The sequence below is a fragment of the Bordetella genomosp. 5 genome, from assembly GCF_002261475.1.
GTDB lineage: Bacteria > Pseudomonadota > Gammaproteobacteria > Burkholderiales > Burkholderiaceae_B > Bordetella.
The window spans coordinates 169,367-224,197 of record NZ_NEVN01000002.1; the positions used below are offsets into that span (position 1 = coordinate 169,367).

The 54,831-nt window shown below is 68.0% G+C and carries 54 protein-coding genes and 6 tRNA genes (2 of these 60 only partly in view); 28 read left to right on the plus strand and 32 right to left on the minus strand.

What is annotated here, in order from left to right:
- Together CEK29_RS04330 and CEK29_RS04335 are read left to right on the plus strand one after the other, a co-directional pair.
- Positions 1–295, plus strand: the 3' portion of a protein-coding gene (locus CEK29_RS04330; RefSeq protein WP_094803566.1) for an RNA polymerase sigma factor. 275 nt of this gene lie to the left of the window's left edge; the window shows 295 of its 570 coding nt (coding positions 276–570); its start codon lies beyond the left edge, outside the window; the stop codon is at positions 293–295.
- Between the two features lies 1 nt (position 296).
- On the plus strand, positions 297–1,145 hold the full coding sequence (locus tag CEK29_RS04335) for an anti-sigma factor family protein (protein ID WP_094803564.1): 849 nt from the start codon (positions 297–299) through the stop codon (positions 1,143–1,145).
- Here the strand turns inward: CEK29_RS04335 and CEK29_RS04340 are convergent.
- The 9 genes from CEK29_RS04340 to CEK29_RS04380 all read right to left on the minus strand — a co-directional run bounded on the left by CEK29_RS04340 (position 1,129) and on the right by CEK29_RS04380 (position 11,188).
- Positions 1,129–1,833: an SDR family oxidoreductase gene (locus tag CEK29_RS04340; protein ID WP_094803562.1), complete on the minus strand. Its 705-nt coding sequence runs from the start codon at positions 1,831–1,833 to the stop codon at positions 1,129–1,131. The two genes, CEK29_RS04335 and CEK29_RS04340, sit on opposite strands and share 17 nt — an antisense overlap.
- A gap of 104 nt (positions 1,834–1,937) precedes the next feature.
- Positions 1,938–2,804 carry a threonine/homoserine exporter RhtA gene (gene rhtA / locus CEK29_RS04345; protein ID WP_094803560.1) on the minus strand — a complete coding sequence of 289 codons (867 nt, stop codon included), beginning with the start codon at positions 2,802–2,804 and terminating at the stop codon, positions 1,938–1,940.
- Positions 2,805–3,021: 217 nt separating this feature from the next.
- Positions 3,022–3,447 (minus strand): universal stress protein, encoded by a 426-nt coding sequence (locus tag CEK29_RS04350; protein ID WP_094857428.1) that lies wholly within the window; start codon positions 3,445–3,447, stop codon positions 3,022–3,024.
- Positions 3,448–3,655: 208 nt separating this feature from the next.
- The gene (locus CEK29_RS04355) at positions 3,656–4,777 is read right to left on the minus strand and encodes a class I SAM-dependent methyltransferase (RefSeq protein ID WP_094857429.1); all 1,122 of its coding nucleotides are present in this window, start codon (positions 4,775–4,777) and stop codon (positions 3,656–3,658) included.
- A gap of 242 nt (positions 4,778–5,019) precedes the next feature.
- On the minus strand, positions 5,020–5,277 hold the full coding sequence (locus tag CEK29_RS04360; protein WP_094857430.1) for a formate dehydrogenase subunit delta: 258 nt from the start codon (positions 5,275–5,277) through the stop codon (positions 5,020–5,022).
- A gap of 18 nt (positions 5,278–5,295) precedes the next feature.
- On the minus strand, positions 5,296–6,129 hold the full coding sequence (gene fdhD / locus CEK29_RS04365) for a formate dehydrogenase accessory sulfurtransferase FdhD (protein ID WP_094803552.1): 834 nt from the start codon (positions 6,127–6,129) through the stop codon (positions 5,296–5,298).
- A gap of 21 nt (positions 6,130–6,150) precedes the next feature.
- Positions 6,151–9,027, minus strand: coding sequence for a formate dehydrogenase subunit alpha (fdhF, locus tag CEK29_RS04370; RefSeq protein ID WP_094857431.1), 2,877 nt, complete (start codon positions 9,025–9,027; stop codon positions 6,151–6,153).
- A 17-nt stretch (positions 9,028–9,044) separates the two neighbouring features.
- Positions 9,045–10,637, minus strand: a complete 1,593-nt coding sequence (locus CEK29_RS04375; protein ID WP_094857432.1) for an NADH-ubiquinone oxidoreductase-F iron-sulfur binding region domain-containing protein — start codon at positions 10,635–10,637, stop codon at positions 9,045–9,047.
- Positions 10,634–11,188: a formate dehydrogenase subunit gamma gene (locus CEK29_RS04380; RefSeq protein ID WP_094857433.1), complete on the minus strand. Its 555-nt coding sequence runs from the start codon at positions 11,186–11,188 to the stop codon at positions 10,634–10,636. The genes CEK29_RS04375 and CEK29_RS04380 overlap by 4 nt, the downstream gene beginning before the upstream one ends.
- Before the next feature lie 234 nt (positions 11,189–11,422).
- Between CEK29_RS04380 and CEK29_RS04385 the strand changes: the two genes are divergently transcribed.
- Entirely contained in the window at positions 11,423–12,517 is a 1,095-nt protein-coding gene (locus tag CEK29_RS04385) for a substrate-binding domain-containing protein (protein ID WP_094857434.1), read from the plus strand.
- 44 nt (positions 12,518–12,561) lie between these two features.
- Positions 12,562–13,659 (plus strand): GTP 3',8-cyclase MoaA, encoded by a 1,098-nt coding sequence (gene moaA, locus CEK29_RS04390; protein ID WP_094857435.1) that lies wholly within the window; start codon positions 12,562–12,564, stop codon positions 13,657–13,659.
- A gap of 54 nt (positions 13,660–13,713) precedes the next feature.
- Here the strand turns inward: moaA and CEK29_RS04395 are convergent, their stop codons facing one another.
- From CEK29_RS04395 to moaC, 5 genes are read right to left on the minus strand one after another with little or no spacing between them, the layout of a single operon-like run.
- Entirely contained in the window at positions 13,714–14,916 is a 1,203-nt protein-coding gene (locus CEK29_RS04395; RefSeq protein WP_094857436.1) for a molybdopterin molybdotransferase MoeA, read from the minus strand.
- Between the two features lie 2 nt (positions 14,917–14,918).
- Positions 14,919–15,440, minus strand: coding sequence for a molybdenum cofactor biosynthesis protein B (gene moaB, locus CEK29_RS04400; protein ID WP_094803540.1), 522 nt, complete (start codon positions 15,438–15,440; stop codon positions 14,919–14,921).
- Positions 15,440–15,916 (minus strand): molybdenum cofactor biosynthesis protein MoaE, encoded by a 477-nt coding sequence (locus CEK29_RS04405; protein WP_094857437.1) that lies wholly within the window; start codon positions 15,914–15,916, stop codon positions 15,440–15,442. The genes moaB and CEK29_RS04405 overlap by 1 nt, the downstream gene beginning before the upstream one ends.
- A 1-nt stretch (position 15,917) precedes the next feature.
- Positions 15,918–16,169 carry a MoaD/ThiS family protein gene (locus CEK29_RS04410; protein ID WP_094857438.1) on the minus strand — a complete coding sequence of 84 codons (252 nt, stop codon included), beginning with the start codon at positions 16,167–16,169 and terminating at the stop codon, positions 15,918–15,920.
- Positions 16,150–16,662 (minus strand): cyclic pyranopterin monophosphate synthase MoaC, encoded by a 513-nt coding sequence (gene moaC, locus CEK29_RS04415; protein WP_094857439.1) that lies wholly within the window; start codon positions 16,660–16,662, stop codon positions 16,150–16,152. Before moaC ends, CEK29_RS04410 begins: the two co-directional genes overlap by 20 nt.
- A 127-nt stretch (positions 16,663–16,789) precedes the next feature.
- On the opposite strand from moaC, the gene CEK29_RS04420 reads away from it, so the two are divergent.
- Together CEK29_RS04420 and CEK29_RS04425 are read left to right on the plus strand one after the other, a co-directional pair.
- The gene (locus CEK29_RS04420) at positions 16,790–20,200 is read left to right on the plus strand and encodes a DUF748 domain-containing protein (protein WP_094857440.1); all 3,411 of its coding nucleotides are present in this window, start codon (positions 16,790–16,792) and stop codon (positions 20,198–20,200) included.
- Between the two features lie 22 nt (positions 20,201–20,222).
- Complete coding sequence (locus tag CEK29_RS04425; RefSeq protein WP_094803529.1) at positions 20,223–21,104, plus strand: dienelactone hydrolase family protein; 882 nt, start codon at positions 20,223–20,225, stop codon at positions 21,102–21,104.
- A 54-nt stretch (positions 21,105–21,158) separates the two neighbouring features.
- Here the strand turns inward: CEK29_RS04425 and CEK29_RS04430 are convergent, their stop codons facing one another.
- Positions 21,159–21,581 carry a hypothetical protein gene (locus CEK29_RS04430; RefSeq protein WP_249279188.1) on the minus strand — a complete coding sequence of 141 codons (423 nt, stop codon included), beginning with the start codon at positions 21,579–21,581 and terminating at the stop codon, positions 21,159–21,161.
- A 252-nt stretch (positions 21,582–21,833) separates the two neighbouring features.
- Between CEK29_RS04430 and CEK29_RS04435 the strand changes: the two genes are divergently transcribed.
- On the plus strand, positions 21,834–22,337 hold the full coding sequence (locus CEK29_RS04435; RefSeq protein WP_094803527.1) for a peroxiredoxin: 504 nt from the start codon (positions 21,834–21,836) through the stop codon (positions 22,335–22,337).
- A gap of 84 nt (positions 22,338–22,421) precedes the next feature.
- Positions 22,422–23,870: an MFS transporter gene (locus CEK29_RS04440; protein ID WP_094857441.1), complete on the plus strand. Its 1,449-nt coding sequence runs from the start codon at positions 22,422–22,424 to the stop codon at positions 23,868–23,870.
- A 118-nt stretch (positions 23,871–23,988) separates the two neighbouring features.
- Here CEK29_RS04440 and CEK29_RS04445 read toward each other — a convergent pair whose 3' ends face one another.
- Together CEK29_RS04445 and bioB are read right to left on the minus strand one after the other, a co-directional pair.
- Positions 23,989–24,852, minus strand: coding sequence for a DMT family transporter (locus tag CEK29_RS04445; RefSeq protein ID WP_094857442.1), 864 nt, complete (start codon positions 24,850–24,852; stop codon positions 23,989–23,991).
- A gap of 19 nt (positions 24,853–24,871) precedes the next feature.
- Positions 24,872–25,912 carry a biotin synthase BioB gene (gene bioB / locus CEK29_RS04450; RefSeq protein ID WP_094857443.1) on the minus strand — a complete coding sequence of 347 codons (1,041 nt, stop codon included), beginning with the start codon at positions 25,910–25,912 and terminating at the stop codon, positions 24,872–24,874.
- A 496-nt stretch (positions 25,913–26,408) separates the two neighbouring features.
- On the opposite strand from bioB, the gene CEK29_RS04455 reads away from it, so the two are divergent.
- The 8 genes from CEK29_RS04455 to CEK29_RS04490 all read left to right on the plus strand — a co-directional run bounded on the left by CEK29_RS04455 (position 26,409) and on the right by CEK29_RS04490 (position 29,231).
- A complete protein-coding gene (locus tag CEK29_RS04455; protein WP_432759256.1) occupies positions 26,409–26,723 on the plus strand; it encodes a DUF4148 domain-containing protein in 315 nt (104 codons plus the stop codon).
- 79 nt (positions 26,724–26,802) lie between these two features.
- Positions 26,803–27,117: a DUF4148 domain-containing protein gene (locus CEK29_RS04460; RefSeq protein WP_094803520.1), complete on the plus strand. Its 315-nt coding sequence runs from the start codon at positions 26,803–26,805 to the stop codon at positions 27,115–27,117.
- A 68-nt stretch (positions 27,118–27,185) separates the two neighbouring features.
- A complete protein-coding gene (locus tag CEK29_RS04465) occupies positions 27,186–27,500 on the plus strand; it encodes a DUF4148 domain-containing protein (RefSeq protein ID WP_440588301.1) in 315 nt (104 codons plus the stop codon).
- A 29-nt stretch (positions 27,501–27,529) separates the two neighbouring features.
- Entirely contained in the window at positions 27,530–27,844 is a 315-nt protein-coding gene (locus CEK29_RS04470) for a DUF4148 domain-containing protein (RefSeq protein ID WP_094803518.1), read from the plus strand.
- A gap of 145 nt (positions 27,845–27,989) precedes the next feature.
- Positions 27,990–28,589, plus strand: a complete 600-nt coding sequence (locus CEK29_RS04475; RefSeq protein ID WP_094803516.1) for a TetR/AcrR family transcriptional regulator — start codon at positions 27,990–27,992, stop codon at positions 28,587–28,589.
- A 317-nt stretch (positions 28,590–28,906) separates the two neighbouring features.
- A tRNA-Ala gene (locus tag CEK29_RS04480) sits at positions 28,907–28,982 on the plus strand.
- 48 nt (positions 28,983–29,030) lie between these two features.
- Positions 29,031–29,106, plus strand: a tRNA-Glu gene (locus CEK29_RS04485).
- 48 nt (positions 29,107–29,154) lie between these two features.
- Positions 29,155–29,231 (plus strand) — tRNA-Asp (locus CEK29_RS04490).
- Positions 29,232–29,969: 738 nt separating this feature from the next.
- On the opposite strand, the gene CEK29_RS04495 is transcribed toward CEK29_RS04490, so the two are convergent.
- From CEK29_RS04495 to CEK29_RS04505, 3 genes are all read right to left on the minus strand, one after another.
- A tRNA-Asp gene (locus tag CEK29_RS04495) sits at positions 29,970–30,046 on the minus strand.
- 48 nt (positions 30,047–30,094) lie between these two features.
- Positions 30,095–30,170: transfer RNA gene (locus tag CEK29_RS04500), tRNA-Glu, on the minus strand.
- 47 nt (positions 30,171–30,217) lie between these two features.
- Positions 30,218–30,293, minus strand: a tRNA-Ala gene (locus tag CEK29_RS04505).
- Between the two features lie 427 nt (positions 30,294–30,720).
- On the opposite strand from CEK29_RS04505, the gene CEK29_RS04510 reads away from it, so the two are divergent.
- Positions 30,721–31,725 (plus strand): aldo/keto reductase, encoded by a 1,005-nt coding sequence (locus CEK29_RS04510; protein ID WP_094857579.1) that lies wholly within the window; start codon positions 30,721–30,723, stop codon positions 31,723–31,725.
- 62 nt (positions 31,726–31,787) lie between these two features.
- On the opposite strand, the gene lnt is transcribed toward CEK29_RS04510, so the two are convergent.
- From lnt to miaB, 5 genes are all read right to left on the minus strand, one after another.
- Entirely contained in the window at positions 31,788–33,473 is a 1,686-nt protein-coding gene (gene lnt, locus CEK29_RS04515) for an apolipoprotein N-acyltransferase (protein WP_094857444.1), read from the minus strand.
- Positions 33,470–34,342, minus strand: coding sequence for an HlyC/CorC family transporter (locus CEK29_RS04520; protein ID WP_094803512.1), 873 nt, complete (start codon positions 34,340–34,342; stop codon positions 33,470–33,472). The genes lnt and CEK29_RS04520 overlap by 4 nt, the downstream gene beginning before the upstream one ends.
- Positions 34,343–34,500: 158 nt before the next feature.
- Positions 34,501–34,977: an rRNA maturation RNase YbeY gene (gene ybeY, locus CEK29_RS04525; protein WP_094803510.1), complete on the minus strand. Its 477-nt coding sequence runs from the start codon at positions 34,975–34,977 to the stop codon at positions 34,501–34,503.
- The gene (locus CEK29_RS04530) at positions 34,974–36,014 is read right to left on the minus strand and encodes a PhoH family protein (RefSeq protein ID WP_094803509.1); all 1,041 of its coding nucleotides are present in this window, start codon (positions 36,012–36,014) and stop codon (positions 34,974–34,976) included. The genes ybeY and CEK29_RS04530 overlap by 4 nt, the downstream gene beginning before the upstream one ends.
- Positions 36,011–37,468, minus strand: coding sequence for a tRNA (N6-isopentenyl adenosine(37)-C2)-methylthiotransferase MiaB (gene miaB / locus CEK29_RS04535; protein WP_094803507.1), 1,458 nt, complete (start codon positions 37,466–37,468; stop codon positions 36,011–36,013). The genes CEK29_RS04530 and miaB overlap by 4 nt, the downstream gene beginning before the upstream one ends.
- A gap of 295 nt (positions 37,469–37,763) precedes the next feature.
- Between miaB and CEK29_RS04540 the strand changes: the two genes are divergently transcribed.
- Entirely contained in the window at positions 37,764–38,486 is a 723-nt protein-coding gene (locus CEK29_RS04540) for a phosphatase PAP2 family protein (protein ID WP_094857445.1), read from the plus strand.
- Positions 38,487–38,615: 129 nt separating this feature from the next.
- On the opposite strand, the gene secF is transcribed toward CEK29_RS04540, so the two are convergent.
- The 5 genes from secF to queA all read right to left on the minus strand — a co-directional run bounded on the left by secF (position 38,616) and on the right by queA (position 44,328).
- The gene (gene secF, locus CEK29_RS04545; RefSeq protein ID WP_094803503.1) at positions 38,616–39,551 is read right to left on the minus strand and encodes a protein translocase subunit SecF; all 936 of its coding nucleotides are present in this window, start codon (positions 39,549–39,551) and stop codon (positions 38,616–38,618) included.
- Positions 39,552–39,605: 54 nt separating this feature from the next.
- Positions 39,606–41,492, minus strand: coding sequence for a protein translocase subunit SecD (gene secD, locus CEK29_RS04550; protein ID WP_094803501.1), 1,887 nt, complete (start codon positions 41,490–41,492; stop codon positions 39,606–39,608).
- Positions 41,493–41,559: 67 nt separating this feature from the next.
- On the minus strand, positions 41,560–41,898 hold the full coding sequence (gene yajC / locus CEK29_RS04555; protein WP_094803499.1) for a preprotein translocase subunit YajC: 339 nt from the start codon (positions 41,896–41,898) through the stop codon (positions 41,560–41,562).
- A 232-nt stretch (positions 41,899–42,130) separates the two neighbouring features.
- Positions 42,131–43,267 carry a tRNA guanosine(34) transglycosylase Tgt gene (gene tgt / locus CEK29_RS04560; RefSeq protein ID WP_094857446.1) on the minus strand — a complete coding sequence of 379 codons (1,137 nt, stop codon included), beginning with the start codon at positions 43,265–43,267 and terminating at the stop codon, positions 42,131–42,133.
- Positions 43,264–44,328, minus strand: coding sequence for a tRNA preQ1(34) S-adenosylmethionine ribosyltransferase-isomerase QueA (gene queA / locus CEK29_RS04565; protein ID WP_094857447.1), 1,065 nt, complete (start codon positions 44,326–44,328; stop codon positions 43,264–43,266). The genes tgt and queA overlap by 4 nt, the downstream gene beginning before the upstream one ends.
- Before the next feature lie 254 nt (positions 44,329–44,582).
- Between queA and dacB the strand changes: the two genes are divergently transcribed.
- Together dacB and upp are read left to right on the plus strand one after the other, a co-directional pair.
- The gene (gene dacB, locus CEK29_RS04570; RefSeq protein ID WP_094857448.1) at positions 44,583–46,088 is read left to right on the plus strand and encodes a D-alanyl-D-alanine carboxypeptidase/D-alanyl-D-alanine endopeptidase; all 1,506 of its coding nucleotides are present in this window, start codon (positions 44,583–44,585) and stop codon (positions 46,086–46,088) included.
- Between the two features lie 103 nt (positions 46,089–46,191).
- Positions 46,192–46,830, plus strand: coding sequence for a uracil phosphoribosyltransferase (upp, locus tag CEK29_RS04575; protein WP_094803491.1), 639 nt, complete (start codon positions 46,192–46,194; stop codon positions 46,828–46,830).
- Between the two features lie 133 nt (positions 46,831–46,963).
- Here the strand turns inward: upp and cysG are convergent, their stop codons facing one another.
- On the minus strand, positions 46,964–48,379 hold the full coding sequence (gene cysG, locus CEK29_RS04580) for a siroheme synthase CysG (RefSeq protein ID WP_094857449.1): 1,416 nt from the start codon (positions 48,377–48,379) through the stop codon (positions 46,964–46,966).
- Between the two features lie 314 nt (positions 48,380–48,693).
- On the opposite strand from cysG, the gene CEK29_RS04585 reads away from it, so the two are divergent.
- From CEK29_RS04585 to CEK29_RS04610, 6 genes are all read left to right on the plus strand, one after another.
- Positions 48,694–49,401, plus strand: a complete 708-nt coding sequence (locus tag CEK29_RS04585) for a hypothetical protein (protein ID WP_094803487.1) — start codon at positions 48,694–48,696, stop codon at positions 49,399–49,401.
- A gap of 93 nt (positions 49,402–49,494) precedes the next feature.
- The gene (locus CEK29_RS04590; RefSeq protein WP_094803485.1) at positions 49,495–49,812 is read left to right on the plus strand and encodes a DUF883 family protein; all 318 of its coding nucleotides are present in this window, start codon (positions 49,495–49,497) and stop codon (positions 49,810–49,812) included.
- A 59-nt stretch (positions 49,813–49,871) separates the two neighbouring features.
- A complete protein-coding gene (locus CEK29_RS04595; protein ID WP_094803483.1) occupies positions 49,872–50,315 on the plus strand; it encodes a phage holin family protein in 444 nt (147 codons plus the stop codon).
- A 2-nt stretch (positions 50,316–50,317) separates the two neighbouring features.
- Entirely contained in the window at positions 50,318–50,677 is a 360-nt protein-coding gene (locus CEK29_RS04600) for a hypothetical protein (protein ID WP_094803481.1), read from the plus strand.
- A 231-nt stretch (positions 50,678–50,908) separates the two neighbouring features.
- Entirely contained in the window at positions 50,909–51,091 is a 183-nt protein-coding gene (locus CEK29_RS04605) for a hypothetical protein (protein ID WP_094857450.1), read from the plus strand.
- On the plus strand, positions 51,075–51,377 hold the full coding sequence (locus tag CEK29_RS04610; protein ID WP_094857451.1) for a helix-turn-helix domain-containing protein: 303 nt from the start codon (positions 51,075–51,077) through the stop codon (positions 51,375–51,377). The genes CEK29_RS04605 and CEK29_RS04610 overlap by 17 nt, the downstream gene beginning before the upstream one ends.
- A gap of 106 nt (positions 51,378–51,483) precedes the next feature.
- Here the strand turns inward: CEK29_RS04610 and CEK29_RS04615 are convergent, their stop codons facing one another.
- Positions 51,484–53,028: a UbiD family decarboxylase gene (locus CEK29_RS04615; protein WP_094803477.1), complete on the minus strand. Its 1,545-nt coding sequence runs from the start codon at positions 53,026–53,028 to the stop codon at positions 51,484–51,486.
- A gap of 84 nt (positions 53,029–53,112) precedes the next feature.
- Here CEK29_RS04615 and CEK29_RS04620 point away from each other — a divergent pair, with 84 nt between their 5' ends.
- Both CEK29_RS04620 and CEK29_RS04625 read left to right on the plus strand, forming a co-directional pair.
- Positions 53,113–53,952 (plus strand): lytic transglycosylase domain-containing protein, encoded by an 840-nt coding sequence (locus tag CEK29_RS04620; protein WP_094803475.1) that lies wholly within the window; start codon positions 53,113–53,115, stop codon positions 53,950–53,952.
- A 108-nt stretch (positions 53,953–54,060) separates the two neighbouring features.
- Positions 54,061–54,831, plus strand: partial view of a hypothetical protein gene (locus CEK29_RS04625; RefSeq protein ID WP_094857452.1) — the 5' portion only. The gene runs 333 nt beyond the window's last position; the window shows 771 of its 1,104 coding nt (coding positions 1–771); the start codon lies at positions 54,061–54,063; the stop codon falls past the right edge of the window.

Below are 54,831 nucleotides of genomic sequence, written 5' to 3' on the forward strand. Positions count from 1 at the left end.
CGCCACGCAGACGGACGCGCTCGAACTGCGCGATCTCGATCGCTGCCTCGCCCGGCTTGCGCCCGAGCAGCGCGCGGTCCTGCTGCTGGTGGCGGTCGAAGCGTTCAGCTATCGCGAGGCCGCGCAGGTGCTCGACGTGCCGGTGGGCACCGTGATGTCGCGGCTGTCGCGCGCCCGCGAGCGCCTGGCCGCACTGCTTGCCGAACGCGACGAGGGCGTGCCGGTTGCGCCCGCAACCGCTTCCGATGATCCGCCCGGCATGGCGCAGGGCCGCCATCTGCACCGTATCAAATGAAATGAACGACGACGATTTTGCTCCTCTGCCGCCCGCGGGCGCGCCGATCACCGAAGCCGACCTGCATGCGTTGGCCGATGACCAGTTGTCCGCGGCCCGGCGTGCCGAGGTCGAGGCCTTCGTGCGCGAGCATCCGGAAGCCGCGGCGCAGGTGGCGCGTTGGCGCGCGCAGAACGGCGCCCTGCAGGTGCATTTCGCCGACGTGCTCGACGAACCCTTGCCGCTGCGCCTGCCGCTCGCGCCGCCCGCGCCCCGGCGGGTGTGGGGCAGGGCCCTGGCCGCCGGCCTCGCGCTGGCCGTCTTGAGCGGCACGGCCGGCTGGTTCGCGCGCGGCGAAATGGAAGCCCGCGGCGTGCGCGCGGCCGCGGTGGAGCCCGGCATGTTCGCGCATCGCGCCGCCGTCGCCCATGCGGTCTACGCGTCCGATATGCGGCGTCCGGTGGAGATGGGCGGCGAGCACGAGCAGGCGCTCGTGACCTGGCTCACGCGCCGCGTGGGCGTGCAGGTGCATGCGCCGGATCTGTCCGCGGCGGGCTATCAGCTGATGGGAGGGCGGCTCTTGCCGGGCGGGAGCGGCGCGGTGGCGCAGCTCATGTACGGCACCGGGGGCGGTGGCGGCGCGCGCGCCGACCAGCGGCTCACGCTGTACGTCACGCGCGAGGCGACCACGGGGCAGACCGCGTTCCGCTTCATGCAGGACGGCCCCGTGCGGGTGTTCTACTGGATCGAAGGCTCGCTGGGCTATGCGCTGTCGGGCGAGGTGTCGCGCGACGAACTGCTGCGCGTGGCCCAGGAGGTCTACCGCCAGCTCGCGCCGGCGGCAGGCGCCACGCTTATACCGAACGGGTGATGCCGCCGTCGATGCGGATGTTCTGGCCGGTGATGTAGCTGGATGCGCTGGACGCGAGGAACGCGATCAGGTCCGCCACTTCTTCGGCGCGGCCATAGCGTCCCATCGGGATGCGCTCGCGGCGATCGTCCTTCTCGGGCAGGCTGTCGATGAAGCCCGGCAACACGTTGTTCATGCGCACGTTGTGCGGCGCATATTCATCGGAAAACAACTTGGTGAATGCGGCCAGACCGGCACGGAACACGCCCGAGGTCGGGAACGCGGCTTCGGGCTCGAAGGTCGCGTAGGTCGAGATGTTGACGATGGCGCCACCGCCCTGGCGCTGCATCACCGGCGCCACCAGGCGCGTGAGGCGGACCACGTTGAGCAGGTAGTAGTCCATGCCGCGCGCCCAGTCTTCGTCGCTGATCTCCAGCAGCTTGCCCTTGGGACCATGCCCGGCGCTGTTCACGACCGCATCGATGCGGCCCCAGCGATCCAGCACGGTATCGACCAGCTTTTGCAGGTCGGCCGGCTCGAGGCTCGACCCCGTCACGCCCAGGCCGCCCAGCGATTCGGCCAGCGCCGCGCCCTTGCCCGAGGGCGACAGAATGGCGACCTGGAACCCGTCGGCGGCAAGCTTGCGCGCCGCCGCGGCGCCCATGCCGCTGCCACCCGCCGTGATGATGGCGACTTTGCTTTCAGACATTGCGACTCCTGATATCGGAGGGCGGCGGCAGGCCGCCCGGAGCGCCTATTTGAGCAGCCCGCAGGCGGCGTCGCAATCAAGCCCCTTTTGCTCGTGGGGCCGCCTCAGCGTTTGCCGCGGCTTGCGGTGAGCGTGATACCGGCCGACGCCGTCACGATGGCCGCGACGGCGCCCCACTGGGTCAGGCTGAGCGCCTCGCCCAGGAACAGCAGGCCCGAAATCGCGCCGAACACGGGTTCGAGGCTGAGCAGCGTGCCGAAGGTGCGCGCGGGCAGACGGGTGAGCACGACCACTTCGAGCGCGTAGGGCAGGGCGCTCGAGAGCACCGCCACCGCCACGGCGGCCGGCAGCAGCTGCGCCGAGAAGAGCGCCGAGCCGGCGCTGGCGATTCCGAAAGGCAGGACCGCCAGCGCCGCGAACGCGGCGGCGAGGGCCACGGTGCGCGGCCCGTAGCGCAGCCCGGCGCGTTGGCCGAACACGATGTACAGCGCCCAGCAGACGCCCGCGCCCAGCGCGTAAGCCACGCCCACGGGGTCGAGCGCGGCCAGGTCGTCGCCATGCGGGATCAGCACCACCAGACCGATCGCGGCCAGGCCGATCCAGGCGAAGTCGAGCAGCCGGCGCGACGTGAAGACCGCGACCGCCAGCGGCCCGGTGAATTCGAGCGCGACGGCGATCCCGAGCGGGATCGTGCTGATCGACATGTAGAACATCAGATTCATGCCGCCCAACGTCAGACCATAGAGCGCCACGATGCGCCAGCCCTCGGCCGGCAGCCGCAGGCGCCAGGGTTGCAGGATGGGCAGCAGAATGAGGGCGGAGAACAGCAGCCGCAGGGCCGCGGTGCCTTGCGCGCCCACGGCCGGGAACAGGCTTTTCGCCAGCGATGCGCCGCCTTGCAGCGAGGCCATGGCGATCAGGAGCAGCAGGACGGGAACGACGGGAGAGGCGGGGCGGTCAGGGGCGGACATCGGAACGGCGGGCGCGGAGGGAGCGCCAGCCCGGCGAGCCGGCGCGGCGCTATTCTACGCGTGCGCAGTAGCGCGCGCTGCGGCGGGCGCAGCACCGTGCGCTGCGGTGCGCACGGCGCCGGGCGCAGCGGCTGGCCCGTCGGCGCGCGCAGCGGCGCCCGCAACGGCTCGCCCGGCATCTTGCACGACAGCGGACGCGGTGACCCGCGCCTCCGCCCTATTTCACCAGCGTGACGGGCACCGGGCTCAGATGCAGCACCTTGGTCGCGATCGATCCCAGCATGATGGCGGGAATGCCGCCCAGGCCGCGCGTGCCCATTACGATCTCGCCCGCATCCAGCGTTTCGGCGCGGCGGACGATGCTCTCCGCGACCGGGCCGATCTCCTGATGCACGTCGTAGGGTTGGCCGGCGGCCTTCAGCACGGCCACCGCGTCCTTGAAGGCGAACTCGGCCTCTTCGCGCTGGTAGGTGTCGATGTCTTCCTGCGTGAGGCCCAGATGCAGGCCCTGGCGCACCAGGGTGGGCAGCACGGTCACCAGATGCACGGTGGTCTGGGCGGGATAAAGGTGGCGGTCTAGCACCACGCGCAGGGCGTGCAGCGCATGCTCCGAACCATCGACCGGAATCACGATGTCTTTCATAGGACTCTCCTCAGCTGGTGGGGGGCGTGGCCGGGACCGCCCGCAGGCGACCAACCTGACAAATACTTTAAAGCATGAGGAGAAAGCCCGCGCTGCGCGGGATCAATCAGGGGCGACGCGGTGGCGCCGCCCGGCAGCGCGCACCGCGCGACCGGACGCGGATGGCGGTGTCGCGCGGGTCTGGTGTGACGTCGATGCAGCGCGGCGCTCAGGCCGCGGCCAGCCGCCACAGCGTGGTGATCTCGCCCGAGCGCGCGGCGTGCAGCGGATCGGTCGGATCCAGCGCGCGCTTGTGCGTGGGCCGGGTGTCGTGCCGCGCCACCACGCGCAGTCCCGCCTCGGCGATCCAGCCCGCGAGTGCCTCGGGCGCGCGCAGGCCGATGCGTTCGGCGAGGTTCGACATGACGAGCCAGCCTTCGCCCGCGGGCGTCAGGTGCGCGGCCAGGCCGGCCAGAAAGCCCCGCAGCATGCGGCTGTCGGGGTCGTAGATGGCGGCTTCGATCGGCGAACTGGGCCGCGCCGGCAGCCACGGCGGGTTGCACACGACCAGATCGAAGCGGGCATCGGGATACAGATCGCTCGCGCGCACCTCGACCTTGTTCTGCAGGCCCAGACGCTGGAGATTGTCGCGCGTGCAGGCCAGGGCACGCGGATCCTGATCGACCGCCAGCACCTGCAGACCGCGCCGCGCCAGCACCGCCGCCAGCACGCCCGTGCCGGAACCCAGGTCGAGCGCGGTACCGGCGCCGGCCGGCAAGGGCGCGCGCGCGACCAGATCGATGTATTCACCGCGCACCGGCGAGAACACGCCGTAATACGGATGCAGCGTCGCGCCGCCCAGGGCCGCGATGGGCACGCCGTTGCGGCGCCATTCGTAGGCGCCGATCAGGCCCTGCAGCTCGCGCAACGAAATCAGATAGGGCTCGTCGGCCGTGCCGTGCGCCTGCGCGCAGGCCTGGGCCACGTCGGGGGCGCGCCGCAGCGGGATGTGATCGCCGGGCTGCACTTCGATCAGCAGCAGGCCGAGCGTGCGGGCACGTTGCGCCTGCCGCATGCGATGCTGGTTGAAGGCGTCGAGCTGGGTGTCGGCGGGCTTGACGCGGCGCTTGTCGACGCGGCGCGTGATGGCTTGCAACAGCTGACGGGCGTTCTGGAAGTCGCCGCGCCACACCAGGCCGATGCCTTCGCTCGTCATGCGATAGGCGAGATCGGCGGTGAGCGTGTCGTCGACGCATTCGAGGCGGCGCGGCACGGGCGCCCCGCTCTCCGATTGCCAGCGTGCCCGGCGCTCGGCGCCGTCTTCGGTCCAGGTGGCGCACTCGAGGCTCATCGCGCGCTCCTCGAAAAGGGGCGGGCGGCAAAGGCGTGAGGGAATCGGGGCATGGCGAAGAAAGTCCGGGCAGAGCCTCGCAATGTAGCAGTTTCGGATAGCCCGGGCCGAGGCCGATACCGCCGATCACGCCCGAGCCCAACCAGAGCATCCACATCTGGTGCAGATAAATGCCCGCCGCCGAGATCACCAGGGTGGCCGGCCGCAAGAAGCGTCCGATCCGGATCGGTGAGGCGTTGCAGCTAGACCGTGGCCGCCACCCGTGGCGCGAAGCGCGCCGGGTCGGCCTGGATCGCCGCAAGCACGAGGGGATGCAGGGGCACCTCGCCCTGTCCGTCCGGATGCCGCACGATCCAGTCCAGCAGTTCGGTGCGCATGCGCGGCTCCCAGAACTTCTGGATGTGGTTGGCCACGCCCTCGGCGCCTTCGGCGCGATCGGGATACGCATCGAAGAAATCGCCGATGCGGTTGGCCATGCGGATCAGGTTGACGGGGTCCATGAGACGTCTCGCGCGGGATCAGGCCCGGATGCGCTCCGGGTGGCTGTACAGGGTGGCGTCGGCATTGCGGGCAAAGCCGACCAGGGTCAGGTTGGACTGCTGCGCCAGGCGGATCGCGAGCGCGGTGGGCGCCGATACGGCGGCCAGCACGCCGATGCGCGCGGACGCGGTCTTCTGCACCATCTCGAAGCTCGCGCGGCTCGACACCAGGGCCAGGCCCGTGGCGGCGGGCAGGCCGGCGCGGGCCAGCGCGCCGATGAGCTTGTCCAGCGCGTTGTGGCGGCCCACGTCTTCGCGCACCAGCTGGATCTGGCCTTGCGCATCGGCCCAGCCGGCCGCGTGGGTGGCGCCGGTGACATCGTGCAGACGCTGGTGCGGGCGCAGGGCGCGCATCGCGTCGAGCAGCAGCTGCACCGCGAACGGCTCGCCGTCGGGCAGGGGCGGCACCGGCCGCAGCACTTCAGGCAGGGTCTCGACGCCGCACAGGCCGCAGCCCGTGCGGCCGGACATGGCGCGGCGGCGCTCTTTCAGGCGCGCCAGGCACGCGCTGGCGATTTCCAGCTGCACCACGATGCCGTCGGGCCGCGGGTCCAGGTCGATGCCGCGCACGTCGCTCGCGCTGCCCACGATGCCCTCGGTCAGCGAGAAGCCGAGCGCGAAGTCTTCGAGGTCGGACGGCGTGGCCAGCATGGTGGCGTGGCTGATGCCGTTGTACTCGAGCGCGACCGGCGTTTCCTCGGCCACATGGTCCGTCTGCGCGGCGGGGGCAAGCTGGCCGGCGCGGATGCGCACGACCTGCGTGTCGGCGCTGACGGACCAGTCGGGCGTGGGGCGGGGGACTTGGCAATCCATGGCGGTGGCTTCCGGTATGGGTTATTTCCCCGCCAGGGCGTCGGCATTCTCGCGCGTGCGTCCGGCCAGCAGCTGCTGTTGCAGATCGGCATCGCGCGACCAGCGGCGCTGCCACTCGGAAGGCTGCGACACGCGCGTCACCTGCACGGCGGTCACCTTGTATTCGGGGCAGTTGGTCGCCCAGTCCGAGTTGTCGGTGGTGACCACGTTCGCGCCCGATTCGGGGAAGTGGAACGTGGTGTATACCACGCCCGGCTGCACCCGGTCGGTCAGGGTGGCGCGCAGCACCGTTTCGCCGGCCCGGCTCTGGATGCCGACCCAGTCGCCTTCGGCCACGCCGCGGTCCTCGGCGTCCTGGGGGTGGATCTCGAGCACGTCCTCGCCGTGCCACATCACATTCGGCGTGCGGCGGGTCTGGGCGCCCACGTTGTACTGCGACAGGATGCGGCCCGTGGTGAGCAGCAGCGGGAAGCGCCGCGTACTGCGTTCGTCGGTCGGCACGTAGCGGGTGATCATGAATCGGCCCTTGCCGCGCACGAACTCGTCGATATGCATGATGGGCGTGCCCTCGGGCGCCGCGTCGTTGCACGGCCATTGCAGGCTGCCGTGCTGGTCGAGCTTGGCATAGTTCACCCCGGTGAAGGTCGGCGTGAGGCGCGCGATCTCGTCCATGATCTCGCTCGGGTGCGTGTAGTTCATGGGGTAGCCAAGCGCGTTCGACAGCGCCGCCGTGACTTCCCAGTCGGCTTTGCCGTTCTTGGGCTCCATCACCTTGCGCACGCGCGAGATGCGGCGTTCGGCGTTGGTGAAGGTGCCGTCTTTCTCGAGGAACGACGAGCCCGGCAGGAAGACGTGCGCGTACTTGGCGGTCTCGTTGAGGAACAGGTCCTGCACCACGATGCATTCCATGGCCGAGAGCGCGGCGGCCACGTGCTGGGTGTTGGGATCGGACTGCACGATGTCCTCGCCCTGGCAGTACAGGCCCTTGAAGGATCCCGCCAGCGCCGCCTCGAACATGTTCGGAATGCGCAGCCCCGGTTCGGGTTGCAGCGTGACGCCCCAGTCGGCCTCGAACTGATGGCGCGTGATGTCGTCGGAGATGTGGCGATAGCCCGGCAGCTCGTGCGGGAAGGAGCCCATGTCGCACGAGCCTTGCACGTTGTTCTGGCCGCGCAGGGGGTTCACGCCCACGCCCTCGCGTCCGATGTTGCCGGTGGCCATGGCCAGGTTTGCGATCGCCATCACGGTGGTCGAGCCCTGGCTGTGTTCCGTGACCCCCAGGCCGTAATAGATGGCGCCGTTGCCGCCGCCGGCGTAAAGCCGGGCCGCGCCGCGCACCGCGGCGGCGGGCACGCCGGTGATCTCCTGCATGGCTTCGGGCGAGTTTTCGGGCAAGGCCGCGAAGGCCGCCCACTGCTCGTAGGCCTTGGTTTCGCAGCGCTCGGCCACGAAACTTTGGTCGACCAGACCCTCGGTCACGATCACATGCGCCAGCGAGGTCAGCAGCGCGGTGTTGGTGCCGGGCCGCACCTGCAGATGGTAGTCGGCCTTGATGTGCGGCGAGCTCACCAGTTCGATGCGGCGCGGATCGATCACGATCAGGCGCGCGCCCTGGCGCAGCCGCCGCTTCAGGCGCGACGCGAACACCGGATGCCCGCTGCTGGGGTTCGCGCCCATCACGATCACCAAGTCGGTATGCATCACGGAGTCGAAGGTCTGCGTGCCTGCGGACTCGCCCAGCGTCTGCTTCAGGCCGTAGCCGGTAGGCGAATGGCACACGCGCGCACAGGTGTCGACGTTGTTGGTGTTGAAGGCCGCGCGCACGAGCTTCTGCACCAGCCAGGTCTCTTCGTTGGTGCAGCGCGAGGAGGTGATGCCGCCCACCGCGTCCTTGCCATGCTCGCCCTGGATCCGGCGGAACTCGCTCGCCGCGTACTGGATGGCCTCGTCCCACGAGACCTCCTGCCACGGATCGGTGATGCGCCTGCGGATCATGGGCTTGAGGACGCGCTCCTTGTGGGTCGCGTAGCCCCAGGCGAAGCGGCCCTTCACACAGGAGTGGCCGCGATTGGCCTGGCCGTCTTTCCAGGGCACCATGCGCACCAGTTCCTGCCCTTTCATTTCTGCCTTGAAGCCGCAGCCCACGCCGCAATAGGCGCAGGTGGTGATCACCGAATGCTCGGCCTGGCCCATCATGATGACGGTTTTTTCCTGCAGCGTCGCGGTCGGACAGGCCTGCACGCAGGCGCCGCACGACACGCACTCGCTTTCCATGAAGGGCTGGTCCTGGCCCGGCGACACGCGCGATCCGAAGCCTTTGCCCGAGATCGTCAGCGCGAACGTGCCCTGGGTTTCTTCGCAGGCGCGCACGCAGCGGTTGCAGACGATGCACTTGGCCGGGTCGTAGGTGAAGTAAGGATTGGACTCGTCCTGCGCGGCGTGGATGTGGTTCGCGCCGTCGGTGCCGTAGCGCACGTTGCGCAGGCCCACCACGCCCGCCATGTCCTGCAGCTCGCAGTCGCCGTTCGCCGCGCAGGTCAGGCAGTCGAGCGGGTGATCCGAGATGTAGAGCTCCATCACGCCGCGGCGCAGGTCGTGCAGCTTGGGCGTTTCGGTGTACACCACCATGCCGTTCTCGGCGGGCGTGGTGCACGAGGCGGGATAGCCGCGCCGCCCCTCGATCTGCACCAGGCAGAGCCGGCACGAGCCGAACGGCTCGAGGCTGTCGGTGGCGCACAGCTTGGGGATGTTGATGCCGGCCTCGGCGGCCGCGCGCATGACCGAGGTGCCTTCGGGCACCTGGATCTCCTGGCCGTCGATGGTCAGGGTCACGAAGTCGGTGGCGGTGCGGGCCGGCGTGCCGAGGTCGCGTTCGCGCTTGATCACGATTTCGAACATGAGCGGTCTCCGAAGAATCAGGCGGGCTGGGCCGTGCGGGTCAGGCCGAAGTCGGCGGGGAAGTGGTCCAGCGCCGACAGCACCGGGAACGGCGCCATGCCGCCGAGGGCGCAGAGCGAGCCGCCCAGCATGGTGTCGCACAGGTCGCGCAGCAGCACGACCTGCTGCTCGCGTGCCGCGCCGCCCGCGATGATGCGGTCGATCGTCTCGACCCCGCGGGTCGAGCCGATGCGACAGGGCGTGCATTTGCCACAGGACTCGATCGCGCAGAATTCCATGGCGTAGCGGGCCATGTGCGCCATGTCGACGGTGTCGTCGAAGGCCACCAGGCCGCCGTGTCCGATCATGGCCGAGATGCGCGCATAACCTTCGTAATCGAGCGGCTCGTCCCATTGCGACTCGGGCAGGTAGGCGCCGAGCGGGCCGCCGACCTGCACGGCCTTGAGCGGCCGGCCGCTGGCCGAGCCACCGCCGAAGTCGTAGAGCAACTCGCGCAGCGTCAGCCCGAAGGCCTTTTCGACCAGGCCGCCATGCTTCAGGTTGCCCGCGAGCTGGAACGGCAGTGTGCCGTGCGAGCGGCCCACGCCGAATTCGCGGTAGTAGGTCGCGCCGCGCGCCAGGATCGTGGGCACGGTGGCGAGCGATATCACGTTGTTGATCACCGTGGGCTTGCCGAACAGGCCCTGCACCGCGGGCAGCGGCGGCTTGGCGCGCACCACGCCCCGCTTGCCTTCGAGGCTTTCGAGCAACGAGGTCTCTTCGCCGCAGATATAGGCGCCGGCGCCGACCCGCACTTCCATGTCGAAGGCCCGCCCGCTGCCGTGGATGTCCACGCCGAGCCAGCCCACCTCGCGCGCGCGCCGGATGGCCTCGCGCAGCGTGGCGATCGCCTGCGGATACTCCGAGCGCACATAGATGTAGCCCTGCGTCGCGCCCACGCCCAGGCCGGCGATGGTCATGCCCTCGATGAGCGCGTAGGGATCGCCCTCCATCAGCAGGCGGTCGGCGTAGGTGCCGGAGTCGCCCTCGTCGGCATTGCACACGATGTATTTGCGCGAGCCGGCCGCGGCGAGCACGGTCTTCCACTTGATGCCGGTCGGGAAGGCGGCGCCGCCGCGCCCGCGCAGGCCGGAGTCGACCACTTCCTGCACGATGGCGTCGGCGCTCATCGTCAGTGCCCGCTCCAGGCCCGCCAGGCCGCCATGCGCGGCGTAATCCTGGATCGACAGCGGATCGGTCACGCCCACGCGTTCGAAGGTCAGGCGCTCCTGGCGCGCGAGATAGGGGATGGCCTCGGTGGGCCCATGGCACAGCGGGTGCGCCGCGCCGTCGAGCCAGCCACAGGCGAACAGACTGTCCAGATCCTCGAGCTGCACCGGCCCATACGCCACGCGGCCGGCCGGCGTGGCGATCTCCACCAGCGGCTCGAGCCAGAGCAGGCCGCGCGAGCCGTTGCGCACGATATCGATGGGCCGTCCGAGCGCGTCGGCGCGGCGGGCGATGTCGTCGGCAATCGCGTCGGCGTCGAGCGCCAGCGCGGCCGCGTCGCGCGGCACATACACCCGCACCAGCGGTGGCTCGTTGCGCGGGGTGACGATGGGGGCGTTCATGCGGACTCCTTGAGCGCGCGGCCCAGCAGACGGTCGAAGCGCTGCGGCGTGACCCGGGCGTGGGGCCGGCCGTCGATCAGCATGGCGGGCGACTGGGCGCACAGGCCCAGGCAGTACACCGGCTCGAGCGTGACCGCGCCATCGGCGCCGTGCTCGTGAAAATCGCAGCCGAGACGGGCGCGGGCATGGCCGGCGAGGGCGTCGGCGCCCATGGCCTTACAGGCCTCCGCGCGACAGAGCTGCACCACGTGGCGCGCCGCCGGCTCGCTGCGAAAGTGCGGATAAAACGTGATCACACCGTGCACTTCGGCCCGCGACAGATTCAGGATCTCGGCGATGGTCTGAACCGTCTCGGGCGGAATACAGCCCAGTTCGTCCTGCACGGCATGCAGGATCGGCAACAGGCAGCCGGGCTCGTGCAGATGCGCCGTCGCGATGCGCGCGGCGGCGGCGATGGCGGGCGAGGCCTGGGCGGCGCGGTCGCGCGCCAGGTCGCCGCCACGCGCGCCGGCGCTGGAGGCGAGATTCGCTTTGGCCGGGGATTGGGCCATGACTGTCTCCTCGTGGCCGCGCTGAGGGCGGCCTTCGTGATACCGGCGCCCGGCGCCTTATATGCAAAACAGAACATATAAGTGCGTCGGCTGTCGGCCGTCTCCTCGTGGGGGTTCGTCGGGTGTAGCCCTTGTGTGCAGCGCAACATCAAGCCACACAAGGGTTTTTTCGAATTCCGCCCCGGGTTTGGCGCTACTCTATGCGCGTTCGTCGTGCCCTTCAATATGCATGAAATGACATATAACTTTCGAATCGGGCTGCGCCCGCACTGGACCCTCGAAGGCGCCGATGGCGAGGCGCCGGGCGACGGCCTGTCGCTACAGGAGCTGCTGGCGATGCTGGCCGCCATCGACGCCACCGGGCACATCGCGGGCGCCTGCAAGGCGTGCGGACTGTCGTACCGGCACGGCTGGGGCGTGCTGCGGCGCTTCGAGGCGCTGTTCGGCACCGCGCTCATCGTCACGCGCCGGCGTCAGGGCACGCAGCTTTCGCCGTTTGCCGAGCGCCTGCTCTGGGCCAATCGCCGCATCGCGGCGCGGCTGATGCCCACGCTCGACAGCCTCGCCTCCGAGCTCCAGGAAGAGCTGGAGCGCCTGCAGACCCAGGCGCGACCGCATCTGCGTCTGCACGCCAGCCACGGTTTCGCCGTCGAGGCGCTGATGCAGCACTGGGGGCAGCGTGAGCCCGCGTTGGAGTTGCGTTATCGCACGGCGGTGGAGGCGCTCGCTTCGCTCGAGCGCGGCGATTGCGATCTCGCCGGCTTCCAGATCCCGCTGGGCGAATTCGAGCGCGGCATCTATGCCAATTACGCGCAATGGCTGCACGACGACGAGCACCTGCTCATCCACCTGGCCGTACGCAGCACGGGGCTGTTCGCCGTGGCGGGCAATCCCAAGCAGGTGCGGGGCGTGGCCGACCTGGCGCGACCGGACATCCGCTTCGTCAACCGCCAGCCGGGATCCAGCACGCGTTTTCTGGTGCATCTGATGCTGCAGCGGGCCGGGATCGCGGCCGACGCCGTGCAGGGCTTCCAGACCAATGAGTTCACGCACATGGCGATCGCGGCGCACATCGCCAGCGGCATGGCCGATACGGGCGTGGGCGTCGAGACGGCGGCGCGCCGCTTCGGGCTGGACTTCATTCCGCTGGTCCAGGAGCGCTATTTTTTCGCCATCCGCAAGAGTGCGCTGGAGAGCCCGGCGATGCGGGAGTTTCTGCGTTTCCTGCGCAGCGCCGGCTTTCTGCGTTGCGTGGCCGAGCTGGTGGGTTACGACGCCGCCAAGACCGGCCAGATCCAGACCGTGCGGGAGGCCTTCTTCGGGGCGTAGGGGTATCGGCGCGCTCTGCCGCCGCTGGCGCTATGATGAAACCTATGAATGCCGTGATTCATCTGACCGATCTGCGCACGCCGCGCCTGCCCGAGGCCGATCTGCCCCTGGGGGGCGAACCCGTGCGCGACACGCGCGGGCGCCCGCTGCGCGATCTGCGCATCTCCGTCACGGACCGCTGCAACTTCCGCTGCACCTACTGCATGCCGCGCGAGGTATTCGACAGCGACTACGCCTTCATGCCGCATTCGTCGCTGCTGTCGTTCGAAGAGATCGAGCGCCTGGCGCGTCTGTTCGTGCAGCTGGGCACCGAAAAGATCCGTCTCACGGGTGGCGAGCCGCTGCTGCGCAAAAACATCGAGACCCTGATCGGCATGCTGTCGGCCCTGCGCACGCCGCAGGGCGAGCCGCTCGATCTCACGCTCACCACCAACGGCAGCCTGCTCGCCCGCAAGGCGCGGGCGCTGGCCGACGCCGGCCTGAAACGCGTCACCGTCAGCCTCGACGCGCTGGATGCGGCGCGCTTCGCCACGATGAGCGACAGCCGCGTGACCCCCGATGATGTCCTGCGCGGCATCGATGCCGCGGCCGACGCGGGCCTCACGCCCGTCAAGGTCAATATGGTGGTGCGTCGCGGCCTGAACGACGACCAGATCCTGCCCATGGCGCGGCGCTTCCGCGGCAGCGGTCATGTCCTGCGCTTCATCGAGTACATGGACGTCGGCAGCACCAACGGCTGGAACCTGACCGAAGTGGTGCCGAGCGCCGAGGTGATCCGCACGATCGCCGAGCATTATCCGCTCGAGCCCTGTACCGAGCCGGCCATGGGCCGGGTGGCACAGCGCTGGCGTTATGCCGACGGGGCGGGTGAGATCGGCGTGATCTCCAGCGTGACCGAGGCCTTCTGCGAAGGGTGCACGCGCGCGCGGCTCTCGCCCGAGGGCAAGCTGTACCTGTGCCTGTTCTCCACCGGCGGCTACGATCTGCGCGATCTGGTGCGCGGCGGCGCCGACGATACCCGCATTCAGCGCGTGATCTCCGGCATCTGGCGCCCACGCGCCGACAACTACTCCGAAAGCCGCACGATGCAGGGCCCGGCCGACGCCGACGGGCGCATCGAGATGAGCTACATCGGCGGCTGAGCCGGACGCCCGGCCGCCGTTTCCGGCGCCTGCCATCGCGGCGGCCGCGCCCGATTACGACAGCCAGTGCGCGAGGTCGTAGTAACGCACCACGTCGCCGTCGTTCAGCGTCTGACCCGCAGGCAGGCGCGCAAGCCCGGTGCTCCAGGGCAGCGAGCTGACAATGTTCGATGCCTGCGTGCGATACAGCTCGAGCTCGGCGCCGGTATCGGTTTCGCGACGCTGCACGCGCACGAACTCCTCGCGGCTTTCGGTGCGTGGAGCCGGCAGGCGCAGCACCGCGCGCGACACCTGCGGCAGCGTGACCGCGCGGCCCTGCATGCGTCGCACGAGCGGCGAGACCAGCACCATGAATACCGCAAAGCTCGACACCGGATTGCCCGGCAGCGATACCACCGGCTTGCCGTCCACGTGAGCCAGCGCCACCGGCTTGCCCGGCTTCATGCGCACCTTCCAGAGCGTGAGCGTGCCGCCCAGCGCTTCGAGCGCGGGCTTGACCAGATCCCGCTCACCGACCGACACGCCGCCGGTGCTCAGGACCAGATCGCAGTCGCGCAGCAGCGTCTGCAAGGCTTCGCGCGTGTCGGCTTCGTCGTCGCGCGCATGCAGCACATGCACGACATCGGCGCCGATGCCTTCGACCAGGCTCGCGAGCATCGGGGCATTGGAGTTGTAGATCTGCGCTTCGGTGCGCGTCTGGCCGGGGGCGACGAGCTCGTCGCCGGTGGTGAGTACGCCCACGCGCACGCGCCGGAACACGCGGGTCTGCGCCAGACCCTGCGAGGCCAGCAACGCGATGTGAGCCGCGCCCAGCACGATGCCTGCCTCGAGCACGATCTGGCCCGCCTGGGTGTCTTCGGCGCGCTTGCGCACGTGCTGGCCGAGCCTGGCTTCGCCGGTGATCTCGACTCGGCCGTCGGTCTCGCGGGTGTTCTCCTGCATGATGACGGTGTCGGCGCCGGGCGGAATGAGACTGCCGGTGAAGAGCCGGGTCGCCTGGCCGGGCAGCGCGGGCTGCGGCGCGTCGCCGGCATAGACGCGTTGCTGGATGGGCAGCGGTTTGCCGGCGGCGAGGTCGGCGTGGCGCACGGCGTAACCGTCCATCTCGCTGTTGTCGGCCGGCGGCAGGTCGAGCGTGGCGCACACCGATTCGGCCAGCACGCGGCCGGCCAGTCGCGCGAGCGGCAACAGCTCGGTCTCGGCAACGGGCCCGGCGGCCTCGAGCAATTGCGCCTGGGCCTGTTCGAACTCGAGCATGCTTATTCCTCGGTGTTGCGGCGGCGCAGGGGCGCCGCGAAATTGCAGGGTTTGTGATCGCTGTCGAGCTGCTCGCGGATGATGCCGTCCCAGGCGGTCTGGCAGGCATCGTTGGAGCCCGGAATGCAGAAGATCACGGTGTTGTTGGCATAGCCGGCGATGGCGCGCGACTGCAGCGCCGAACTGCCGATTTCGGTGTAGGAGATCTGGCGGAACAGCTCGCCGAAGCCATCGATCTCGCGATCGAACAACACCCGCACCGCTTCCGGCGTGCAGTCGCGTTCGGCGAAACCCGTGCCGCCGTTGGTCATGATGACCTGCACCTCGGGGTCGGCGATCCATTCGCTCAGGATGCGGCGGATCGCGTAGCGGTCGTGACCCACGATGTCGCGGCGCACGCATTGATGGCCGGCCTGGGCGAGGCCATGGACCAGGATGTTGCCGGACGTGTCGTCGCCCGCGCTGCGGGAGTTGCTCACGGTGAGGACGGCGCAGGCCAGCGATACTTTCTTGTCGGTATCCATCAGCGTTCCTTGGGATGCGTCGGTTCGTCTTGCCAGGAATCGGTGCGTTCGGCGTCGGCGGCGCGCTGCTCGACCCAGAAGGTCTCGCCGGACGCCAGGGCCTCGCGCTTCCAGAAGGGCGCGCGGGTCTTCAGGGCGTCGATGATGAATTCGCAGCCGCGGAAGGCGTCGCCACGGTGGGCGCTCGCCACGCCCACGAACACGATGCGCGCGCCCAGCTCCAGCCGGCCCACGCGATGCATGACCAGCGTGGCCGCCAGCGGCCAGCGCTCGCGCGCGCTCCGTGCGATGTCCTCGAGCTCGCGCTCGCACATGCCGGGATAGTGTTCGAGAAACAGGGCGTCGGTGGGCTGCCCGGGGGCGAAGTCGCGCACGTAGCCCGTGAACGTGACCACGGCGCCGGCATTGCCGGCCGCCTCGAGCAATCGCTGCTTCAGCTCGGCTTCGTCGAAATCGGCTTCCTGCACGTAGATCATGCTAGCCCCCGGTCACGGGTTCGAAGACCGCCACTTCGTCGCCCGGCGCGATCACGGCCTCGGGCTTGGCGTGCGTCTGGTTGATGGCGAGCTTGAGCCGGCGGGTCTGCCCGAGCTGAGGGTAGCGCTCGGTGAGCGCGGCCAGCAACTGCGTGCCCGTCGTGGGGCCGGCGAGCGGCCAGACCTCGCTGCGCTTGCCGGTCAGCTCGGCGATGCGCGCGAAATACAGCAGATCAATCGTTGCGCCATTCACCGCTCTTACCTCCGGCCTTGTATTGCAGGCGAACCTGCTCGATCACGATCGCCTTGTCGGCGGCCTTGCACATGTCGTAGATGGTGAGCGCGGCCACGCTGCACGCGGTCATGGCTTCCATCTCGACACCGGTTTTGTATTGGGTGCGGCAGGTGGCGCGGATATCGATGCGATGCGCGGCGTCGTCGAGCGAGAACTCCACGCCCACGAACGCGAGCGGCAGGCTGTGGCACAACGGGATCAGCTCGGCGCAGCGTTTGGCGGCCAGGATGGCGGCCACGCGCGCGGTGTTGAGCACTTCGCCCTTGCCCTGACCGGGCGCGGTGAGCAGCCCATAGGCGTGCGCGTTCATGCGCACGCTGGCGGCGGCGATGGCGACGCGCTCGGTGTCGGTTTTGGCGACCACGTCGACCATGCGGACCTGCCCGTCTTCGTCGAGGTGGCTGAGGGCGGGCAGGGCGTCGGCGCCTGCGCCGGGAGAAGAACCGGACATGAACGGGACCTTCGGAATGGTTAAGGATTGCAAGCGTACCGGCCCGGGCGGGTACGCGCTCGCCCTATGATAGACGAGGCGCAAACGGGGCGCGATAATCCCCGCACCTCATCTCGGGAGATGCCAAATGCCAGTGCGCTTGCCGGTACCGCGGGTGACGCGCCGGATGGTCAAGATCCTGGCGTGGGTCGTGGGGGTGGCGCTGGTGCTGGCGGGGCTGGCGGCCTGGCAGGTGCCCAAGGTCGTGCGATCGGCGCTCACCACCGACGTGGCCGCCATGCTCGGCCGAGACGTGAGCGTCGGCAATATCTCCTTCAATCCGTTCACGCTGACTCTGCGGGCGCACGATCTCGCGGTGAGCCAGCCGCAGGGCGCCGCGCCGCTGCTGCGGATTGGCCTGATCGATGTGAGCGCCGGCTGGCGCTCGGCGATCTTCTTCGCGCCGGTGATCGACCGCATCCGGGTGGTGGATCCCCATGCCGCGCTGGTGCGCGACGACGTCACTCACTTCAATTTTTCCGATATCCAGCAGAAGCTGGAGGCCATGGCCGCCGCCAAGCCGGCCCCGCCACCGGACGCCGACGACGCCCTGCCGCGCTTTTCGCTCAACAACCTGAGCCTCGAGGGCGGGCAGGTCACGCTCGATGACAAGGTTACCGGGCGCACCCACACGATCGACCGCATCAGCCTGGGCGTGCCGTTCGTGTCCACCTTCGGCTACGCCGCCGACATCGATGTGCAGCCCAGGGTGCACATGCGCATCAATGGCAGCGCCTTCGATCTGGATGGCGTCACACGGCCTTTCGACAAAGTCCCGAGCTCCACGCTGAACGTGTCGTTCGTGGGCCTGGAGCTGGACAAGTGGGCCGACATCTGGCCCTTGCCCATGCCGGTCGAGTTGCATCGCGGCCTGCTCGATTCGGCGCTGCAGGTGCGCTTCGAGCAGCCCCGGGATGCCGCGCCGGTGGTGCGGATCGTGGGCGACGTCGGCCTGCGCCAGTTCGATCTGCGCGAAACCTCGGGCGACGCGCTGATGGCCTGGAGCACGCTGGTGCTGCGGCGTATCAGCGCCGAGCCGATCGCGCGCAAGCTTTATGTGGGCGAGGTCGAGCTGTGGTCGCCGCAGGCGCAGACGCGCCGCTACGCCGATCAGCGCATCAACTGGCTCGAGGTCATCAACGATCTGCAGAAGCTGGGCGATCCGCGCACCGAGCCGGCCACCAGGCTGGTGCCCGCCAGCCGGCCCGACGCCGCCGCGCCTGCACCCGCGACCGGCACCGCGCCGCCCGCGGCCACGGCGCCGCCGCCCGATCCCTGGCATGTCGTGGTCGACGCGGTCAATCTGCACGATGGCGAGCTGCGGCTGCGCGACGCCGGCAGCGGGCTGGACTATCAGATCACCGGGCTGGGCGCGACGGTCGAAGGCATCGAACTGCCGCAACCGAAAGACCGCCCCATGCTGGTCTGGCTGTCCATGGACAACGCCACCGATGGCGGCTGGCTGCGTGCGAAGGGGCCGCTGGTGCTGCAACCGCTGTCGCTCGACCTGGACCTGCAGCTGGCCAACGTCGCGCTGGCGCCGTTCGCGCCGGCCGTGCGCAGCGTGGCCCCCATCGTGCTGCAGGACGGACGGATGGCGCTGAACGCCCGGCTGCGGCTGGTGCAGCAGGGTCAGGTCAACGTGGTGTCGGCCACGGCGGTGCAGGCCCGGCTGGCGCGTCTCGCCCTGCGCGACGAAAGCATGAAGCCCGCGATCGACATCCGTCTGGGTCAGCTCGACCTCGGCGTGAACCAGCTCTCCCTGGGCCCGCAGCCGGCCAGCTTCACGTTGAACGCGCGCGACATCCAGGGCAAGGGCACGCTGGCGCTCAAGGGCGCGTTCACCACGCAGCCCGTTTCGGTCAAGACGCAGGTCGATCTTGCCGGGCTGGACCTGGCCGCCTTCGCTCCCTATGTGGCCTCGCGCCTCAATGCCACCGTGCGCTCGGTCATCGTCGCGGCGCGTGGCGAAGCCAGCTATGCGGGCAGCGGCCCGTCGCTCGCCGCCACCTGGAACGGCGCGGTCGACGTGACCGACCTCAACCTCGAAGACCGCGTCAATCGCGACGACTTCCTCAAGTGGTCCAGGCTCGGGCTCTCCGGCATGCAGATCGCCATGAAGGGCAGCACGCTGTCGGCCAATCTGGGCGACATCCTGCTCGACGACTTCTACGGCCGCGTCCTGCTCAACGCCGAGGGGCGGCTCAATGTCATGGACCTCGTGGCCGAGCCCGGCGAGGCCGGCGGCTCGATCACGCAAGACACCCAGACGCGCGCGCGAGCAGACGCCAGCGCGGCGGCGGGCGCCATGCCCGACATCTCGCTCAGCAGCGTCACGCTCAAGCGTGGCCGCATGACCTTCACCGACCGCTTCATCAAGCCCAACTACACCGCCGAGCTGTCGGCCATCGAGGGCACGGTGTCGGCCGTGTCGTCGCGCCGGCCGCAGCCGGCACGCGTCAATGTGGGCGGGCGGGTCTACACCACCGCGCCGTTCTCGATCAGCGGCACGGTGCAGCCGTTCGCGCAGTATCTGTCGCTCGACCTGAAGGCGAGTGCGAAGGGCGTGGATCTGCCGCGCTTCACGACCTATTCGGCCAAGTACGTCGGCTATCCGATCAAGCGCGGCAAGCTCTCGATGGACGTGCGCTACGAGATCAAGAACCGGGCGCTCACCGCGAGCAACCGCGTCGTGCTCAATCAGCTCACGTTCGGCGACAAGACCAACAGCCCGGATGCCATCAAAGCGCCGGTGCTGCTGGCCGTGGCGCTGCTGAAAGACAGCCGCGGCAACATCGACATCAACCTGCCTATTTCCGGCTCGCTCGACGATCCGCAGTTCTCGGTCGGCGGCATCATCGTCCGGGTGCTGGTCAATCTGGTGGTCAAGGCGGTCACCTCGCCGTTCACCTTGCTGGCATCGGCCTTCGGCGGCGGCGAAGAGCTGTCTTATGTGGCGTTCGCGCCGGGCAGCGCCGAGCTCACGCCCGAGGGCGCCGAACGCCTGGACACGCTGGCCACCGCGCTGAACGACCGGCCCCAGCTCAAGCTCGACGTCGCGGGCCGCGCCGATCCCGTCACCGACGAGGCCGGCCTGCGCCAGGCCTGGGTCGACCGGCAGATCCGGCTCGCGAAGGCGCGCGCAACCGCGCCGCGCGGCAAGAAGCCCGATCCCGACGGCGTGACCGTGAGCGCCGCCGAGCGTGCCAGGTACCTCGAGGCCGCCTACGACGACACCAAGCTCGAGAACAAGCCGCGCAACTTCATCGGCCTGGCCAAGTCCATCCCGGCCTCCGAAATGGAGGCGCTGCTGCGGCAGGCGGCGCCGGCTGGCCAGGACGAGCTGCGAAAGCTTGCGGACTTGCGGGCGCAGGCGGTATACGAGAAGCTGCAAGCCGCAGGACCCGCCGACCGCGTCTTCATGGTCGAGCCCACGTTCGGCACCGATGGCATCAAAGACGACGGCCCGCCGTCGCGTGTCGATTTCTCGCTGAAGTGACCCCCTCGAGGAGTGCCCCTACATGTCCGGCCCTGATTCCGAATTCGATAGTCTGTTGCCGCCGCTCAAGCTGGACCGGCGCGGCTTCATCGCCACCACGGTGGCCGCGGGCTTCTCGCTGGCCGCCGGCCAGGCCGTTGCACAGACCGCCATCCAGACCGACGCCAAAGGCCTGACGGCCGGCAAGATCGAGATCCCCACCACCGACGGCAAGATCCCGGCCTACCGCGCGGCGCCGGCCGACAAGAAGAACCTCCCCACCTTGCTGGTGGTGTCGGAGATCTTCGGGGTGCACGAGTACATCCAGGATGTCTGCCGCCGTCTGGCCCATGCGGGCTACCTGGCCATCGCGCCGGAGCTGTTCGCGCGCCAGGGCGATCCGTCCAAGTACACCGAGATCGCCAAGCTGCGCGCCGAGGTGGTCGACCGCGCGCCCGATGCGCAGGTCATGGCCGACCTCGATGCCACGGCGGCCTGGGCCACCAGCCATGGCGGCGCCGCCGACAAGCTCGGCATCCTGGGCTTTTGTTGGGGCGGCCGCATCACGTGGCTCTATGCGGCGCACCGCGCGGGTCTGAAGGCGGGCGCGGCCTGGTACGGCCAGTTGGGCGGGGCGGCTTCCGAGCTCAAGCCGCGCTCGGTGCTCGAGTCGGTCGACAAGCTGCAGGCGCCCGTGCTGGGCGCATATGGCGGCAAAGACGCCGGCATTCCGCTCGAAGATGTCGACAAAATGCGCGTCGCGCTCGCCAAGGGGCCTGCCGCCGCCCGGGCCTCGCGCATCGACATCTACCCCGACGCACCGCATGCCTTCCACGCCGACTACCGGCCGAGCTACCGCAAGGCCGAGGCCGAGCAGGCCTGGACCCGCATGCTGGACTGGTTCGCCGAGAAGGGCCTGAAGTAAGCCGTGGATCCCCGCGCGGCAGGCCCGGTATCGCCTGGCCTGCCGCGCGACCGCTCAGTCTTTCTTGTCGGGCAAGCCGTCCGTCACCTCGGCGATCGATTGCTTCATGCTGTCGTAGCCCATCGTGCGTTCGCGCTGAAAACCGCCCAGCACGCCGGCGCAGCCATCCACGCCGCCCTTGCGCATGTCTTCCATCATGACCTTGCCCTTCGACTGGCCTTGCTGGAAGGCGGCGTCGAAGACCTTGAAGTCGTAACGATATTCTTTGGCGAAGCGCTCGAGGTTCTTGCGCCAGTTGGCTTCCTGCTGCGTCAGGTCGGGGGCCGAGGCGCCGCAGACCCGGGCCGCGCCGTTGCTGGCGCCGGCCGTGTCGACGATCTGTTCGAAAATCAGCTGATCCGAGGGGCCGGCCGCGTGGGCGGGCGCAGCCAGCCAGCCGCTCGCGGCGGTGAGCACGGCGATCATGAATGCACGCATGACAATTCCTCCTGCATGACAGACCCGGCACGAGGCGGGTCGGAACAATGACTGCATTATGGCCAGTCATGCCCCGGCCGCGCCGGATCACGGCGTTTGGAGTCGTTTCAGACTGTTCGTGTTTCTTTCGGGCCGGGAACAATGCCTCGGGTTTCGGCACTATGATTGAGGAAGACAGGGCCGCCTTCGCGGCCCTGTCTCACAAGCACAATTCACTTTGTCTCGCACGTTCCGTAATTGCTGGAGAACTCCATGACGCTCAAAGTCGGCGATCGGCTGCCCGATGGCACCCTGACCGAATTCATCGAAACCGAAACGCCGGGCTGCCAACTGGGCCCCAACGCTTTCCAGGTCGCCGACCTGGTCCGCGGCAAGAAAATCGCGCTGTTCGCCGTGCCGGGCGCTTTCACCCCGACCTGCTCGGCCAAGCACCTGCCGGGCTATGTGGCCCAGGCCGATGCGCTGCGCGCCAAGGGCGTGGACGAAATCTGGTGCGTGTCCGTTAACGACGCGTTCGTGATGGGCGCCTGGGGCCGCGAGCAGCAGGCGGGCGCCAAGGTCCGCATGCTGGCCGACGGTTCGGCCACCTGGACCCGTGAGCTCGGCCTCGAGCTCGATCTGATCGCCCGCGGCATGGGCGTGCGTTCGCAACGCTACTCGGCCCTGATCGAGGATGGCGTCGTGACGCAACTCAATATCGAAGGTCCCGGCAAGTTCGAAGTGAGCGACGCCGACACGCTGCTGCGCCAGCTGTAAAGGGTTTGTCCGGTCCGGTTCGCCGCACGGCGGACCGGATCGTTACCCGCGTGTGCCCGACAACCCAAAAGCGGTCGCCCGTCCATGATTTCCACGATTTCCGCGTTTTCCTCGTTGTACTTCGCCACGTTGCTGATGTTGATCGGCACGGGCATCTTCAATACCTACATGGGCCTGCGGCTCACGGGGCAGTCCGTCAGCGAAGTCTGGATCGGCGCCCTGATCGCCGCCTACTACCTCGGCCTCGTGTGCGGCGCCCGCATGGGTCACAAGCTCATCATCCGGGTCGGTCATATCCGGGCTTTCGCCGCCTGTGCCGCCATCGCCACCTGCATGATCCTGGCCCAGAGCCTGATCGAATCCATGCCGCTGTGGCTGGCGCTGCGCCTGGTGGCGGGCATCGTGATGGTGACCGAGCTCATGGTCATCGAGAGCTGGCTCAACGAGCAGACCGAAAACCAGCAGCGTGGCCGGGTGTTCTCCGTCTACATGATGGTCTCGGGTCTGGGCACCGTGCTGGGTCAACTGGTCCTCACGGCCTATACCTCGCTGGGCGATGGCCCGCTGATTCTGGTGGCGATGTGTCTCACGCTGTGCCTGGTGCCCATCGCCGTCACCGCGCGCTCTCACCCGCCCACGCCGCTGCCCGCGCCGCTCGACCTGCGCTTCTTCATCAAGCGCGTGCCGCTGTCGCTCACCGTGCTGTTCGTCGCGGGCAATCTGTCGGGCGCGTTCTATGGTCTGGCGCCGGTGTACGCGGCCAAGCTGGGCCTGACCACCTCGCAGGCGGCCATGTTCGTCGCCGCCGGCGTGACGGCGGGTCTGGTGGCGCAGTGGCCCATGGGCTGGTTGTCCGACCGCATCAACCGCGCCGGGCTGATCCGCTTCAACGCCGCCTTGCTGGTGGCGCTGCCGATGCTGATGTGGGGCTGGCTGTCGCTGCCATATTGGTTCCTGCTGGTGCTCTCGGGCATTTTCGGCGTGCTGATGTTCACGCTCTATCCGCTGGGCGCGGCATTCGCCAATGACCACGTGGAGTCGGATCGCCGCGTCGGCCTGAGCGCCGTGCTGCTCATGGTGTATGGCGTGGGCGCCTGCCTGGGCCCGATGGTGGCGGGCGTGCTGATGACCTACGGCGGTCCCGCCATGTACTACATCTTCGTGTCGGCCTGCGCGCTGATTCTGGTGTGGCAAGTGCGTCCGGCGCGTGTCACCGGCGCCCATCAGGCGCACGACGCGCCGGTGCAGTTCGTGCCCATGCCGGACACGCTGCAGAGCTCGCCCGCGTCCGTGGCGCTGGACCCTCGCGTGGATCCGGTGGCCGACGCCGCCATGGAAATGGTGGCGCCGGAGCCTGGCGTGGTGCAGCCGCCCGGGCCGGTCGAAGAGAGCGTGGCGCCGATCGCCGCCTTCGAAAACGTCGAACCCGCCACGGCGTTCTCGGCGGCCGAGGTGCGCGATTCGCCCGCCGTCGACGAGTCGGCCTCCAACGACGACCTGTCCGCGCCCCAGCATCAGCGCACGGGTAGCTGACACAGCGACGGCCGGCGCCCGTCACGCACCGTCCCGCCGATCGCCGCTACCGGTCCAATGCACAAGGGCTGCCTCCTCACGGAGCGCAGCCCTTGTCGCTTGCGGATCCGCTCGGGGATCAGCGCGGCATCATCACCACGATGGCGCCGATGGCCAGCGCCAGTCCGACCAGATTGATCGCCGACAGCTTCTCGCGGAACAGCACCGCGCCCGCGAGCGTGCCCAGCGCGATCACGCCCATGTTCATCGAGGCGAAGACCAGGGCAGGGTGGTCGGGCAGGGTCTGATGCGCACGGATATAGGTGTAGATGTTGGCGAAGTTCATCAGGCCCAGCAGCAGGCCGGCGGCCAGGCTGCGCGCCTGCCAGCGGGTGCGTGCCAGCAACAGATACAGCGTCATCAGCACGCCGGCCAACAGGAAGACCATCAGCAGCGTGCCCGGGAACGCGCTGCCGCTGCGCGCCATGATCTTGAACAGCACGTCGATGGTGCCGTAGCCGGCCCACACGGCCAGCGGCCACATCCAGGCGGCGTGCGGCGGGCCATCGTGCGCCGGTGCATCGGCCGGCCGGCGCAGCACGCAGAAGAGGGCGGCGAAGGCCAGTGCGATGCCGGCCAGCTTCGTCGTCGTGACGGGCTCGCCGAACAGCACGAATGCCGCGAGCAGCGCGATGAAAAGCGAGAGGCGCTGCGCCGCGTCGCTGCGCACGATGCCGGCATACCGCACCGAGCGTGCCATCGCCACGAAGACGCTGGGCATCAGCACGCCCAACGCGCCGAGCAGCAGCAGATTGCCGCCCTGCAGGTTGATGCGCCCCAGATCCGGCTTGAGCAGCGACACGCACAGCACCGCGGCCATGGCGTAATTGGTGGCGATGGCTTGGCGCACATCGATGTCGTAGCGGCGTGCGAGCTTCAGCAATATCGCCACGGTAACGCTGCACAGCACACTGGCTGCCAGCAAACCCAGACCTGCGTTCATCTTGTCTTGCTCTCCGGATTCAGGCCGGCTGCCGCGTGCGGCATTCCTGGGCCTGGGGTTGTGCTGCAAAGGAAGTGTCGTCGGCGCCCTCGGCCCGCAGGCCCAGGCGCGTCAGCAGCCGCTTGTCGGCCTCCACCTGCGGATTGGCCGTGGTCAACAGCACGTCGCCGTAAAAAATCGAGTTGGCGCCGGCCAGAAAGCACAGGGCCTGTTCGGCGTCGTTCATGGTTTCCCGGCCCGCCGACAGCCGCACGCGGGCGCGCGGCATGGTGATACGTGCCACCGCGATGGTGCGGATGAACTCGAACGGATCCAGCGGCTCGGTGCCCGCCAGCGGCGTGCCCTCGACCTGCACCAGATTGTTGATCGGCACCGACTCGGGGTAGGGCTCCATGTTCGCGAGCTGGGCGATCAGGCCGGCCCGCTCGCGCCGCGACTCGCCCATGCCCACGATGCCGCCACAGCAGACGTTGAGGCCGGCATCGCGCACGCGTTCGAGCGTGTCCAGGCGATCCTGATAGGTGCGGGTCGAGATGATCCTGCCGTAGAACTCCGGCGAGGTATCGAGATTGTGGTTGTAGTAATCGAGCCCGGCGTCACGCAGCTGTTCGGCCTGACCCTCGGCCAGCATGCCCAGCGTGACGCAGGTTTCCATGCCCAGGTCTTTCACGGCGCGAATCATCTCGGCCACCTGCTCGAGGTGATGCGGTTTGGGGCTGCGCCAGGCCGCGCCCATGCAGAAGCGCTGTGCGCCGTTGGCCTGCGCGGCGCGCGCCGCCGCCACCACGTCGGCCACGGGCATCAGCTTGTCGGCCTCGAGCTCGGTGTCGTGGTGCGCGGACTGCGGACAGTAGGCGCAATCCTCGGGGCATCCGCCGGTCTTGATCGAGAGCAGGCTGGACAGCTGAATCTCGCTGGCGTCGAACTGCTCGCGGTGCACGGTCTGCGCCCGATACATCAGCTCGGGAAAGGGCAGGCGGAACAGAGCCTCGATCGCGGCCGGCGTCCAGGCGGCGGGCGTGGCGCGCCGCGCTGGCAGGGGAATGGTGACGGTCTGCATGGGGACTCCTGAGACAGGGAAGGGCGGCGCCAAGGCGGTGGGCATCGGCGTCGGCCCGATCGTAGAAATCCCGGCGGCAAACCGCAATCGGGCAATATTGCGCGAATTTGGCGCAAGCTTAGTCGAACTTGGGCGACGTAGGGAGACGTTGCGGCGCGCCCTGCGACAACCCGCCGTCATCTTCGGACAGAGGGCAGGGGGCGGAAAGTTGTTTCTTTGTGTAAATGCGTAGCTTGGCTTCGGGGTGATTGTCGCGGCGTTGCAACTCGTTTCAACTAAACCGCTTGCCTTATCTATCTACTAGTAGGTAATATTCGTTCAACGCTGCAGCAAACAGAACGCGGCAGCCAAGCAAAGCAGTCCGGCAGTCCCCAGAAAGAGAACCACAGCAACACCGGCAGCAGAAGATTCAAGGCATACCGCCTTTTTTATTTACCCGGTTATCTATCTACTAGTAGATAACTCAAACATCAAATCTACGAACTGGAGCTTTCTCATGAACACGATCAAGACCCTCGCCGCCGCCATCGCCGTCTCGGCCGCCTTCGCTGGCGCCGCCCAAGCGGGCGAACTGGACTGGCCCCTCGATGCCCCCAACGGCACCAGCCTGACCCGCGCCCAAGTCGTGGCCGATCTGCAAGACGCCCGTGCCCATGGCCTGGTCACCAGCAGCGAACTCGCATACCCGCCCGTGGCTCAGCAAGCCGCCACGCAAGTGAGCCGCGCCCAGGTCCGTCAGGAGCTGTCCGCCGCGCAAGCCGCCGGTATCGACGCCTCGGGTGAACTGGACTACCCGCCCGTCGCTGGCTGATTCCACACGAAGAACGCAACCCTCTTTTTATTTTCCTGAATACCTATCTACAGATAGATAGCCCCATCGGAGCCACACCATGAACACCCTCAAGACCCTCGCCGCCGCCATCGCCGTTTCCGCCGCCTTCGTCGGCACCGCCCAAGCCGGCGAGCTGGACTGGCCGCCCGTCGACACCAGCGTGAGCACGCTGTCCCGCGCCGACGTGATCGCCGACCTGCAAGCCGCCAAGGCCCAGGGCCTCGTGACCACGAGCGAACTGGCCTATCCGCCCGTCGCCGCGCAATCGGCCACCCAGCTCACCCGTGAACAAGTGCGCCAGCAACTGTCGGCGGCTGACGCTGCCGGCCTGAACGCCTCCGGCGAACTCGATTACCCGCCCGTCGCCGGCTGAGCCGCGCGGCACCGAAGCCCTCATTCCCGATCACTGCACTGAACCCTCCCGACACTAAGGAACCCATCATGAACACGATCAAGACCCTCGCCGCCGCCATCGCCGTCACCGCCGCTTTCGCAGGCACCGCCCAGGCTGGCGAACTGGATTGGCCCCTCGACGCGCCCAACGGCAGCACCCTGACCCGCGCCCAAGTCGTGGCGGATCTGCAGGACGCCCGCGCTCAAGGCCTCGTGACCAGCAACGAACTGGCTTACCCGCCCGTCGCCCAGCACGCCGACTCGCAAGTGACGCGCGCCCAGGTACGCCAGGAACTATCCGCCGCCCAGGCCGCCGGCCTCGGCATGTCCGGTGAGCTCGACTACCCGCCCGTGGCCGGCTGAGCCGTCCCCTTTCCAACCAGGAGTCCACCATGAAAACCCTCAGTGTTCTCGCCGCCGGCCTCATCACCTCGCTCGCGTTCCTGGGTTCGGCCCAGGCTGGCGAACTCGACTGGCCGCCCGCCGATACCAGCACCAGCACGGTGACCCGTGCCCAGGTCCAGGCCGAGCTGCATGCCGCCCGCGCTTTGGGGCAGCTGGCGTCCGGCGAGCAGGAGTATCCGATCACGGCATATGCCGACGCGAGCGCAGTCAGCCGCGATCAGGTTCAGTCCGCACTGCTGGCCGCGCGCCAGGCAGGTCAGACCGCGGCCGGGGAGCTCGACTACCCGCCCGTGGCCGGCTGAGCCGGACGGCCTATGTGTCGCCAAGAAACCCGCGCGCCCCGCGACGTCGGATGACGCCGTGCAGGCTGCGCGCGGGTCCAGGGATGCCCGACACAGGCTGGTTTCCCCTCGATGCATCCGATCTATGTGTAGGTAAAATTCAGCCATGGATACGCAAACCCCGACCAACACGCGCGACCAACTGCTGTCGCACGCGCAAAAACTGATCCGCACGCGTGGTTGCAATGGTTTCAGCTATCGCGACCTGGCTGATCACGTGGGCGTCAAGACGTCCAGCATCCACTACTACTTCCCGTGCAAAGACGACCTCCTGTACGAGGCGGTCGAGTCGTACAGCACCCGCGCGCTGGCCGCGCTGCGCGCCATCGACACCACGCTGCCCGCGCAAGAGCAGCTCGATGCCTATCTGCACCTGCTCGAGACGCAGGCCTGTGGCGACGGCGATGAGCTCTGCCTGGGCGGCATGCTGGCCGCCGAGGTGATGTCGCTGCCCGAGAAGGTCCGCCTGGCCCTGCAAGGCTTTTTCAACGCGCACGAGAGCTGGCTGGCGCGCGTGCTGCGCGAAGGCGCGGCACAAGGCACGCTGAAGTTCTCCGGATCGCCCGAGGTCACGGCGCGCGCGCTGTTCTCCACGGTGCAGGGCTGCCTGATCAGCTCGCGGCTGTTTCACGAGCCGCCCCGGCTGTGTCAGGCCGTCGGTGCCATGTACGTCGAGTGCGACGGCGGCAAGGCCGCAACGTCTTGAGGTGATCGCACCAGCGGCGCGCCATCCTGAAAGGGATGGCGCCGCGCCTGGCGACATCGATCCCGTGCAGTTGGTTGCGCGCGCAACTCATCGCGTGCCCGGCAGACCCCGCGCCGTCGTATCCCGCCATTGCGCAAAATCTGCGCAGTGCGCATGCGCAAATCAAAAAAATTCGATGGTCGCGTGCACGCTTTTAAAAAATGGTGCATAATTCGGCCCCGTTCGACGAAACGCGAATTTGAAGCGACGGCAAGCAGCAACACACAGGGCACGCCCTGCGATGCGGCAGCAAGCCAGAGCAACGAAATCGGGATCGTGGGGGTATAGCTCAGCTGGGAGAGCGCTTGCATGGCATGCAAGAGGTCAGCGGTTCGATCCCGCTTACCTCCACCACTTCAACGAACGCAGCAAGTGCAGTAAAAAGTAGTACGGCAAGTCCAAGTCCCCTTCGTCTAGAGGCCTAGGACATCACCCTTTCACGGTGAGTACAGGGGTTCGAATCCCCTAGGGGACGCCAGCTTTGCATACGCAGAGATCTGGCTCGGTTGTAGCAATACACCGCTGCGGAGCGGTAGTTCAGTTGGTTAGAATACCGGCCTGTCACGCCGGGGGTCGCGGGTTCGAGCCCCGTCCGCTCCGCCACCATCGCTCGAGAAAGCCGCAACTTCGGTTGCGGCTTTTTCTTTTTGTGCTTCCGATCCGTGCTCCGATGTGGCCGCAACTTGTGTTGCGGCTTTTTGTCGTCTGTCGTGATCGCTCCGTGTCATCGCGCGGCCGCGGTGTTGCGCGTCGCGTCACCGCACATCGTGCCTGCGCACGACCGCACGACTGCACGACTGCACGATCGTACGACCGCACGCGTCGCGCATGCGCGCCATTCATTTGCGCGCCGCATGTTTGGCGGGCGGCGTGGGTCGTGAGCACGCTCGGACGCCATGTGCGCACTGCCGGTGCACCCGTGAACGCCCCGGGCTGTCTGAGCGCTTGTCGGCGCGCTTCTGGGCGGCGGGGCAGGGTGGTGGAGGGCCGGCCTGTCGTTGTGTCGTCTACGAGGCTCTGCGCGCCTCTGTGCGCGTCATCGGCGTGAAGATGTCGTGCCGGTGTCCTGGCCTGTGCGGAACCGCCGGATGCCGTGCGCGGGCGGCACCGAAACAGCGGCACTTCCAGCAGCACAACAGCAGAAGCACAACAGCAGAAGCACGGCAGCGGAAGCGCGCGACAGATACATGGCAGCAGCACGCGGCAGAAGCAGCAGCAAGAGCGCCATCCGCATTCGAAGCGGACACAAAAAAGCCGCGACAAGGTCGCGGCCACTTCGAAGCAATCACAAGCACAAAAAGAAAAAGCCGCAACGTGAGTTGCGGCTTTCTCAAGCGATTTTGGCGGAGCGGACGGGGCTCGAACCCGCGACCCCCGGCGTGACAGGCCGGTATTCTAACCAACTGAACTACCGCTCCGCAGCGGTGTATTACTACAACCGAGCCAGATCTCTGCGTATGCAAAGCTGGCGTCCCCTAGGGGATTCGAACCCCTGTACTCACCGTGAAAGGGTGATGTCCTAGGCCTCTAGACGAAGGGGACTTGGACCAAACAGTGTACTGCTTCGTATTGCTACGTCTTCGCTTAGGTGGTGGAGGTAAGCGGGATCGAACCGCTGACCTCTTGCATGCCATGCAAGCGCTCTCCCAGCTGAGCTATACCCCCATATTCCCGACATCAACGACGTTTGCAGTGTCACCTGCTCACATCACTTTGCTGTCCGGCGCGTCGTAAAACTCGGTGAAAACTGCGATGTTGCTGCGGCTTTCGCTTCGTTTTGTTTCGCGTCGCTGGCGAAGAAACGAGATTATGCACAAGTTTTTGGGTGTGTGCAAGTCAGGGTGAAAAAAAACTGAAAAAAAGTGGCGCGGTACAGTTATTGCTCCGTTGCGAGGACTGCGCGCGCGCCTTACGTGGGACCGCGGGCGAGTCGCTGCGCAATCACAGACAGCAACGTAAGTCATTGACGTAAAGACGGATTCTGATCCCCGCCGCCAACGGTGCGCGGGGCAGGGCGCCGAAGGACGCGGGCAGGAAGGAGAGTCGGGTGGCGAGTACCGGATTTATCACGCGTGCGCTGGGGCGCACCGACATGCGCATCACGCGCGTGGGATTTGGCGCCTGGGCGATCGGCGGCGGCGATTGGGCCGTGGGCTGGGGTGCGCAGGACGACGCGGCGTCGATACGCGCAATACGCCACGCGGTGGAGCGGGGCATCAACTGGATCGATACGGCCGCCGTGTACGGCGTCGGGCATTCTGAGGCGCTCGTACGCGAGGCCCTCGCGCCTTTGGGCAGCGAAGGGCGGCCCTACATCTTCACCAAAGGCGGGCTGACCTGGTCGGCGAAAGACCGCATGGCCAACCCGCGGCGCACCGGCGCGCCCGACAGTCTGCGGCGCGAGCTCGAGCAGTCGTTGCGGCGCCTGGGTGTCGAGTGCATCGATCTCTATCAGATGCACTGGCCCGCGGGCGACGGCACGCCGCTGGAGCTCTACTGGCAGACGCTGCTGGATTTCAAGCGCGAGGGCAAGGTGCGCGCGATCGGCCTTTCCAATCACGGCTTGGCCGCGCTGCAGGATGCCGAGGCCATCGGCCACGTGGACACCTTGCAGCCGCCGTTCTCCGCGATCCGGCGCGACGCGGCAAACGATCTGCTGCCGTGGTGCGAAGCGCACGACACCGGCGTGATCGTTTACAGCCCCATGCAATCGGGGTTGCTGTCGGGCCGCTTCGACGAGGCGCGTGCCGCGCAGCTCGGCGCCGACGATTGGCGCTCGCGCAATGCCGAGTTCGCCGCGCCCCAGTTGAACCGCAATCTGGCGCTGGCCGAGGCGCTCAAGCCGGTGGCCGAACGCCATGGCGCGACCGTGGCCGCGGTTGCGGTGGCCTGGACGCTGGCCTGGCCCGGCGTGACCGGCGCGATCGTCGGCGCGCGCAGCGCGTCGCAGGTCGACGGCTGGCTGGGCGCCGCCACGCTTGAGCTGGATCGCGACGATATGGAAGAGATTGCGGACGCCATCGCGCTGAGCGGCGCGGGCACGGGCCCCGCGCTGCCCCAGGAAGACGGCGAGCTGCCTAAAAATCTGCTGGGCTGATCGGCCCCGCCGCGCGTTGCGCGCACGGGGCGAGCCTGCCGGCGCGTTGCCGGCAGGGGCGATCAGGGACGGCGGCTGTAGCGGCCGCGGCCGGCCGCCGCGATCAGCACCAGGCCGATCAGTGCCAGCGCGAGCTTGTCGTCCCAGCGCGCATAGGGCGTGAGGCCGGTCATGCCCTGTACCGACACCGGCAGCACGCCGGGCTGATGGGCCGGCAGTTGGGCCGCGACGTGCCCGCGCGCGTCGATGGCCGCGGTCAGGCCGGTGTTGGTGGCCGTGAGCATGGGACGCGCGGTCTCGATGGTGCGCAGGCGGCCGATCTGCATGTGCTGGCGCAAGGCCCACGTGTCACCGAACCAGCCGAGATTGCTCACGTTGACGAGAATCGTGGCGCCAGGCTGGCCGTCCGGGCCCGGCAGAAGCGCGGGCAGGAGCTCGGGACCGAACAGATCTTCGTAGCAGATGTTGAACGCGATGTGCTGGCCAGCCACGGCAAAGGGCTTCTGGCGCGGCGGACCGCTGTCGAAATCGCCGAGCGGGATGTCGAGCATTTCGACGAACCAGCGGAACCCCGGGGGCACGTATTCGCCCCAGGGCACCAGATGCTGCTTGTCGTAGCGCATCGCGGTGGTGCCGGTGGCCAACTGCGCAACCGGCGTGTTGGCATCGAAGCCCAAGACGCTATTGGTGTAGCTGGGGCTGCCGTCGGCGCGCCGCGTGTGCAGCGGCACGCCCATCGCGATGGTGGCCTGCTGGCGCGCGGCGACCTCGCGCCAGGCTTCCCAGATGCGGGGATCGAGCTGATCCTGAAACACCGGCAACACGGTCTCGGGCAGGATGATGAGCTGCGGCGCGGGTACGCCCGCCGCGGCGGGGAGCGCCGCGAGTTCGAGATGGCGCAGCAGGCCTTGCTGCAGCAGCGCCGGCTCGAACTTCTGCGACTGCTCGACATTGCCTTGCACCAGCCGCACCGACACCGGCTCGCCGGTGGGGCGCGACCAGTTGATCAGGCCGAGCAGCCAGCCTGCCAGCACGAACACCATTGCCACGCCGAACGCCAGCCCGTGACGCGCATCGAAGCGCTCGGCGCCCTCGGAGCCTTCGGCCACGTCGGCATGCTCCGCGCGCCAGAGGCCCGCCAGCGCGGCCGCCGCGAACGCGGCGAACAGCGCCATGCCGTGCACGCCCAGGATCGGCGCCCAGCCGGCGAGCGGGCCGTCGACGTGGGCATAGCCGATGTTGAGCCACGGAAAGCCGGTCCAGAGGGTGGCGCGCACCCACTCGAAGAACGCCCAGCAGGCGCCCCAGGTGGCGGCCGCCCACAGGGCCTGACGGGCGCGCAGCGCGACGCCGTCGAGCACGCGCGGCGGACACAGCCAGCGCGCCGCGGCGCAGGCCATGCCCGGAAAGATGGCCAGAAACAGCGAAAGCGCCAGCACGCCGCCCACGGCGAGCGGGACGGCCATGCCGCCGTAGCGGTGCATGCTGACGAACAGCCAGTACAGGCCCAGGCTGAAACTGAACGACGAGAACCACCAGCCGCGCGCGAACGCCGCGCGCAAGGTGGGCGCGCGCAGCGTGGCGTGCGCCGCGACGGCGAGGGTCAGGATTTGAATCAGTGCCAGCGACCAGGCCGGCAGCGGCCCGGGCGCGAAGGTGAGCGCATGCAGCGCACCCGCGGCGCCCAGCAGGGCGGCGCCCCGCAGCGTGCCGGCCGACGGCCGGCGCAACCAGGGGCGGCGCGTCATGCCGCGCTATCGGTGGCGCTGTCGCGGTAGACCCGCAGCCACAGGGCGCGGCGCGGATCGGCGCGAATGACCTCGATCTTCAGGCCATCGAACTCGGCGTGGTCGCCGCGGCGCGGGATCCGGCCGAGCTTGCCGCCCAGCCAGCCGCCGACGCTGTCGTACTCGTCGTCGGGCAGGGTGGTGCCGAAGGTTTCGTTGAAGTGGCTGATCTCGGTGGACGCCAGCAGACGCCACTGATTGTCGCCCTCGGGGAAGATCGATTCTTCTTCTTCCTCGTCGAACTCGTCTTCGATGTCGCCGACGATCTGCTCCAGCACGTCTTCCATGGTGACGAGGCCGGAGATGCCGCCGTGCTCGTCGATGACGATGGCGATGTGATTGCGGCTCGCGCGAAACTCATGCAGCAGCACGTTGAGCCGCTTGACCTCGGGGATGAACACGGCGGGGCGGATCAGCGAGCGCACTTCGAGCTCGGGATCCTGCATCACGCGCAGCAGATCCTTGGCCAACAGGATGCCGAGGATGTTGTCGCGGTCGTTTTCGTAGACGGGGAAGCGTGAGTGAGCCGTTTCGACGACGGTGGCCAGCAGTTGCGGCAGGGGCACGCCGACGTCGAGCAGGTCCATGCGGGAGCGCGGCACCATGATGTCGGCGACGGTGCGCTCGGACACGGCCAGCGCACCCTTGAGCATGGTGTACGACTCTACGTCCAGGAGAGCGCGCTCGTGCGCGGCGTCGAGCACCGCTTTGATGCCTTCGCGGTCTTCGGGCTCACGCCGGACCAGCCTGAGCAGGCGGTCGAGCAGGGATTTGGTGGGTTTGGAGGAGCGAGCGCGGGGCGCTTCGGCAGCAGGATAAGGGTCGGACATCGTCCAGATGGACTCGTTGCTAAAAGATCAGCATAACCCAAGTTGCAGACATAGTTGTAACGACGACGCGATCTGCCCCCGAACATGCCCGCAACGGCGCCGATCCGGCGGTGCCTGGACGCGATCCGCCGAACCGGTCCGTCCCCGGCCGGGCGGCGTTAGTCTTCGATGACGTAGGGGTCGGTGATGCCCATGCGCGCGAGGATCTGCGCCTCGAGCGTTTCCATGCGGCGGGCGTCGCGGGCCTTGAGGTGGTCGTAGCCCAGCGCGTGCAGCACGCCATGAATGGTGAGGTGCGCGGCGCGGTCGGTGAAGGCTTTTTTCTGCTCGCGCGCCTCGCGGGCCAGCACCGGCACGCAGATCACGATGTCACCGCGGGCAACGCCCAGCGGATCGACCCCGTATTCGAAGGTGAGCACGTTGGTCGCGTAGTCACGTCCGCGGAAATCGCGATTCAGACGCTTGCCCTCGGCCTGGCCGACCAGGCGGATCGAGAGCTCGGCGGCGTCGAAGGCGGTCAGGCCATCGGCCTGGGCGCCTTCGAGGGCGTAGCCCGCCCAGCGCCGCACACGGTGGCGCGCCAGACGGGGTTCGGCCACGGCGTACTGCACCGACAGGGAAAGCGTCGCGCTCATGGCCGGCCGTCTTCCTGTTCCGCCTTGTCGTAGGCGTCGACGATGCGCGCCACCAGCGGATGGCGCACCACGTCGCGGCTCGTGAAGCGCGTCATGGCGATGCCCTGCACGTCGTCGAGCACCTGCACGGCGTGCGCCAGCCCGCTCTGCTGGCCGCGCGGCAGGTCGACCTGCGAGGGGTCGCCCGTGATCACCGCCTTGCTGCCGAAGCCGATGCGGGTGAGGAACATCTTCATCTGCTCGGGCGTGGTGTTCTGCGCCTCGTCCAGGATGACGAAGGAGTGGTTCAGCGTGCGGCCGCGCATGTACGCCAGCGGGGCGATCTCGATGCTCTGCTTCTCGAACAGACGCTGCACGCGCTCGAAGCCCATCAGGTCGTAGAGCGCGTCGTAGAGCGGGCGCAGATAGGGGTCGACCTTCTGTGCCAGGTCGCCGGGCAGGAAGCCCAGGCGCTCGCCGGCCTCGACCGCCGGGCGCGTCAGCACCAGGCGCTGCACCGTGTCGCGCTCCATGGCGTCGATCGCGCAGGCGACGGCGAGCCAGGTCTTGCCGGTGCCGGCCGGGCCGACGCCGAACGTGATGTCGTGCTTGAGGATGTTGTTGAGGTAATCGCGCTGGCGCGGGGTGCGCGGGCGCAGATCGGTGCGGCGGGTGCGCAGCAGCACGCCGTTGCTTTCGTCGTCGACCGGCGGCAGCGGATCGAGCGCGCGCGGGTCGGCCGCGCGTTGCTCGGGGGCGGGCTCTTCCTGGCGACCCACGCCGATCTCCACCAGCCCGAGCTGGATGTCGTCCACGCTCAGGGCGCGGTGCGTGGCCTGCTCGTAGAAGCGGCGCAGCGCGCGGCCGGCCAGCTCGGCGCGTTCGCCTTCGATCGTGACGCGTGCGCCCCGCCGATTGAGCGTGACGCCCATGCCGTCGGCGAGCTGACGCAGATTCTCGTCGAGCGGGCCGCACAGGTTGGACAGATGGATGTTGTCGCCGTCGAGGGTGACGACGACCGGCATGCCGCGCCGGCTCTTGCTGCGGGGTTGACTCATGCGGCTCCCTGGAGATGGGGTTGCGTGGCCGAGAGGCGGCCGCGCAGCGAATTGGTATGGGCGTGCGTGATATCGACGTCGACCATGCGGCCGATCAGCGAGATCGGGCCGGGGAAGTTGACGATGCGGTTGTTCTCGGTGCGCGCCATCAGCTCATTGACGTCGCGGCGCGAGGTGCCTTCGATCAGCACGCGCTGCGTGGTGCCGACCATGGCTTGCGCGATGGCGGCGGCCTGTTCGTTGATCAGGGCCTGCAGGCGTTGCAGGCGCTTGAGCTTGACGTCTGCCGGGGTGTCGTCGGTCAGGTCGGCCGCCGGCGTACCGGGACGGCGCGAGTACACGAAGGAGAACGAGGTATCGAAGCCGACGTCGGCGATCAGCTTCATCGTCTTTTCGAAGTCTTCTTCGGTCTCCCCCGGGAAACCGACGATGAAGTCGGACGACAGGGTGAGGTTGGGGCGGGCGGCGCGCAGCTTGCGCACCACCGATTTGAACTCGAGCGCCGTGTAGCCGCGCTTCATGGCGGCCAGCACGCGATCGCTGCCGGCCTGCACGGGCAGGTGCAGGAACGACACCAGCTTGGGCAGACGCGCATAGGCGTCGACCATGCGTTGGGTCATTTCCTTGGGGTGCGAGGTTGTGTAGCGGATGCGTTCGATGCCGGGGATCTCGTGGACGTATTCGAGCAGCATGGCGAAATCGGCGATCTCGTCGGTGTCGCCCATGCGGCCACGATAGGCGTTGACGTTCTGGCCCAGCAGCGTCACTTCCTTCACGCCCTGGTCGGCCAGGTCGGCCACTTCGATCAGCACGTCGTCGAACGGCCGCGAGACCTCGTCGCCCCGGGTATACGGCACGACGCAGAAGCTACAGTATTTGCTACAGCCTTCCATGATCGAGACGAACGCGGTCGCGCCTTCGACGCGCGGCGGCGGCATGGCGTCGAACTTTTCGATCTCGGGAAAGCTGATGTCGACCTGCGAGCGGCCTTCGCTGCGGCGGCGCCGGATCAGTTCGGGCAGACGGTGCAGCGTCTGCGGGCCGAACACCACGTCGACGTAGGGGGCACGCTTGACGATGGCCTCGCCTTCCTGGCTGGCGACGCAGCCGCCCACGCCGATCACCAGATTGGGATTCAGGCGCTTGAGATGCTGGACGCGGCCCAGGTCAGAAAACACCTTTTCCTGCGCCTTTTCGCGCACCGAACAGGTGTTGAACAGGATCACATCCGCTTCTTCGGGATTGTCGGTGACTTCCAGGCCCTGGTCGGCACGCAGGACGTCGACCATCTTGTCGGAGTCGTACTCGTTCATCTGGCAGCCGAAGGTGCGGATGAAGAGCTTGCGGGCGCCGGCGGGGATATGCAGCGGCGTGGCCTGGTCAGCGGCCGGGGTGGAGGGGGCAGGCGAGGGGGCGGCGGCGGAGCCGTCGCGTTTCAGGGTCGTTTCTTGCATGGCGTGCGCCGTGACGGGTGTAGATCCCGGGGGCGTAAAATGGTGAAAGTCTTGGGGAGAACCCCGAATTTTAGCCTTTTCGCCGGGATTGTCTTGGAACGGCCGCTTTGCGCCGTTACCATAGCCGCCCGGAACGGTACCGTTCCCGCCGGGGGCCACTGCCCCGGCCGCGCCAGTCCCGGCCTACAGCCCGCCCCGCGGGCCCCACCGGAACCGGAGCCGGTGCCGTGCTTGCGCCGGGTCCGTCGCCCGGCATCGATTTCCCCGCCGGCCTGGCCGGTCGACTTCGCCTCGCATGAACCTCATTCCTCCGCTTCCCACCCCGCCCCTGGCCGAGCCGCCGCGCATGCCCGCCTGGCGCGGTGGCCTGACCGTGTGCGTGGTGCTGGCCGCCATGGCCGCCAGCGCACACTGGATCGACCAGGACTTCACCCTCTGGATCCACGCGCACGTGAGCCCCGCCGTCAACGACACCTTCGAGTGGATCGGCGAGCTGGGCGATCCGGATGTGTATCTCGCGGCCGCGCTGGCCGCGTACGTGCTGTCGCTGATGGGCCTGCAGCGGGGCTGGAACTGCCCGGTGCGCTTCGGCTTCGATCGCATCGCGCGCGTGTGCGTGCTGCTGATGGCCACCATGGCGACCGGCGGCATCGTGACCTGGCTGCTCAAGCGCATCGTGGCGCGGGCCCGTCCCGAAGAGCTGCTGGACGACAAGTTCTATGGCCGCGGCGACCTGTTCGCCGGCGAGCCCTTCGATTCGTTCCCGTCCAGTCACACCCAGGCCGCCTTTGCCGTGGCCGCCGTCGTGGCGATCGTGGCGCCGCGCTGGCGCTGGCCGGTGTTTGCCGTGGCCAGCCTGGTGGCGGCCAGCCGGGTGGTCAATCGCGATCACTACCTGAGCGATGTCGTGGGTGGCGCAATGATCGCCATCGTCTGCGCCGCCTTGCTCGCGCCGCGCGTGCTGTCGGCGCGTTATCAGTGGCCCCTGCGGGCGCCGTGGCGCTGGCGCCGCGGCTGAGTCTGCGGCACGCGCCGAAGGCGCGCGCCCCGCGGGGCGATGCCCAATGAAAAACCCCGGGACGGCGAGGCCGTACCCGGGGTTTTCGTTTCTGGTGGCGCCGCCTCGTGGGCGGCGCGCCCGTCGGACTCAGGCGGCTTCGACGCCGTCTTCGTCTTTCTTGACCGGCTTGACCAGGTCTTCACGCTTCACGCCCATCCACATCGCCAGCGCCGCGGCCACGAACACCGAGGAATAGATGCCGAACCAGATGCCGATGGTGAGGGCCAGGGCGAAGTAGTGCAGCGTGGGGCCGCCGAAGAACAGCATGGCCAGCACCATCATCTGGGTCGAGCCGTGGGTGATGATCGTGCGCGAGATCGTCTGCGTGATGGCGCTGTCGATCACTTCGTGCACGCTGGCCTTGCGGTACTTGCGGAAGTTTTCGCGAATCCGGTCCATGATGACCACGGACTCGTTGACCGAGTAGCCCAGCACCGCGAGCACGCCGGCCAGCACGGCGAGCGAGAACTCCCACTGGAAGAACGCGAAGAAGCCCAGGATGATCACCACGTCGTGGAGGTTGGCGATCACGCCGGCGACGGCGAACTTCCATTCGAAGCGGATGCCCAGATAGGCCATGATGCCGATCACCACGACGAGCAGCGCCATCATGCCGTTGTGCAGCAGCTCCTGGCCCACCTGCGGGCCCACGAACTCCACGCGGCGCAGTTGCACCGAGTCGTCGGCCGCCTTGAGCGAGGCCATCACGGTCTCGCTCTGCGTGGCCGAGGTCTGACCCTCGGCCAGCGGCAGGCGGATCATGACGTCGCGCGAGGTGCCGAAGTTCTGCACCTGGAAATCGGTGTAGCCGAGCTTGGACACGGCGCCGCGCACCTGATCGAGCTGCGCGGTCTGCGCGTAGTTGACTTCCATGACCGTGCCGCCGGTGAATTCGATCGACAGGTGGAAGCCGCGCGTGACGATGAAGAACACCGCGGCCACGAAGGTCAGCAGGCTGATGATGTTCAGCACCAGCGCGTTGCGCATGAACGGGATGGTGCGATGAATCCGGAAAAATTCCATGTTACGCCTTGCAGGTAGCCCGGAAGGGCGGCGTTGTCAGCCGCCCATGCCGGTTCAGTTTGCCTTGTTGGTGGGTTTCCACACGGTGCCGATCGAGATGTTCGTGAGCTTTTTCTGACGGCCATACCAGAGGTTGGCCAGCGCGCGCACGCCCACCACCGACGAGAACATCGAGGTGACGATACCCAGGCAGTGCACCACCGCGAAGCCCCGGATCGGACCCGAGCCGAAGGCCAGCAGTGCCAGGCCCACGATCAGCGTGGTCAGGTTGGAGTCGAGAATGGTGCCCCAGGCGCGTTCGAAGCCGTGATGGATTGCCTGCTGCGGGGTGGCCCCGTTGCGCAATTCTTCGCGGATCCGTTCGTTGATCAGCACGTTCGAGTCGATGGCCATGCCCAGCGTGAGCGCGATAGCCGCGATCCCGGGGAGTGTCAGCGTGGCCTGCAGCATCGACAGCAGGGCCAGCAGCAGCAACACGTTGAAGGTCAGGCCGATCGTGGAGAACACGCCGAACAGGTGGTAGTAGATGATGATGAAGACCGCGATCGCCAGGAAGCCGTACAGGGTCGAGTAGAAGCCCTTGGCGATGTTGTCGGCGCCGAGGCTCGGGCCGATGGTGCGCTCTTCGATGATCGACATCGGGGCAGCCAGCGCGCCAGCGCGCAGCAGCAGCGCGGTGTCGGCGGCTTCTTCGGGGCTCATGGAGCCCGAGATCTGCACCTGACCGCCGGCGATTTCCGAACGGATCACCGGCGCCGTCACCACTTCACCCTTGCCGTTTTCGAACAACAGAATCGCCATGCGGCGGCCGATGTTGTCGCGGGTCACGTCGCGGAAGATGCGCGCGCCCTTGGTGTCGAGCGTCAGGTGGACGGCGGCCTGCTGGGTCTGGGAGTCGCGGCCGGGTTGGGCGTCCTGGAGATTCTCACCGGTCAGGATGACCTGACGGCGCACCAGCAGCGGACGACCGTCGCGGTCGGTGTAACGCTCCAGACCGAACGGCACCGAGCCCGAGGCCAGCGCGCTCTGGGCGCCCGGCGAGTCGTCGACCATGCGGATTTCGAGCGTGGCGGTGCGGCCCAGCAGTTCCTTGGCCTTGGCCACGTCCTGCACGCCGGGCAGTTGCACGATGATGCGGTCGTTGCCCTGTTGCTGGATCACGGGTTCGGCGACGCCGAGTTCGTTGATCCGGTTGTGCAGGGTGTTGATGTTCTGCTTGAGCGCGGTGTCCTGCACGCGGGTGATGGCGGTCGGGCTCAGCTCGCCGACCAGGGCCGGACGGCCACCGTTGTCGGTTTCGACGAACTGCAGATCGGCCATGCGGTTGCGCAGGGCGTCGCGGGCGCGGTCGCGCTGCTCGGCATTGGCAAACGTGGCCTGCACGGCCATGCCGGTACGCTCGACGTTGGCGACCTCGACCTTCTGGTCGCGCAGGGTCGCGCGCACGTCGGTGGCAAGCGAGTCGTAGCGGGCGGTCAGGGCGCCCTGCATGTCGACCTGCAGCAGGAAGTGCACGCCGCCGCGCAGGTCCAGACCGAGGTACATGGGCTTGGGCTCGAACCAGCCCAGCGTGCGCATCCAGGGCGGCGACGCGGGCAGCAGGTTCAGGGCCACGGTGTAGTGGGGGTCGCCCGCGACGGTGTTCAGGGTGCGATCGAGGAGGTCACGCGCCTGAAGCTGGATGTCGGTGGAGGCAAAGCGGGCCCGGACGGTGCCGAGCGTGCCGTTGAGCTCGTAATAGACGCTCGTGGCCGGGATTTTGGCGTCGTTCAGGATCTGCTCGACGCGTTCCAGCATTGCGGGTTCCACCTTGATGGTGGCCTTGGCGCTGGAGATCTGTACGGCAGGGGATTCGCCGTAGAAATTGGGCAGGGTATAGAGCAGGCCGATGACGACCGCAACCAGGACCGTGATGTACTTCCAGAGGGGATAGCGGTTCATTGCCGGCTACTTATCAAGGGGTGGAGCGGAACAAGGCCCCGCACGAAGGCGGGGCCTGATCTGACGATTACAGGGCCTTGATGGTTCCCTTGGGCAGCACGGTCGTGACCGAGGCCTTTTGCAGCGTGATTTCGACGGGCTTTTCGGCCAGGTCGGCGACTTCGACGGTGATGTAGCTGTCGGTGACCTTGGAGACCTTGCCCAGGATGCCGCCGGCGGTGACGACTTCGTCGCCCTTGGCCAGTGCGGCGACCATGTTGCGGTGTTCTTTCTGGCGCTTCATCTGCGGACGGATCATCAGGAAATAGAGGATCACGAACATCAGGATGATGGGCAGCATGCCCATCAGCGCATTGCCTTCGGCGGCTTGTGCCAGGACGATGCCGGCGGTGTCGATAGCAGACATGGAATGACTCCTAGGTTATTCAGTTGTGTATGTCGTAATGTTGTTCTGTCCCTAGCCCCCGCGCGAGCCATGGGTAGGGCAAGCCGGCTATTGTAGCGAGGTTGTGCGGCGCGCACCCCGGGCCGCTCCCGCCGGCCGATCGGCCGGGCGGGCCCGCCCGGGGTATGCGCCCGGCAGGGGCCCGTCGCACGGGTGCGGTGTCAGGGTTTACGCCTAGCGCCGGGCGTGGCGGCTAGTCGACACCGCGGGCGCGGTCGGCGGCGAACTGCGCGCGCCAGGCCTCGAAGCGGCCCGCCGCGATCGCCTCGCGCATTTCGCCCATGATGGTCAGGTAGAAGTGCAGATTGTGCAGCGTATTCAGACGCGCGCCCGTGATTTCGTTGGCGCGCTGCAGATGATGCAGATAGGCGCGCGAGAAATGCTGGCACGTGTGGCAGGCGCAACTGGGGTCGAGCGGTCGGGTGTCGTCGCGATATTTGGCGTTGCGGATCTTCACGTCGCCGAAGCGGGTGAACAGCCAGCCATTGCGCGCGTTGCGGGTCGGCATCACGCAGTCGAACATGTCGACGCCGCGCGCCACGCCCTCGACCAGATCCTCGGGCGTACCCACGCCCATCAGGTAGCGCGGGCGGTCCTGCGGCAGGCGCGGGGCCACGTGCGCCAGGATGCGCATCATGTCTTCTTTGGGCTCGCCCACCGACAGGCCGCCGATGGCATAGCCATGAAAGCCGATGTCCGTCAGGCCCGCGAGCGACTCGTCGCGCAGGTTTTCGTACATGCCGCCCTGCACGATGCCGAACAGGGCGTTGGGATTCTCGAGCTGATCGAAGGTCTCGCGCGAGCGCCGCGCCCACCGCAGCGACATGCGCATCGAGCGAGCGGCCTCTTCGGACGTGGCCGGACGGCCGTCGATCTCGTAGGGCGTGCACTCGTCGAACACCATCACGATGTCGGAGTTGAGCGAGCGCTGGATGCGCATCGACTCTTCCGGGGTGAGGAACAGCCGCGCGCCGTCGATCGGCGAGGCGAACTTCACGCCCTCTTCGGTGATCTTGCGCATGCCCTGCAGGCTGAACACCTGGAAGCCACCCGAGTCGGTCAGGATCGGCTTGTCCCATTGCATGAAGCCATGCAGGCCGCCGTGCTTTTCCATGATGGCGGTGCCGGGGCGCAGCCACAGGTGGAAAGTGTTGCCCAGCACGATCTGCGAGCCGATTTCCTTGAGCTCGTGGGGCAGCATCGCCTTGACGCTGCCGTACGTGCCGACCGGCATGAAGATGGGCGTTTCGACCACGCCGTGGTTCAGGGTCATGCGACCGCGGCGGGCGCCGCCGTCGGTGGCGAGCAGTTCGAATTGCAATCCGGTCATGGCTGGGGAGTTTCGATGAACATGGCGTCGCCGTAGCTGAAGAAGCGATAGCGCTGGGCGACGGCGTGGGCGTAGGCGCGGCGGATGGGCTCGACGCCGGCCAGGGCCGACACCAGCATCAGCAGCGTCGACTGCGGCAGGTGGAAATTGGTGAGCAGGGCGTTGACGACATGATAGGTGTAGCCCGGCGTGATGAAGAGGCGGGTGTCGCCGCTGGCGGCGCCGATGCCGGCCGGCCCCGCGGCGCCTTGCGCCTGGCTGTGGGCAGCGGCCGACTCGAGGGCGCGCACGCTGGTGGTGCCCACCGCGATCACGCGTCCGCCCGCCTGGCGCGCGCGCTCGATGGCGGCCACGGTCTCGGGCGGCACGGTGTACCACTCGGCGTGCATGATGTGGTCGGACAGATTGTCGACGCGCACCGGCTGGAAGGTGCCGGCGCCCACATGCAGCGTCACGAAGGCGCGCGCCACGCCCTGCGCCGCCAGGCGCTCTAGCATGGGCTGGTCGAAATGCAGGCCCGCCGTGGGCGCGGCGACGGCGCCGGGCTCGCGCGCATAGACGGTCTGGTAGCGCGTGTCGTCTTCCTGGTCGGCGGCGTGCGTGATGTAGGGGGGCAGCGGCGTGGCGCCGTGGGCGTCGAGCAGATCCAGCACGGGCGCCGGAAACCGCAGCTCGAACAGCTCGCCCTGGCGGCCCAGCACCTCGGCCTCGAAAGCGCCGTCGGCCAGCACGAGGCGCATGCCGGCGCCGGGCGATTTGCTGGCGCGCACATGCGCCAGCGCGCGATCGGTGTCGACGATGCGCTCGACCAGCACTTCGATCTTGCCGCCGGTCGCTTTCTGTCCGGTCAGGCGGGCCTTGATGACGCGCGTGTCGTTGAACACCAGCAGATCATGGGGGCGCAGCAGCCCGGCCAGATCGGGAAACTGGCGGTCGTGCAACTGGCTGCCGGCGTCCAGATGCAGCAGACGGCTGCCATCGCGGCGCGTGGCGGGGGTCTGCGCGATCAGCTCATCGGGCAGGTCGTAATCGAAATCGGCGACGGTATAGGTGTGAGACACAGCGGAAAACTCGATAGGGGCACGGCGATGCGCGCGCCGGGGCCGGGCTGCGCGGGGTCGGGGAAGGCCCGCGGCCAGGCGGCCCGGGGCGGTCCCGGACAGGCCGAGCCGACACAACCGGCCATTGTAGCCCGGCGCGCGGCCGTGCCATGGCGCCAACAGCGTGCGCCCGGAATGCTTGCCCGGCCGACTCGGGGTCGTGGCGTTTCGGTATGCTTTCGGCTTCAACCGCAAAGTGATGTAACGGGTGGGGCATGGCACAAGGGCAAGGCACGCAGATACAGGGGCAAGACAGCCACCGGAGCCGCGCGGGCGCGGGCCGGCGGCGGGCCACGCGGCTGGGGCAATGGATCGTGGCCGCGATCGTGAGTTGCTGCGGTGTCGCGGTGGCGCAGCCCACGCCGCAGGCCGGCATGCCCGCCAAGCTGGCAACCGCCTGGCGCAACGCCAAGCTGCCCGATGACGCCCTGTCGGTGGTGGTGCAGGAGATCAACGGCCCGCGCCTGCTGGCCGTCAATGCTAAAACGCCGCGCAATCCGGCCTCGGTGATGAAGCTGGTCACCACCTGGGCCGCGCTGTCCGAACTCGGACCCAACTACGTCTGGCGCACGGAGTTTCTGACGGGCCCGGGCAACCGGCCCGATGCCCACGGCGCGCTGCAAGGCCCCCTGTACCTGCGGGCCAGCGGCGATCCGCAGTTCCTGTTGCAGGACATGTGGACCCTGCTGCGCGAGCTGCGCCTGCGCGGCGTCAAACAGATCAACGACCTGGTGATCGACCGCAGCATTTTCGGTCAGGTCGCCATCGACCCGGGCGCCTTCGACGGTGCCCCGGACCGCGCCTACAATGCCAGCCCCGATGCGCTGATGGTGGGCTTCGGCGCCGTGCGGCTGTTGTTCACGCCGGACCCGCTGGCCAATAAATGGCTGCCGGTGATCGACCCGCCGGTGCCCGGCCTGCGCCTGGAAGGGCAGGTGGAATGGAGCGACGTGCGTTGCCCCGGACCGCCGGTTGTCACGACCGAGCCGGTGGTCACGCAGCAGGGCATGAGCCTGCGGCTGGCCGGCAAGGTGGCGGGTTCCTGCGGCGAATTCAGCCTGTACCGACTGGCGCTGTCGCAACAGGATTACGCCGACGCCGTGCTGCGCATGCTCTGGCGCGAGCTGGGCGGCACGTTCAAGGGCACGGTTCGTACCGGCATGGTGCCGCCGGATGCCATGCCGCTGGCCAGCCACGAGTCGCCCACGCTGGGCGAGGCGATCCGCGTCATCAACAAGCGCAGCAATAACGTGATGGCGCGCACGGTGCTGCTCACGCTGGGCGCCGAGCGCGGCCGCCGGCCGGCCACCGTGGCCTCGAGCGAGGCCGTCGCCAAGCAGATCCTGCAGGAGCAGGGTCTGGTGATGCCCGAGCTGGTGATCGATAACGGCGCCGGCCTGTCGCGCGACGCGCGGGTGTCGGCCGACAGTCTGGCCTCGATGCTCACGCTGGCCTGGCAATCGCCGGTCATGCCCGAGTTCATCGCGTCCATGGCGATCGCCGGGGTCGACGGCACGGTGCGCCGCCGCCTCAAGGGCAACGGCGCGGCCGGCATGGCGCATCTGAAGACCGGCTCGCTGCGCGATGTGCGGGCCATCGCGGGCTACGTGCTGGGCGCGAGCGGCAAGCGCTATGTGGTGGTCAGCATCGTCAATCACGACAACGCGGCCGCCGTGCGGGCCTTCGACGATGCGCTGGTGGCTTGGCTGGCCGAGCAATGAATCGGCCATGCCGGGGCGCGCCGGCCGCAATCGGATTACGATAGCGCCAGGCGCGGTATGACCGCGCAAGAATTACTGAGTCTATTTACTGGAGATACCGGACATGCCCGTGCATGAAATCCGCCATCCGCTGATCCGCCACAAGCTCGGCATCATGCGTCGTGCCGATCTGAGCACCAAGAGCTTCCGCGAGCTGTCGCAGGAAGTGGCGGCCTTGCTGACCTATGAAGCGTCCAAAGACCTGCCGCTCGCGCCGGCCCAGGTCGAAGGCTGGTGCGGCACCGTCGACGTCGAGAAAATCGCCGGCAAGAAAGTCACCGTGGTGCCCATTCTGCGGGCCGGCATCGGCATGCTCGACGGCGTGCTGAGCCTGATCCCGGGCGCCAAGGTGAGCGTGGTGGGCCTGGCCCGCAACGAGGAAACCCTCGAAGCCCAGACCTACCTCGAGCGTCTGGTCGGCGAGCTCGATCAGCGCCTGGCGCTCATCGTCGATCCGATGCTGGCCACCGGCGGCTCGCTCGTCGCGACCATCGACATGCTCAAGCGCGCCGGCGCCCGCGAAATCCGCGCGCTCACGCTCGTGGCCGCGCCCGAAGGCGTGAAGGCCGTGCTCGACCGTCACCCCGACGTGCACATCTACACCGCCTCGATCGACCAGGGCCTGAACGAGCATGGCTACATCATGCCGGGCCTGGGCGACGCCGGCGACCGCATCTTCGGCACCAAGCAAAAAGTCGAATAAGCGGCGCTCGCGCATCGGCGCGCCGTCCCGGCGACGGCCATGATCGCAGCCCCCAAACCCTCCCGCTCGCGCGGGAGGGTTTTTTATTGGGCAGGACAAACGCGTCTCGCTGTCAGCCGGCAGGCGCGGGCGCCTACGCCGGCGCTACGTCCGGCAGGCCTTCGGCGTAGCTGCCGAACCAGCGCAGCTTGCCGGCCAGCCCGGCGACCTCGCCGACCACCAGCAGGGCAGGGGAGCGCACCGCGTGAGCGGTGGCCACCGCGGCCAGGTCCGCGAGGCGGCCCGCCACGACGCGTTGCTCGGGACGGCTGCCGTTCTCGATGAGCGCGAACGGCGTGTCGGGCGCGCGGCCATGCGCGATCAGGCGGCTGGATAGCGTGTCGAGCTGACCCACGCCCATATAGAAAGCGAGGGTCTGTGCGGGACGAGCGAGGCCGTCCCAGTCGAGCGAGTCTTCGTCGGCGCGGCAGTGCGCCGTGATCAGGCGCACCGACTGCGCGTGGTCGCGATGGGTGAGCGGGATGCCCGCGTGGGCCGCACAGGCCAGCGCTGCGGTGATGCCCGGCACGACCTCGAACGGCACGTCGTGTTCGCGCAGATATTCGAGCTCTTCGCCGCCCCGGCCGAAGATGAAGGCGTCGCCCCCCTTGAGCCGCACGACGCGGCGGCCGGCGCGCGCGCGTTCGACCATCAGCCGGTGGATGCGCGACTGGGTGGCGTGGTGATCCTCGCCCAACTGCTTGCCCACCGTGATGCGTTCGGCATCGCGGCGCGACAGCGACAGGACGGCTTCGCTCACCAGCCGGTCATGCAGAATCACGTCGGCCTCGTTCAGCGCGCGCAGCGCCTTGAGCGTGAGCAGGCCGGGGTCGCCCGGGCCGGCGCCGACCAGCACGACGCTGCCCTGGCGCGCTTCCTGCGGCTGTTCGAGCGCCTCGTGCAGCAGCTGTTCGGCCTGCGCGGGTTGCTGCTGGCGCAGCGCCTGGGCCACGGGGCCGTCGAGCAGCCAGTCGTAGAAGCGCCGGCGCTGTCCCAGATCCGGGCGCTGGCGTCGAATGCGGGCGCGGTGGCGTTCGGCCAATGCGGCCAGCGGGCCGAGGGTGTGATCGAACAGGGATTCGAGGCGCTCCCGCAGACGCCGGGCCAGTACCGGCGCCACGCCGGACGACGAGATCGCCACGATGAGCGGCGAGCGGTCGACGATGGACGGCACCTGGAACGTGGAGAGGGCGGCATCGTCCACGACGTTGCAGAACAGCCGGCGCGCGACCGCGTCGTCGTGCACCTGCTGGTTCACGGCCCGATCATCGGTGGCCGCGACCACCAGCCAGACCTGTTCGAGCCAGTGGCTCTCGTAAGTGCCGGCGAGGTGGGTGATGCGACCGTCGGCCGCGAGCCGGGCCAGATCGGGATCGAGGGCGGGCGCGCCCACCACCACGTCGGCCTGGGCTTCGAGCAGAGCGGCCGCCTTGCGGGCCGCGACTTCGCCACCGCCCACCACCAGCACGCGGCGCTGGGCGAGGTCGGTGAAAATCGGGAAGAGCTTCATTGAATGGGCGCCAACGCGGGCTGCGCCCGCAAAATATCCACCGATCATAGGGAGCGCGCTTCATCCCCACAACTTTTGATTGATTGAATTGATATGTGAAAAAGTTATTTGGCCGGTCGCACTTCCCGGGGCGTCGGCATGATGGTCGGCCGTGCCGCGGGTCCGGTGTTCCCCCCGGGCAGCGGGCCGCGGCGCCTTGCCAGACCTGGATACAAGCGCGGTCACCGGCCCGGTGTAGTATCGATCCATCGTCCGGCTTTTGCCGGCCTCAGATCGTGGAGTGCCCCGTGCGAGCAAGCAGTGTGTTTTTTCCCATGGCCGCCCTGGCTCTGGCTGGCGGCCTCGCCAGCGCGCCGGCGCTGGCCGCGGGCGTGTGCGACGCCAAATTCATGCACGATGGCGGTCAGGTCGTCCTGACCGGTTCGGGCAACATCAATATGGGCGCCGACCTCGGCTTCGCCGAAGTCAGCAAGAGCGGCGACGGCTGCCGGGCGCGCGTGCGTGGCGTGGCGAGCTTCGCCTACGCCGGCCTGCCGCCGGGCAAGTCGCGCCTCGACTACCTCATGACCGTGAAAAACGGCCAGGCCACGTTCGTGCGCTACGACCAGGCCGGCGAGGCACCGCGCAACGACGGCCAGTTCGACCTGCGCATGCTGGGCCTCTTCGCCTACGACAAGGTCACCGGCGAAGGCCAGCGCCTGCCGGGCGCCGCGTATCGCCTGAACATTGGCAAGGAAGCGCCCGTGGGCGGTCAGCCCAGCACCACCGTGCGCATCGGCGAAAAGACCGTGGGTGCGCGGCGCGAGATCGACACCGCGCTGGGCAAGCGCTCGTGCTGGCCGATCACCTACACGCGCAACAGCGACCCGACGATGGCCACCTTCAAGGGCATCACCTTGCCCATCCCCGGCCTGAACACGACGGTCACCGATTGGTACTGCCCGTCGGAGAATCTGGTGATGCGCCAGGACATCGATCAGGGCGGCATCAAGTCGGCCGTCGAGATCACGCAAATGAAGTGAACGGATCGTAGTAACCGGTAGCACCAGGCGCTTGCCGCGCCAGGTGCGACTGGTATTATCAATTGTCATCGACACATCATGAAAGGAGCGCACATGAACGCGAGAAGATCCGAAGACGTAGCCAAGGACAAACTGATTGACAGTGTCAAGACCAGCCTGAACGACGCCGAGACCCTGCTGCGCGAAGCCGCATCGGCCTCCGGCGAGAAGGCTTCCGAGCTGCGCGAACGCGCCCAGCTCACGCTCAAGCGCACCCGTGAGGCGCTGTACGACGCCCAGGACGCCATGCTCGAGCGCGGCCGTCGCGCCGCCCGCGCCACGGACGACTATGTCCACGACAATCCCTGGCAGGCCATTAGCATCGCAGGCGTGACCGGCCTGCTGATCGGCCTGTTGATCAGCCGACGCTAAGGCAAGATGCGAACGGCCGCGTGACGCTTGTCCACGCGGCCGTTCGCATTTTCAAGCCTATGAGTTTGCGCAGATCGGTATTCGGCGTGGCCGCCAGCCTGGTCGGGCTATTGCGGACACGTCTCGAGCTGCTGGCCCTCGAAGCCAGCGGCGAAAAGGCACGCCTCGTCAAGGTGCTCGGCATGGCGTTCGCCGCCTTGCTGTTCCTGACCCTGGCCGTGCTGGTATTCACCATCACGATCGCGGTGGCCTTCTGGCCCACCGAGGATCGCTATCTCGCCCTCGGGTGCCTTGCCGGCATCTATGGCTTGATCGGTCTGGTGCTGTTGCTGGTCGTACGACGCACGCTCGTCGACGGACCGGTGCCGTTCGCGGCCACGCTCGAAGAACTGGGCCGCGATGCCGAGTTGCTCGATCGGGTGCGCGATGCCCAGGACGAACTCGAGGAGCGCGAGGCCCGTGAAGAACGTAGAGCGGCGCACGAACGCGCCCGGAGGCGCTGACCATGGCCCGTCATTCCGCTGATGTCGACCGCCAGGTGCGCATCGAATTGCTGCGCGCCCGCGCCGCGATCGAACGCGAGGCGCTGGCGCACAGCATCGCCGAGGCCGGGCAATCGCTCGAACCCTCGGCCCTGCTGCGCGGACTGTGGCCCAGGCTGTCGCGAGGCAACACCTCGCAGCTGCTCTGGCAGGGCTTCAATCTGGTGCGCCGCTACCCCATGGTCACCTCCAGCCTGTCGGCCTTCATCATGGGGGGCGGCAAGCGCGCCGGCCTCCTGAAGGTGGCCGGCGGCATGCTGGCCGGCTGGAAGATCTTCCAGACCTGGCGCGCCTCGCAGCGCCCGGGCCCCGGCCCGCGCTGACCCGCGCTCTTGCGCCCGCAGTACCCGAAGCCCCCGGTTCGCCCGGGGGTTTTTTTCGCCGCGTCGAGGGCCAGAAGCGTCGCGGGTGCCGTGGGCAATTCGGAACCCTCCGCATGGAACTCCGTCCGCCTTTAGCGCCGAGGAAGGCCCTGCCAGTGCGCTAACCCGTCAAACTTCCCCGTTCACGTTGGATTTCCATACCCGATACGGGTATATTTCCGGGAGGCCGAGATGGCGCGTGTTTTCAAACGCAGGGAGTTCGCGCGCTGGCACGCGCGCGAAAGGCTGCCGGATCACGCCCGGCGCGCGCTGCAATTCGCGGGGCAGGTGTATCTGGGCCACGAGGTCGCAGCGCTGGATGCTGCGTTGGAAACCGGCGTTTTATTGGAGATCCGCTGTGAGCAAGATCATTGAGTCCCTGCGAGCGGATATGCGCGAGCTGTATGCCGCTGGCGCGATCGACAAGGTGACTATGCGAAATTTCGACGCGCTCTCGCCGCCGCCGGTGCGCGAACTGACGGCCGAGGAGATCAGGCACCTGCGCGAAAAAGTGAAGCTGAGCCAGCCCGTGTTCGCGCTCATGTTGCACACCACGGCTTCCACGGTGCGCAAATGGGAGCAAGGTGAGACGAGGCCAGCCGGACCGGCGCTGAAGCTGCTTAATTTGGTTGCGGACAAAGGCCTTCAGGCGCTTTGTTGAGGCGGTTGGTCCGCGGCGGCCTCGCCGAACGGCGCAACGGACTGGTCTCGTCGTCGCCCGCAGTACCCGAAGCCCCCGGTTCGCCCGGGGGCTTCGTCATGGGGCCTTACAGACCCAGATCGCCCCACATCGCGTCGACGCGGCTGCGTACGGCGGGGTCCATCTTGATCGGGGTGCCCCATTCGCGGTCGGTTTCGCCCGGCCACTTGTTGGTGGCGTCCATGCCCATCTTGCCGCCCAGGCCCGAGACCGGCGAGGCGAAGTCGAGGTAGTCGATCGGCGTGCGCTCGACGAGCACCGTGTCGCGCACGGGGTCCATGCGCGTGGTCATGGCCCACACCACTTCGGTCCAGTCGCGCGGGTTGATGTCTTCATCGACCACCACGATGAACTTCGTGTACATGAACTGCCGCAGCACGCTCCACAGACCGAACATCACCCGCTTGGCGTGGCCCGCGTACTGTTTGCGGATCGAGACGACCGCCAGACGGTAGCTGCAGCCTTCGGGGGGCAGGTAGAAGTCGACGATTTCCGGCAGCTGACGGCGCAGCAGCGGCACGAACACCTCGTTGAGCGCGACGCCGAGCACGGCGGGCTCATCGGGCGGTTTGCCGGTGTAGGTGGTGTGATAGATCGGGTCGCGGCGCATGGTGATGCGCTCGACCGTGAACACGGGGAACCAGTCCTGCTCGTTGTAGTAGCCGGTGTGGTCGCCATACGGGCCTTCGAGTGCCATCTCGTAGCCGGTGTCGGGCGCGGCGGGCGCGCCTTCCGGGGCCTGCGGCGGGAGCGCGCGCGGGTCGGAGGAGGGCAGCAGGTAGCCCTCGAGCACGATCTCGGCCGTCGCGGGCACCGACAGCGTGCTGCCCAGCGCCTGCGTCACCTCGGTGCGCGAGCCGCGCAGGAGACCGGCGAACTGGTACTCGGACAGCGAATCGGGTACCGGGGTGACCGCGCCGAGCGTGGTGGCCGGGTCGGCGCCCAGGGCCACGGCGATCGGGAACGGCGTGCCCGGATTCGCCAGGGCGTGATCACGGAAATCCAGCGCGCCGCCGCGATGCGACAGCCAGCGCATGATCAGCTTGTTGCGGCCGATGACCTGCTGGCGATAGATGCCGAGGTTTTGCCGCTTGGCATTCGGGCCGCGGGTGATCACCAGACCCCAGGTCAGGAGCGGCGCCACGTCGCCCGGCCAGCAGCTCTGGATCGGCAAGCGCGACAGGTCCACGTCGTCGCCCTCCCAGACCACTTCCTGGCAGGGCGCGCCGCGCACCGCTTTCGGGCTCATGTCCCAAAGCGCGGCCTTGAGCATCTTCACTTTGCCCAGCGCGTCGCGAAAGCCCTTCGGGGGCTCGGGCTCGCGCAGCGAGGCGAGCAGTTCGCCCACATCGCGCAGCGCGCCCACGTCCTCGGCGCCCATGCCCCAGGCCACGCGGCGGGGCGTGCCGAACAGATTGGCGAGGACCGGCATGTCGGCGCGGGCCCCCTGATGCTGGGCATTTTCGAACAGCAGGGCGGGGCCGGCCGCGCGCAGAACGCGGTCGGAAATCTCGGTCATTTCGAGCTCGGTGGACACCGGCGCCTTGATGCGCTTGAGCTCGCCCTGGTTTTCGAGTTGGGTCAGAAAATCTCGGAGGTCGCGGTACTTCACTACAGATCCCGGCAATTTGGTTACATATCTGGGGTAGAACAAAGGTTAACATTGCCCGCTCCCATTCCCCACGCAGGAGGTCCTATGCCCGATGCGTCAGTGGCCGGCGTCTTTCGTCAGCTGGCCCAAGGAGTGCACCACCATCTCGCTGAAGCACTGCGGCTTTGCTCTGTTTATCTTGGCATCGCGGTTATCGTCACGGTGAGCATGGGCTTCGCCCTGCCCGGTCTGCGCGACCAGGCATTGCAGGTGCACAAAGCCTTGTTGACCGCCCTCGCGCCTACATCCATGCAGCCCGCTCCCGATACCGATCCGGGGCTGGAGTCCGGTGCCGATAATGCATCGGCCGTCGTCATGGCCGTTCCGAATACGCCCAGCAATGCGACCGGTTTCCTGGGTCCGCTGCGCAGCGAGAACCCGCCCCATGTCCGCAAAGCCTCCGCCGCTGTCACGAACAACGGCCAGGTGGATGCGCTGCGCAACTATATCTCGCGCAAGTACAAGGTGGCCTATGACGCCACCGGCACGCTGGTCAATGCCGTCTACAAGGTCGGCCGCGAAAAGCAGCTCGACCCCTTGCTGCTGCTCGCCGTGATCGCGATCGAATCGCGCTACAACCCGTTCGCCGAGAGCCCGGTGGGCGCGCAGGGTCTGATGCAGGTCATGACGCGCGTGCACCAGGACAAGTTCGACGCCTATGTGGCGGCGGGCAAAGGCAAGGGCAATCCGCTCGATCCCATCGCCAACATCCATGTCGGCGCGACGATCCTGAAGGATTGCATCGACCGGCGCGGGTCGGTCAACGGCGGTCTGGCCTGTTATGTGGGCGCCACCGGTCCGGACGACGGCGGCTACGGCGCCAAGGTCCAGGCCGAGCGCCGCCGCCTGGCGCTCGCCTCCGGCATCGCGCTGGCGCGCGACTGAGCGTCAGCGCCTCTGGGTGGCCGCTTGGCCGCCGACCCGACGGGCCACTTCGGTGGCCCGTTGTCATGTCTGCCGTCATGATCCGGCCCCGACCGCTATCATCTCGCCATGATTCCTGTCGCCTTTCCTTCCGCCAGCTTCTATCTGATGCTGGTCCTCTCGTTCGTCGCCGGTCTCGTGCTGGTGGGGTGGTGGTGCGTTCTCGCGCTGAGCCGGCGCGCCCGCGGCGCCTTCGGACGACATCCGATGCTCTGGGGCCTCTGCATGGCGGTGCTCGCCGCGCTCGCCGCGTTCGATGTCTGGCTCTATCTCGGCTATCGGGAGATCGAGCGCGATATCGCGCAGCGGCAGGCGGCCAAGCGCTTCGTGCTCGGCGAGGCCATGACCTTGGGCGGCATCCGCCTGCCGGCCGGGACACGCCTGGAGCTCGATCAGGCCGATCAACCCGCCACCTTCGTCCGTGCCGAGTTGCCCGAAGCCGCCGTGATCGCGGGCGTGACCACGACCTCGATTCAGCGGCAAGTGCGACGCGACTACGACGACGCGTATGAGGTGCGCCGCGTGCGCGCCGAAGAGGTCACGCTGGTCGGGCCCGGCGACCAGGTCGCCGATGGCTGGCGCTGCGACGCCACCGCCGGGATCCAGTTTCATGCAGGCGCCGACGAGGCGCCGGCCGCGCTGTACCAGTGCACGCTGGCCGGCGGCAACCTGCTCGACGGCCGCGAACTGCCCGCCGCCGCGCGGCTGTTGGCGACCGGTGGCACGGTTTACATCGGTGGATATCGGGCCGATGACCGTTGGCGGGTGGACCTGTCGACGGGTCGCGCGATCGAACTGCGCGGACTCTTGATCGACGGCCCGTCGATCTATCTGGATGCC

Coding starts and splice junctions, on each gene's coding strand:
- CEK29_RS04335 (WP_094803564.1), top strand. CDS start 297: ATGAACGACGACGATTTTGCTCCTCTGCCGCCCGCGGGCGCGCCGATC.
- CEK29_RS04340 (WP_094803562.1), bottom strand. CDS start 1,833: ATGTCTGAAAGCAAAGTCGCCATCATCACGGCGGGTGGCAGCGGCATG.
- rhtA (WP_094803560.1), bottom strand. CDS start 2,804: ATGTCCGCCCCTGACCGCCCCGCCTCTCCCGTCGTTCCCGTCCTGCTG.
- CEK29_RS04350 (WP_094857428.1), bottom strand. CDS start 3,447: ATGAAAGACATCGTGATTCCGGTCGATGGTTCGGAGCATGCGCTGCAC.
- CEK29_RS04355 (WP_094857429.1), bottom strand. CDS start 4,777: ATGAGCCTCGAGTGCGCCACCTGGACCGAAGACGGCGCCGAGCGCCGG.
- CEK29_RS04360 (WP_094857430.1), bottom strand. CDS start 5,277: ATGGACCCCGTCAACCTGATCCGCATGGCCAACCGCATCGGCGATTTC.
- fdhD (WP_094803552.1), bottom strand. CDS start 6,129: ATGGATTGCCAAGTCCCCCGCCCCACGCCCGACTGGTCCGTCAGCGCC.
- fdhF (WP_094857431.1), bottom strand. CDS start 9,027: ATGTTCGAAATCGTGATCAAGCGCGAACGCGACCTCGGCACGCCGGCC.
- CEK29_RS04375 (WP_094857432.1), bottom strand. CDS start 10,637: ATGAACGCCCCCATCGTCACCCCGCGCAACGAGCCACCGCTGGTGCGG.
- CEK29_RS04380 (WP_094857433.1), bottom strand. CDS start 11,188: ATGGCCCAATCCCCGGCCAAAGCGAATCTCGCCTCCAGCGCCGGCGCG.
- CEK29_RS04385 (WP_094857434.1), top strand. CDS start 11,423: ATGACATATAACTTTCGAATCGGGCTGCGCCCGCACTGGACCCTCGAA.
- moaA (WP_094857435.1), top strand. CDS start 12,562: ATGAATGCCGTGATTCATCTGACCGATCTGCGCACGCCGCGCCTGCCC.
- CEK29_RS04395 (WP_094857436.1), bottom strand. CDS start 14,916: ATGCTCGAGTTCGAACAGGCCCAGGCGCAATTGCTCGAGGCCGCCGGG.
- moaB (WP_094803540.1), bottom strand. CDS start 15,440: ATGGATACCGACAAGAAAGTATCGCTGGCCTGCGCCGTCCTCACCGTG.
- CEK29_RS04405 (WP_094857437.1), bottom strand. CDS start 15,916: ATGATCTACGTGCAGGAAGCCGATTTCGACGAAGCCGAGCTGAAGCAG.
- moaC (WP_094857439.1), bottom strand. CDS start 16,662: ATGTCCGGTTCTTCTCCCGGCGCAGGCGCCGACGCCCTGCCCGCCCTC.
- CEK29_RS04420 (WP_094857440.1), top strand. CDS start 16,790: ATGCCAGTGCGCTTGCCGGTACCGCGGGTGACGCGCCGGATGGTCAAG.
- CEK29_RS04425 (WP_094803529.1), top strand. CDS start 20,223: ATGTCCGGCCCTGATTCCGAATTCGATAGTCTGTTGCCGCCGCTCAAG.
- CEK29_RS04430 (WP_249279188.1), bottom strand. CDS start 21,581: ATGCGTGCATTCATGATCGCCGTGCTCACCGCCGCGAGCGGCTGGCTG.
- CEK29_RS04435 (WP_094803527.1), top strand. CDS start 21,834: ATGACGCTCAAAGTCGGCGATCGGCTGCCCGATGGCACCCTGACCGAA.
- CEK29_RS04440 (WP_094857441.1), top strand. CDS start 22,422: ATGATTTCCACGATTTCCGCGTTTTCCTCGTTGTACTTCGCCACGTTG.
- CEK29_RS04445 (WP_094857442.1), bottom strand. CDS start 24,852: ATGAACGCAGGTCTGGGTTTGCTGGCAGCCAGTGTGCTGTGCAGCGTT.
- bioB (WP_094857443.1), bottom strand. CDS start 25,912: ATGCAGACCGTCACCATTCCCCTGCCAGCGCGGCGCGCCACGCCCGCC.
- CEK29_RS04455 (WP_432759256.1), top strand. CDS start 26,409: ATGAACACGATCAAGACCCTCGCCGCCGCCATCGCCGTCTCGGCCGCC.
- CEK29_RS04460 (WP_094803520.1), top strand. CDS start 26,803: ATGAACACCCTCAAGACCCTCGCCGCCGCCATCGCCGTTTCCGCCGCC.
- CEK29_RS04465 (WP_440588301.1), top strand. CDS start 27,186: ATGAACACGATCAAGACCCTCGCCGCCGCCATCGCCGTCACCGCCGCT.
- CEK29_RS04470 (WP_094803518.1), top strand. CDS start 27,530: ATGAAAACCCTCAGTGTTCTCGCCGCCGGCCTCATCACCTCGCTCGCG.
- CEK29_RS04475 (WP_094803516.1), top strand. CDS start 27,990: ATGGATACGCAAACCCCGACCAACACGCGCGACCAACTGCTGTCGCAC.
- CEK29_RS04510 (WP_094857579.1), top strand. CDS start 30,721: ATGCGCATCACGCGCGTGGGATTTGGCGCCTGGGCGATCGGCGGCGGC.
- lnt (WP_094857444.1), bottom strand. CDS start 33,473: ATGACGCGCCGCCCCTGGTTGCGCCGGCCGTCGGCCGGCACGCTGCGG.
- CEK29_RS04520 (WP_094803512.1), bottom strand. CDS start 34,342: ATGTCCGACCCTTATCCTGCTGCCGAAGCGCCCCGCGCTCGCTCCTCC.
- ybeY (WP_094803510.1), bottom strand. CDS start 34,977: ATGAGCGCGACGCTTTCCCTGTCGGTGCAGTACGCCGTGGCCGAACCC.
- CEK29_RS04530 (WP_094803509.1), bottom strand. CDS start 36,014: ATGAGTCAACCCCGCAGCAAGAGCCGGCGCGGCATGCCGGTCGTCGTC.
- miaB (WP_094803507.1), bottom strand. CDS start 37,468: ATGCAAGAAACGACCCTGAAACGCGACGGCTCCGCCGCCGCCCCCTCG.
- CEK29_RS04540 (WP_094857445.1), top strand. CDS start 37,764: ATGAACCTCATTCCTCCGCTTCCCACCCCGCCCCTGGCCGAGCCGCCG.
- secF (WP_094803503.1), bottom strand. CDS start 39,551: ATGGAATTTTTCCGGATTCATCGCACCATCCCGTTCATGCGCAACGCG.
- secD (WP_094803501.1), bottom strand. CDS start 41,492: ATGAACCGCTATCCCCTCTGGAAGTACATCACGGTCCTGGTTGCGGTC.
- yajC (WP_094803499.1), bottom strand. CDS start 41,898: ATGTCTGCTATCGACACCGCCGGCATCGTCCTGGCACAAGCCGCCGAA.
- tgt (WP_094857446.1), bottom strand. CDS start 43,267: ATGACCGGATTGCAATTCGAACTGCTCGCCACCGACGGCGGCGCCCGC.
- dacB (WP_094857448.1), top strand. CDS start 44,583: ATGGCACAAGGGCAAGGCACGCAGATACAGGGGCAAGACAGCCACCGG.
- upp (WP_094803491.1), top strand. CDS start 46,192: ATGCCCGTGCATGAAATCCGCCATCCGCTGATCCGCCACAAGCTCGGC.
- cysG (WP_094857449.1), bottom strand. CDS start 48,379: ATGAAGCTCTTCCCGATTTTCACCGACCTCGCCCAGCGCCGCGTGCTG.
- CEK29_RS04585 (WP_094803487.1), top strand. CDS start 48,694: ATGGCCGCCCTGGCTCTGGCTGGCGGCCTCGCCAGCGCGCCGGCGCTG.
- CEK29_RS04590 (WP_094803485.1), top strand. CDS start 49,495: ATGAACGCGAGAAGATCCGAAGACGTAGCCAAGGACAAACTGATTGAC.
- CEK29_RS04595 (WP_094803483.1), top strand. CDS start 49,872: ATGAGTTTGCGCAGATCGGTATTCGGCGTGGCCGCCAGCCTGGTCGGG.
- CEK29_RS04600 (WP_094803481.1), top strand. CDS start 50,318: ATGGCCCGTCATTCCGCTGATGTCGACCGCCAGGTGCGCATCGAATTG.
- CEK29_RS04605 (WP_094857450.1), top strand. CDS start 50,909: ATGGCGCGTGTTTTCAAACGCAGGGAGTTCGCGCGCTGGCACGCGCGC.
- CEK29_RS04620 (WP_094803475.1), top strand. CDS start 53,113: ATGCCCGATGCGTCAGTGGCCGGCGTCTTTCGTCAGCTGGCCCAAGGA.